General features: G+C 40.3%; 57 protein-coding genes (1 of these 57 running past the window's edge). 29 read left to right on the top strand and 28 right to left on the bottom strand.

Features of this window, described 5'->3' with window-relative positions:
• Positions 1–1,288: sodium-dependent transporter (locus tag B4F91_RS04290; RefSeq protein WP_288635390.1), on the top strand; the 1,288-nt coding region annotated here is incomplete at its 5' end.
• A gap of 101 nt (positions 1,289–1,389) precedes the next feature.
• On the opposite strand, the gene B4F91_RS04295 is transcribed toward B4F91_RS04290, so the two are convergent.
• Positions 1,390–1,839 carry a GNAT family N-acetyltransferase gene (locus B4F91_RS04295; RefSeq protein ID WP_248451070.1) on the bottom strand — a complete coding sequence of 150 codons (450 nt, stop codon included), beginning with the start codon at positions 1,837–1,839 and terminating at the stop codon, positions 1,390–1,392.
• 58 nt (positions 1,840–1,897) lie between these two features.
• The gene (locus B4F91_RS04300; protein WP_029773443.1) at positions 1,898–2,641 is read right to left on the bottom strand and encodes a sporulation protein; all 744 of its coding nucleotides are present in this window, start codon (positions 2,639–2,641) and stop codon (positions 1,898–1,900) included.
• 266 nt (positions 2,642–2,907) lie between these two features.
• Between B4F91_RS04300 and B4F91_RS04305 the strand changes: the two genes are divergently transcribed.
• Both B4F91_RS04305 and B4F91_RS04310 read left to right on the top strand, forming a co-directional pair.
• Positions 2,908–4,482, top strand: a complete 1,575-nt coding sequence (locus tag B4F91_RS04305; RefSeq protein WP_286938316.1) for a cation:proton antiporter family protein — start codon at positions 2,908–2,910, stop codon at positions 4,480–4,482.
• Positions 4,483–4,887: 405 nt separating this feature from the next.
• Positions 4,888–5,109 carry a DUF3820 family protein gene (locus B4F91_RS04310; RefSeq protein WP_121637164.1) on the top strand — a complete coding sequence of 74 codons (222 nt, stop codon included), beginning with the start codon at positions 4,888–4,890 and terminating at the stop codon, positions 5,107–5,109.
• Between the two features lie 296 nt (positions 5,110–5,405).
• On the opposite strand, the gene B4F91_RS04315 is transcribed toward B4F91_RS04310, so the two are convergent.
• From B4F91_RS04315 to ilvY, 6 genes are all read right to left on the bottom strand, one after another.
• On the bottom strand, positions 5,406–6,653 hold the full coding sequence (locus B4F91_RS04315) for an ATP-binding protein (RefSeq protein WP_064386818.1): 1,248 nt from the start codon (positions 6,651–6,653) through the stop codon (positions 5,406–5,408).
• A 23-nt stretch (positions 6,654–6,676) separates the two neighbouring features.
• A complete protein-coding gene (locus B4F91_RS04320) occupies positions 6,677–7,369 on the bottom strand; it encodes a response regulator transcription factor (RefSeq protein WP_024031826.1) in 693 nt (230 codons plus the stop codon).
• 14 nt (positions 7,370–7,383) lie between these two features.
• Positions 7,384–7,752, bottom strand: coding sequence for a DUF3019 domain-containing protein (locus B4F91_RS04325; RefSeq protein WP_036963332.1), 369 nt, complete (start codon positions 7,750–7,752; stop codon positions 7,384–7,386).
• A gap of 13 nt (positions 7,753–7,765) precedes the next feature.
• Positions 7,766–8,629, bottom strand: a complete 864-nt coding sequence (locus B4F91_RS04330; protein ID WP_282451978.1) for a MipA/OmpV family protein — start codon at positions 8,627–8,629, stop codon at positions 7,766–7,768.
• Between the two features lie 111 nt (positions 8,630–8,740).
• Positions 8,741–9,787, bottom strand: coding sequence for a GGDEF domain-containing protein (locus tag B4F91_RS04335; protein WP_286938320.1), 1,047 nt, complete (start codon positions 9,785–9,787; stop codon positions 8,741–8,743).
• Between the two features lie 121 nt (positions 9,788–9,908).
• Positions 9,909–10,814: an HTH-type transcriptional activator IlvY gene (gene ilvY / locus B4F91_RS04340; RefSeq protein WP_121637162.1), complete on the bottom strand. Its 906-nt coding sequence runs from the start codon at positions 10,812–10,814 to the stop codon at positions 9,909–9,911.
• Between the two features lie 139 nt (positions 10,815–10,953).
• Between ilvY and ilvC the strand changes: the two genes are divergently transcribed.
• The 3 genes from ilvC (at position 10,954) to B4F91_RS04355 (ending at position 15,768) form a co-directional block, all read left to right on the top strand.
• Entirely contained in the window at positions 10,954–12,426 is a 1,473-nt protein-coding gene (gene ilvC, locus B4F91_RS04345; RefSeq protein WP_029773436.1) for a ketol-acid reductoisomerase, read from the top strand.
• 164 nt (positions 12,427–12,590) lie between these two features.
• A complete protein-coding gene (locus B4F91_RS04350; protein WP_286938323.1) occupies positions 12,591–14,510 on the top strand; it encodes a methyl-accepting chemotaxis protein in 1,920 nt (639 codons plus the stop codon).
• Positions 14,511–14,589: 79 nt separating this feature from the next.
• Positions 14,590–15,768 (top strand): tetratricopeptide repeat protein, encoded by a 1,179-nt coding sequence (locus B4F91_RS04355; protein ID WP_121637161.1) that lies wholly within the window; start codon positions 14,590–14,592, stop codon positions 15,766–15,768.
• Here B4F91_RS04355 and B4F91_RS04360 read toward each other — a convergent pair.
• Positions 15,754–16,068, bottom strand: coding sequence for a GIY-YIG nuclease family protein (locus B4F91_RS04360; protein ID WP_004587367.1), 315 nt, complete (start codon positions 16,066–16,068; stop codon positions 15,754–15,756). The two genes, B4F91_RS04355 and B4F91_RS04360, sit on opposite strands and share 15 nt — an antisense overlap.
• Positions 16,069–16,175: 107 nt before the next feature.
• Here B4F91_RS04360 and B4F91_RS04365 point away from each other — a divergent pair, with 107 nt between their 5' ends.
• Positions 16,176–16,535, top strand: a complete 360-nt coding sequence (locus tag B4F91_RS04365) for an outer membrane protein assembly factor BamE (RefSeq protein ID WP_004587368.1) — start codon at positions 16,176–16,178, stop codon at positions 16,533–16,535.
• A 64-nt stretch (positions 16,536–16,599) separates the two neighbouring features.
• Here the strand turns inward: B4F91_RS04365 and B4F91_RS04370 are convergent, their stop codons facing one another.
• On the bottom strand, positions 16,600–16,917 hold the full coding sequence (locus B4F91_RS04370) for an RnfH family protein (protein WP_024031817.1): 318 nt from the start codon (positions 16,915–16,917) through the stop codon (positions 16,600–16,602).
• Positions 16,917–17,354: a type II toxin-antitoxin system RatA family toxin gene (locus B4F91_RS04375; protein ID WP_055253005.1), complete on the bottom strand. Its 438-nt coding sequence runs from the start codon at positions 17,352–17,354 to the stop codon at positions 16,917–16,919. Before B4F91_RS04375 ends, B4F91_RS04370 begins: the two co-directional genes overlap by 1 nt.
• Before the next feature lie 145 nt (positions 17,355–17,499).
• Here B4F91_RS04375 and smpB point away from each other — a divergent pair, with 145 nt between their 5' ends.
• Complete coding sequence (gene smpB / locus B4F91_RS04380; protein ID WP_004587371.1) at positions 17,500–17,979, top strand: SsrA-binding protein SmpB; 480 nt, start codon at positions 17,500–17,502, stop codon at positions 17,977–17,979.
• Positions 17,980–18,357: 378 nt separating this feature from the next.
• Positions 18,358–20,949 carry a TonB-dependent receptor gene (locus tag B4F91_RS04385; RefSeq protein WP_286938327.1) on the top strand — a complete coding sequence of 864 codons (2,592 nt, stop codon included), beginning with the start codon at positions 18,358–18,360 and terminating at the stop codon, positions 20,947–20,949.
• 88 nt (positions 20,950–21,037) lie between these two features.
• Here the strand turns inward: B4F91_RS04385 and B4F91_RS04390 are convergent, their stop codons facing one another.
• Together B4F91_RS04390 and fadR are read right to left on the bottom strand one after the other, a co-directional pair.
• Positions 21,038–21,643 carry a peroxiredoxin gene (locus B4F91_RS04390; RefSeq protein ID WP_004587374.1) on the bottom strand — a complete coding sequence of 202 codons (606 nt, stop codon included), beginning with the start codon at positions 21,641–21,643 and terminating at the stop codon, positions 21,038–21,040.
• 235 nt (positions 21,644–21,878) lie between these two features.
• On the bottom strand, positions 21,879–22,592 hold the full coding sequence (gene fadR, locus B4F91_RS04395) for a fatty acid metabolism transcriptional regulator FadR (protein ID WP_004587375.1): 714 nt from the start codon (positions 22,590–22,592) through the stop codon (positions 21,879–21,881).
• Positions 22,593–23,113: 521 nt separating this feature from the next.
• Here fadR and dsbB point away from each other — a divergent pair.
• Positions 23,114–23,632: a disulfide bond formation protein DsbB gene (gene dsbB, locus B4F91_RS04400; protein WP_004587376.1), complete on the top strand. Its 519-nt coding sequence runs from the start codon at positions 23,114–23,116 to the stop codon at positions 23,630–23,632.
• Position 23,633: 1 nt separating this feature from the next.
• Positions 23,634–23,936, top strand: coding sequence for a DUF6170 family protein (locus B4F91_RS04405; RefSeq protein ID WP_004587377.1), 303 nt, complete (start codon positions 23,634–23,636; stop codon positions 23,934–23,936).
• A gap of 11 nt (positions 23,937–23,947) precedes the next feature.
• Here the strand turns inward: B4F91_RS04405 and B4F91_RS04410 are convergent, their stop codons facing one another.
• A complete protein-coding gene (locus B4F91_RS04410) occupies positions 23,948–24,244 on the bottom strand; it encodes a ComEA family DNA-binding protein (protein ID WP_024034225.1) in 297 nt (98 codons plus the stop codon).
• Positions 24,245–24,589: 345 nt separating this feature from the next.
• On the opposite strand from B4F91_RS04410, the gene B4F91_RS04415 reads away from it, so the two are divergent.
• From B4F91_RS04415 to B4F91_RS04425, 3 genes are all read left to right on the top strand, one after another.
• Positions 24,590–24,904 (top strand): YebG family protein, encoded by a 315-nt coding sequence (locus B4F91_RS04415; protein ID WP_024034226.1) that lies wholly within the window; start codon positions 24,590–24,592, stop codon positions 24,902–24,904.
• A 138-nt stretch (positions 24,905–25,042) separates the two neighbouring features.
• Entirely contained in the window at positions 25,043–26,206 is a 1,164-nt protein-coding gene (locus B4F91_RS04420) for a M23 family metallopeptidase (RefSeq protein WP_286938330.1), read from the top strand.
• Positions 26,196–26,687, top strand: a complete 492-nt coding sequence (locus tag B4F91_RS04425; protein WP_055252999.1) for a bactofilin family protein — start codon at positions 26,196–26,198, stop codon at positions 26,685–26,687. Before B4F91_RS04420 ends, B4F91_RS04425 begins: the two co-directional genes overlap by 11 nt.
• Before the next feature lie 7 nt (positions 26,688–26,694).
• Here the strand turns inward: B4F91_RS04425 and B4F91_RS04430 are convergent, their stop codons facing one another.
• Positions 26,695–27,168 carry a hotdog fold domain-containing protein gene (locus B4F91_RS04430; protein WP_029773430.1) on the bottom strand — a complete coding sequence of 158 codons (474 nt, stop codon included), beginning with the start codon at positions 27,166–27,168 and terminating at the stop codon, positions 26,695–26,697.
• Positions 27,169–27,351: 183 nt separating this feature from the next.
• On the opposite strand from B4F91_RS04430, the gene B4F91_RS04435 reads away from it, so the two are divergent.
• Genes B4F91_RS04435 through B4F91_RS04445 form a run of 3 tightly spaced genes read left to right on the top strand, consistent with a single transcriptional unit; the run spans position 27,352 to position 29,708 of the window.
• Complete coding sequence (locus tag B4F91_RS04435; protein ID WP_055252998.1) at positions 27,352–28,545, top strand: multidrug effflux MFS transporter; 1,194 nt, start codon at positions 27,352–27,354, stop codon at positions 28,543–28,545.
• Positions 28,542–29,183 (top strand): LysE family translocator, encoded by a 642-nt coding sequence (locus B4F91_RS04440; protein WP_286938332.1) that lies wholly within the window; start codon positions 28,542–28,544, stop codon positions 29,181–29,183. Before B4F91_RS04435 ends, B4F91_RS04440 begins: the two co-directional genes overlap by 4 nt.
• Before the next feature lie 60 nt (positions 29,184–29,243).
• The gene (locus tag B4F91_RS04445; RefSeq protein ID WP_004587385.1) at positions 29,244–29,708 is read left to right on the top strand and encodes a methylglyoxal synthase; all 465 of its coding nucleotides are present in this window, start codon (positions 29,244–29,246) and stop codon (positions 29,706–29,708) included.
• A gap of 11 nt (positions 29,709–29,719) precedes the next feature.
• Here the strand turns inward: B4F91_RS04445 and yegD are convergent, their stop codons facing one another.
• The 6 genes from yegD to B4F91_RS04475 all read right to left on the bottom strand — a co-directional run bounded on the left by yegD (position 29,720) and on the right by B4F91_RS04475 (position 36,687).
• Positions 29,720–31,084: a molecular chaperone gene (gene yegD / locus B4F91_RS04450; protein ID WP_286938334.1), complete on the bottom strand. Its 1,365-nt coding sequence runs from the start codon at positions 31,082–31,084 to the stop codon at positions 29,720–29,722.
• Between the two features lie 61 nt (positions 31,085–31,145).
• A complete protein-coding gene (locus tag B4F91_RS04455) occupies positions 31,146–31,988 on the bottom strand; it encodes a DNA ligase (RefSeq protein ID WP_286938336.1) in 843 nt (280 codons plus the stop codon).
• Between the two features lie 33 nt (positions 31,989–32,021).
• Positions 32,022–32,678 (bottom strand): HAD family hydrolase, encoded by a 657-nt coding sequence (locus B4F91_RS04460; RefSeq protein WP_286938339.1) that lies wholly within the window; start codon positions 32,676–32,678, stop codon positions 32,022–32,024.
• A gap of 53 nt (positions 32,679–32,731) precedes the next feature.
• Positions 32,732–33,031, bottom strand: coding sequence for a hypothetical protein (locus B4F91_RS04465; RefSeq protein WP_004587389.1), 300 nt, complete (start codon positions 33,029–33,031; stop codon positions 32,732–32,734).
• A gap of 106 nt (positions 33,032–33,137) precedes the next feature.
• On the bottom strand, positions 33,138–35,414 hold the full coding sequence (locus tag B4F91_RS04470; protein ID WP_286938341.1) for a TonB-dependent receptor: 2,277 nt from the start codon (positions 35,412–35,414) through the stop codon (positions 33,138–33,140).
• A 409-nt stretch (positions 35,415–35,823) separates the two neighbouring features.
• Positions 35,824–36,687 carry a mechanosensitive ion channel family protein gene (locus B4F91_RS04475; RefSeq protein WP_024034237.1) on the bottom strand — a complete coding sequence of 288 codons (864 nt, stop codon included), beginning with the start codon at positions 36,685–36,687 and terminating at the stop codon, positions 35,824–35,826.
• Between the two features lie 197 nt (positions 36,688–36,884).
• Between B4F91_RS04475 and B4F91_RS04480 the strand changes: the two genes are divergently transcribed.
• The 5 genes from B4F91_RS04480 (at position 36,885) to B4F91_RS04500 (ending at position 42,605) form a co-directional block, all read left to right on the top strand.
• Positions 36,885–37,091: a hypothetical protein gene (locus B4F91_RS04480; protein WP_004587392.1), complete on the top strand. Its 207-nt coding sequence runs from the start codon at positions 36,885–36,887 to the stop codon at positions 37,089–37,091.
• Positions 37,092–37,303: 212 nt separating this feature from the next.
• Positions 37,304–39,439, top strand: a complete 2,136-nt coding sequence (locus B4F91_RS04485; RefSeq protein WP_286938343.1) for a M3 family metallopeptidase — start codon at positions 37,304–37,306, stop codon at positions 39,437–39,439.
• Positions 39,440–39,542: 103 nt separating this feature from the next.
• Positions 39,543–40,406 carry a carboxylate/amino acid/amine transporter gene (locus tag B4F91_RS04490; protein WP_286938346.1) on the top strand — a complete coding sequence of 288 codons (864 nt, stop codon included), beginning with the start codon at positions 39,543–39,545 and terminating at the stop codon, positions 40,404–40,406.
• Between the two features lie 55 nt (positions 40,407–40,461).
• Positions 40,462–41,793, top strand: a complete 1,332-nt coding sequence (locus B4F91_RS04495; RefSeq protein WP_286938348.1) for a glycerophosphodiester phosphodiesterase family protein — start codon at positions 40,462–40,464, stop codon at positions 41,791–41,793.
• Between the two features lie 77 nt (positions 41,794–41,870).
• A complete protein-coding gene (locus B4F91_RS04500) occupies positions 41,871–42,605 on the top strand; it encodes a dienelactone hydrolase family protein (protein WP_273605697.1) in 735 nt (244 codons plus the stop codon).
• Between the two features lie 12 nt (positions 42,606–42,617).
• Here B4F91_RS04500 and B4F91_RS04505 read toward each other — a convergent pair whose 3' ends face one another.
• Positions 42,618–43,541: a LysR family transcriptional regulator gene (locus B4F91_RS04505; protein WP_024034243.1), complete on the bottom strand. Its 924-nt coding sequence runs from the start codon at positions 43,539–43,541 to the stop codon at positions 42,618–42,620.
• 164 nt (positions 43,542–43,705) lie between these two features.
• Here B4F91_RS04505 and B4F91_RS04510 point away from each other — a divergent pair, with 164 nt between their 5' ends.
• The 5 genes from B4F91_RS04510 to B4F91_RS04530 all read left to right on the top strand — a co-directional run bounded on the left by B4F91_RS04510 (position 43,706) and on the right by B4F91_RS04530 (position 49,398).
• Positions 43,706–44,389 (top strand): type 1 glutamine amidotransferase domain-containing protein, encoded by a 684-nt coding sequence (locus B4F91_RS04510; RefSeq protein ID WP_024034244.1) that lies wholly within the window; start codon positions 43,706–43,708, stop codon positions 44,387–44,389.
• A 104-nt stretch (positions 44,390–44,493) separates the two neighbouring features.
• Entirely contained in the window at positions 44,494–45,075 is a 582-nt protein-coding gene (locus tag B4F91_RS04515; RefSeq protein WP_286938352.1) for a rhomboid family intramembrane serine protease, read from the top strand.
• Between the two features lie 90 nt (positions 45,076–45,165).
• Positions 45,166–46,005: a glutathione-dependent disulfide-bond oxidoreductase gene (gene yghU, locus B4F91_RS04520; RefSeq protein WP_004587400.1), complete on the top strand. Its 840-nt coding sequence runs from the start codon at positions 45,166–45,168 to the stop codon at positions 46,003–46,005.
• A gap of 146 nt (positions 46,006–46,151) precedes the next feature.
• A complete protein-coding gene (locus tag B4F91_RS04525) occupies positions 46,152–48,092 on the top strand; it encodes a putative bifunctional diguanylate cyclase/phosphodiesterase (RefSeq protein WP_029773418.1) in 1,941 nt (646 codons plus the stop codon).
• A gap of 4 nt (positions 48,093–48,096) precedes the next feature.
• Positions 48,097–49,398 carry an MFS transporter gene (locus B4F91_RS04530; protein WP_286938355.1) on the top strand — a complete coding sequence of 434 codons (1,302 nt, stop codon included), beginning with the start codon at positions 48,097–48,099 and terminating at the stop codon, positions 49,396–49,398.
• A gap of 128 nt (positions 49,399–49,526) precedes the next feature.
• Here B4F91_RS04530 and B4F91_RS04535 read toward each other — a convergent pair whose 3' ends face one another.
• Both B4F91_RS04535 and B4F91_RS04540 read right to left on the bottom strand, forming a co-directional pair.
• A complete protein-coding gene (locus tag B4F91_RS04535) occupies positions 49,527–49,979 on the bottom strand; it encodes a hypothetical protein (protein ID WP_004587402.1) in 453 nt (150 codons plus the stop codon).
• A gap of 11 nt (positions 49,980–49,990) precedes the next feature.
• Complete coding sequence (locus B4F91_RS04540; protein ID WP_055252984.1) at positions 49,991–50,266, bottom strand: EF-hand domain-containing protein; 276 nt, start codon at positions 50,264–50,266, stop codon at positions 49,991–49,993.
• 254 nt (positions 50,267–50,520) lie between these two features.
• Here B4F91_RS04540 and B4F91_RS04545 point away from each other — a divergent pair, with 254 nt between their 5' ends.
• Positions 50,521–51,375: a PA4780 family RIO1-like protein kinase gene (locus B4F91_RS04545; protein WP_286938357.1), complete on the top strand. Its 855-nt coding sequence runs from the start codon at positions 50,521–50,523 to the stop codon at positions 51,373–51,375.
• 18 nt (positions 51,376–51,393) lie between these two features.
• On the opposite strand, the gene B4F91_RS04550 is transcribed toward B4F91_RS04545, so the two are convergent.
• From B4F91_RS04550 to B4F91_RS04565, 4 genes are all read right to left on the bottom strand, one after another.
• Positions 51,394–52,068 (bottom strand): response regulator, encoded by a 675-nt coding sequence (locus B4F91_RS04550; RefSeq protein WP_029773415.1) that lies wholly within the window; start codon positions 52,066–52,068, stop codon positions 51,394–51,396.
• A 9-nt stretch (positions 52,069–52,077) separates the two neighbouring features.
• Positions 52,078–53,532 (bottom strand): ATP-binding protein, encoded by a 1,455-nt coding sequence (locus tag B4F91_RS04555; protein WP_286938359.1) that lies wholly within the window; start codon positions 53,530–53,532, stop codon positions 52,078–52,080.
• A 261-nt stretch (positions 53,533–53,793) separates the two neighbouring features.
• The gene (locus tag B4F91_RS04560) at positions 53,794–55,722 is read right to left on the bottom strand and encodes a S9 family peptidase (protein ID WP_029773413.1); all 1,929 of its coding nucleotides are present in this window, start codon (positions 55,720–55,722) and stop codon (positions 53,794–53,796) included.
• Positions 55,723–55,799: 77 nt separating this feature from the next.
• On the bottom strand, positions 55,800–56,402 hold the full coding sequence (locus B4F91_RS04565; RefSeq protein ID WP_286938360.1) for a flavin reductase family protein: 603 nt from the start codon (positions 56,400–56,402) through the stop codon (positions 55,800–55,802).
• Positions 56,403–56,486: 84 nt separating this feature from the next.
• Here B4F91_RS04565 and B4F91_RS04570 point away from each other — a divergent pair, with 84 nt between their 5' ends.
• Positions 56,487–57,671, top strand: the 5' portion of a protein-coding gene (locus B4F91_RS04570; protein WP_286938362.1) for a cryptochrome/deoxyribodipyrimidine photo-lyase family protein. 318 nt of this gene lie beyond the right edge of the window; the window shows 1,185 of its 1,503 coding nt (coding positions 1–1,185); the start codon lies at positions 56,487–56,489; its stop codon lies beyond the right edge, outside the window.

The following is a 57,671-nucleotide window of genomic DNA, read 5'->3' on the forward strand; positions in this document are numbered from 1 at the left end:
AGTAGGTTTAGGTAATATTTGGGGGTTTCCTACCCAAACAGCAAGTAATGGTGGTGCCGCTTTTTTAGTCGCTTATTTGGTACTTGCGTTCTTTTTAGCATACCCCGCACTTATGGCTGAGCTTATAATTGGCCGCCACGGACAAGCTAATGCGGTGTCTTCTTTAACAAAAATAACATCACACGCGTGGCAAAAGCGTTTTGCTTTTATCGTGGGTTTTGGCGGGATTTTATGTGCAGGCTTTATTTTAAGTTTTTATGCCATTGTGGCAGGCTGGATGCTCAGCGCAACAATCGAGCCTATCACTACATTAGCTGGTGCAAATCAAGCTTCAACGTGGTTAAGTGAGCAGTCACTTACACGAAACATCATTTTTACAGTGATATTTATCATACTCACCGTGGCTATTATTAGCCGTGGCGTAGAAAACGGCATAGAAAAATGGTCTAAGCGTCTTATGCCTGCGCTTTTAGGTATTTTATTTGCCTTAATTGCCTACGTTATGACCCAAGAAGGTGCTATACAAGGGCTTAAAGCCTATTTAGTGCCTGATTTTTCATCTATATTTGATGCAAATTTACTCGTAAGTGCACTCGGGCAAGCGTTTTTCTCTTTATCATTAGGCACCAGCGTGATGATTATTTATGGCTCTTACATAAGTAAAAAAGAAAACCTAGTCACGCTAGGCGCATATGTAACATTAATAGATGTGTTTATCGCGTTTGTAGCGGGCCTTTTAATTATACCAGCCATGTATGTCGCACAAGCTCAAGGCGTAGAAATTTTTTCATCTACAGGCAAACTTCTCTCTGAAGACACACTGGTGTTTCAAGTGTTACCAGCATTGTTTGATGGTATGGGCTCTGTGGGTTTATTTATAGGCTTTGCATTTTTTGCCCTAATGAGTATAGCCGCACTTACCTCCTCTATTTCAATGTTAGAGGCGCCGGTATCCTATACTGTGGAGCGCTTTGCAATGAGCCGCCTGCAGGCAACATGGCTAATTGGCGCGCTAATAAGCGCAGTGAGCATTACCATAGTATGTAACTTAGGAAGCTTATTTGGTTTAGTAATCACTCTAACAACTAAAGTTGCTCAGCCTTTACTTGGCTTAATGTGTTGTATTTTTGTTGGCTGGATTTGGTACCGTGGCTCACTACTAAAAGCAATACAGCAAGGTAACCCTGAGGTTCATAACACACTATTTTGGAAAGTATGGCCTGTATACACTAAGTTTGTGTGCCCTATAGCTATTGGTGCTGTGTTTTTACATTCGGTGTTAAGTTAAAACGTTATTTTTAACTTACCCGAGTTCAGGTTAAGTTCTAAATTAAGTAAAGCCCACGCGTTAAGTGGGCTTTTTAATAGCTTAAATTTACTCGTAATAAATTAGCTTAGTGTATTTAACACCATATCTTGATGAGGGATGCCATCTTCTAGGTATTGCTCCCCTACTTCTGTAAAGCCAAAAGAGCGATAAAATGCTAATAAATAGGTTTGTGCGCCTATATAAATATGACGCTCTGGCCACTGCTTTTTACAACATGCTATGGCCGCATTTACAAGCTCAGTAGCCCGCCCTTTACCTCGCTCACTTTTGCAAACCAGTACACGGCCTATTGCGCTGTACTGCTCATTTTTTTCATAGCAGCGGGCATAAGCTAATAAACTATTATCTGCAATTGCATATAAATGCTGAGTACTAGGGTTAATGTCTACTTCATCAAGCTCAGGGTAAGGACACGTTTGCTCTACAACAAATACATCAACACGGCCGCGCATTATCGTAAATAAAGTACGCGTATCAAGCGCATCAAAATGCGCACATTTAAACGACATATAAAATCCTAAAATAAAAAACCCAGCCTAAGCTGGGTTTAGTTAAATTACGCATTGCTTAGGCAAACAAACGCTCTAATTGGTCGCACAACTGCGATAAATTCACATGGTCGTGCTCTATGGTTAAATCAACATAACCATCGCCTCTAAATGCTCTATCCAGCTCAATTAAAACATGCGTTTTGTGTGCTTCTGGTACAAACGATAATTCAATTTCTTGAATACCAAATAAGCTGCGGCTATTAGGCTTGTACTCTAACTCTTGATAACACCCCGATACCGACTGAAAAGTGGGCGCACGTAAATGGCCTTTTTCAACATCAGCTTTTAATAAACTAAACCCTAATTTATCCATTGCTTGCATACAGGTTTTAACAGCTTCGTTAGGGTAAATATGCAAATGGTCTTTATCTGTAGGGTCTAGTGCTAAATCAATATCAAGGCCTGTTTCAATCCATACATGTGATTGGTTATAGCCGGCATTAATTTCGGTAATTGGCGTTTCTGGATGAAGGCGCGCTTCAAATGGAATGCTTTTAACTTCGCCTGGCTCAATGGTGCCTATGTCGGTTATACGCCACTGATCAATTACGTGATTAGTAAAGTACTCACCTTCTTCGCCATCAACTTTAACGCGAGTCATTAAAAACAAATCAAGACCAGCAATTTCTTGAGCCACATCGCCTGCAGTTATAACGATATTAGCGTTAAAGAGTTGCCCTGGCTGAAGGTGCTCAGTTTCTAAAATTGTATCTACTTTTGCAGCGCCAATACCTACCGACGCTAAAATCTTTTTAAACATATCTATCTCCTTAAGCTGAGCGGCTCAGTTTGTTGCTCAAGCTTAAACTCCTTCGTTAAAGCATCTTAACCATATTTAAAAGCCAATGTCAGTGAAAAAATGTTATTTACATGCTATTTACGATTAAATACGTGTTTAATGTGCATTTTTTATACGTAGCTGGGCAAGTAATTGATTAAACGCGCTCATTTTTAGGGCTATTTTTATTTTCAATGGTATAAAATTTTCGCTACACTGCAATCCCAAATGAAGTGATATTAAGAATTATGGAACTAATCTATTTTGCCGCCGCGTTTGTTTGTGGCTTTGGTGTTTATCAATTAAAACTTCCTCCCCTTATTGGCTTTTTACTTGCCGGTTTTGCATTAAATTTATCTGGCTATAAAAGCACCGAACTACTCGATACCATTGCGGCACTGGGTGTAACACTTCTTTTATTTAGTATTGGCTTAAAACTTAAAGTAAACAGCTTAATCAAGCCCCAAGTATGGGCGCCCGCTACCCTACACATTATTTTTAGCAGTGCATTATTTAGTAGCTTTATGTTACTGCTAGGTATTTTTGCTGTGCCTATGTTTGTTGATTTAAGCTGGCAAAGTGCCTTATTAGTTGGGTTTGCGCTAAGCTTTTCAAGCACTGTATTTGCGGTAAAAGTACTTGAAGAGCGCGGTGAAATGGCAAGCCTACACGGAAAAATAGCCATTGGCATTTTAGTTATGCAGGATATTTTTGCGGTTATATTTTTAGCCATTAGCACCGGCAAAGTACCTAATATGTGGGCTCTTGTTTTAATTATTGCACTACCTTTAGTACGCCCACTTATGTATGCAGTGCTTAACCGCTCTAAACATGGTGAGCTATTGCCGTTATTTGGCTTTTTCTTTGCGTTGGTAGCCGGTTATAACGCTTTTGACTTTGCAGGTTTAAAGGGCGATTTAGGCGCGCTCATTATGGGGATGATGTTTGCGCCACATAAAAAGGCGGGAGAGCTTTCAAAGTCGCTGCTTAATTTAAAGGATATTTTGCTGGTCGGTTTTTTCTTAAGTATTGGTTTAAACGCAGAGCTTACAGCTAATTCATTAATTGTAGCGTTAATCCTTATATTTGTTCTGCCAGTTAAAACCTTACTTTATTATGTGTTTACGAATACCTTTAAGCTCAGAGCACGCACCTCGTTACTCACTGCATTTAGCCTTGCTAATTTTAGTGAGTTTGGCCTCATTGTGTGTGCTGTGGCAGCTTCTACAGGCATGATCACCTCAGAGTGGCTGGCGGTAATGGCTATTGCGGTGTCTATTACCTTTGTTATTGCATCGCCTCTTAATAAACGCTCAAACGAGTTATACGTAAAAATTGAGCGCTGGTTATTAAAATTCGAAAGCAAAACCCGATTAGCTGAAGAGCTACCCGTTAATTTAAACGACACTAAAATTGTTATATTTGGTATGGGACGCATAGGTACAGGTGCATACGAAACAATAAATGCGACTCACCCTAATGTAGTGGCGGGCATTGATATAAAACCAGAGGTGGTAGAAAAACATATTAAACGCAATAGAAAGGTACTCCTTGCCGATGCCACCGACCCTGACTTTTGGCAGCGCGTTAACCACTCTCATGTTGAAATGGTCATGTTAGCTATGCCAAAGCATATGCAAAATATTTTTGCACTAGAGCAATTACAAGCCTCAGGCTATAAAGGCCAAGTAACAGCTATCGCCAATTACCCTGATCAACAAAAAGAGCTTGAACAAATGGGCGTAAACTCGACCTATAACTTTTATTTAGAAGCAGGAAGTGGTTTTGCCGAGCACGTAAAGCAAGAGCTATTCGAAAAATAGCACTTTTATACTAAACAATAAAAAAAACCAAATGAAAACGCCTTATTTTTAATAAGGCTTTTTTATTAGTTTTAGTTTAAAAACTCATTTTATTTACATTCCTTTACATTACTTCTCTCTATCTGTAAAAAAAACAGATAAACTACCGGTGTTGTTTAAATAAACGCCTTCGCACCTGTGTCACATAATTAGACTCCAGCTAATTAATGCAAGGTAAGCATTTATTTATCAACACAAATTTATTCAATCAGAGGGCCTACTCCCTCGTTCAATAGGCTGTTTCTTGCCCGTCACAGCCTATTTTATTTCTGTTTACTTGCCCGCTTACCCAGCCGCTATTTAATGCGTTTATTATTAATAAGCAGTAGTATTACTATTATACGTTTTATCAATTACTGACTTATTATGGATACAGCCGAACTCAAGCTCGCCATTAATACAATTATGCCCTTTGGAAAATACGCAGGCAGACCCTTATTGCTTTTGCCAGAGCCCTACCTAGTGTGGTTTAAACAGCAAGGGTTTCCAGAAAGTAAACTCGGGTCGCAGCTTGCAATGATGTACGAGGTTAAATTAAACGGGCTTGAGCAAATGCTGATGCCCCTACTTAAAAAAAATGAAAAATAATTGAGAACTTTTTCCACGTAGCCGGGTCTACTATTTTGCTACTTGTTGATTTTGGTTTTTAACCACAAAAAGCGCCTTAGGCGCTTTTTTTATGCCTGGCGTTTTTAGGTAAGTTGCTTTTATACCAATCCGCATAATAAAGTGATCTATTTTGAGAATGGAAAAACGAGTGGATAGCTAAGCAAAAAATGCGCTATTTAGTTGTTCTCGGCAATTGCTTCTGCATTCATGCACTCGTAAATGGGAGTTTTTTAACGTAGGTAGCGACACATTTGGCCCCACAAAATGATTAAGTATTATTGAGGATAGGTATTAGGTAAGGTAACTATAAACTTAGCGCCACCAAGCGATGAGTCAGTGATTGAATAGTGCCCTTTATGCCACGATACAATTTTTGCCACTATTGCTAAGCCTAAACCAAAGCCCCCTGTGCTTTTATCACGGCTTTTATCTAAACGAGTAAAAGGTTTAAATACGCTTTCTCTGTCGCTTTTTAAAATACCTTCTCCGTCATCTTCCACAATAAAGTAAATTGCATCACCCTGCGCTTTGAGTGTGACATCAACACGACTAACAGCGTACTTTAACGCATTGCCCACCAAGTTTTGCATTACACGCGCAATAAAGTGCGCATCACACTTGTACACTAAAGCCTGTGGTAACACCGCATTAAACTCTATGCCGCTTGCAAAATTTAGCTTATTAATGACCGATTGTGTCAAAGCAGCCAAATCAACGTCGCTTCTCGCTAAGCTTGGTTGCTGTGAATCAAGCCGAGCGTATTCAAGCATTTCACACACAAGCGCTTCAAGTTCGCTTATATCTGCCTGCATATTAGTGAGGTAATGTTGCCCTTTTTCCGATTGCAGTGTTTCTTCTAACATGGCTATACCAAACTTTAACCGTGCAAGGGGCGTTCTAAATTCATGAGATACAGAGGAGGTCAGTTCTTGTTGCGCACTAAGAAGATGCTCTATGCGCTGCTGCATTACTTTTAGAGTATCAGTAACGGGTAAAAAAAACGATTTAGAAGGACTGCTTAAGTTAAAGTCTTGCGAGCCATCTACCGCTTCGCACGCATGGCTTAATTTAGAAAAATCACGCCATAGTAAAAAGCTCCACAGCCCCACAGGTAACCCTACAATAGCCAGTAACATTAAATACGGGATAACAGAGCTTTCAGGTGCTTTTATAACGCCTACAGGACCAATTTGAAGTAGTTTGTTATCACCAAGCTCAACATACCACACTATGCGCTGCTTTTTATCATACAGATACAGGTAATGGTTTTTATCTAATGAGGCTTGCTGCTTAAGGGGTAAAATAAGATCTTTGCGGGCAATAACTTGGCTTTCAAAGCTGTGTTTTAGCTTATCTAGTCCATCATCGGTTTGCGATAATAACCAAAGTGCTTGGCCAAACTCATCATCTAACAGCACTTGCTGCTGCGTCTCTTCGTAAGGCCAAATTTGTTCTATAACACCACTAACAATAAATAAAGAAACAATGATATAAACATATAAACTTATAAATAGTTTGCCCATTATTCCTTATTTACCTTCATATATTATTTTTCCCAGGCGTCTGATACAAACAAGTAACCTTGCCCCCACACGGTTTTTATACGGTAAGGTTTATCGCTGTTATCACCTAGCTTTTTGCGAATTCGTGACACGCGTACATCAACGGTACGGTCAAGCCCGTCGTATTGACGGCCAATCATATGTTGATGAACATGTTCACGGCTTAGTACTTCGCCTGCATTTGAGGCAAGTAGCCATAATAGCTCAAACTCATGGGATGTAAGTACTATTTCGTTTTCGTTTAATTTAACAATTCGGCTGGTTTTATCAATGACTAAATCACCAAACTGAATCTCTTCTGCGGCCTTAACCACGGGTTGCCCGCGACGCAGTAATGCATTTACACGCGCCAGTAAAACACGCGGTTCTGCAGGTTTTACCACATAATCATCTGCGCCAAGCTCTAAGCCAATCACCTGATCAAAGTCTTCACCTTTTGCAGTAAGCATTAAAATTGGCAACGAAAACTTATCACGTACTTGTCGACATACGCTAAAGCCATCTTTACCTGGCAACATAATATCTAAAATCATTAAATCAGCAGCGTTATTCTCAAGATAACTAAATACTTCATCACCACGGCTTAATACGTCTACTTCTAAGCCATTATGTTCAAGATAATCTTTTGTTAGTTGTTGTAAACCTAGGTCATCTTCAACAAGTAAAATTTTTGGCATGAGTTGCTCCTAAATTAAAAATAGCTCCATGGAGAGCGAAGCCTGCGCCTACTTTTTTTAGCATCAGCACTTTGCACTTCAACGTGTGTTTTAGCAATTAACACACCGGTATGAGGATTGATTAAGGAGTATATGGTCTCTACCTGAACACGCGCTTTATACTCAAACTCACCAACAGCCTGCTGTTGCCAGCATTTAATCAGTTTGTTTTGTTGGTACAGGCATGCATCGCTTGGCGATGGTTGCTGCCAATTAAACTTTAAATCGAGATCGCAAAACGCTTGCTGCTCAGACACAACACACACTTTGGGAGAGACCTTTAAAGACGCATTTTGCGCTACAACGGGAGGGCTAAACAGAAAAACTGTAAGCACAATCAACATTAAATACTTCATATTAAAAAGTATGATCGAATCCTATAAAAGCAGTCATTGAATAGTTACGTTCAAAAAGCGGACTGCCATCCATAGCTGAATAGTCGTAATATGCTACATGAAAACGAAGACTGTTAGCCTCACTCAATGGCCAACTGGCGTCGATTTTAGCATAAGGTTGCCAGCTACTACCAACGTCAATTTTACCTAATGAGGTTTCGTGTGCTTTTAAACCATAATAGTAGCTGTTTAATTCAGCTGATTTATAGTTAACCCCAAGCGTTGGTTTTAACTTTAAACGCCCCACTTCACTGTGGTACTGCCATTGTATAGCGCCCCGAGTACCGTTATAAACATTACTTATATCGTGTAATAACTGTATCGATAGCACATGGTTTTGCTGCACATAATGATAGCTTCCCCCGGCATCTAGGGCTAAATGGCGATTATCAATATTATCGATATTTATTTTTTTAGGCTGAGGATTATTTTGCGCTAATGCAGAAGCACCTGCGGTTGCTGGTAAAACAAAGAGGTTATTAGGATGCCAATCAATAAAAAAGCGTGACTCTGCGTTCAGTTCTGAAACGATATTAAAATGATGCTTTTGATTTTCTACAAGTGTGTAGCCAAGGCGACCATTATCGAAAAACCAGCGCTCGCCATAAAAAGCAATGCGTGGGATCACAGGGAGCGGGACGTTTTTTCCGCCATGCAGAGGGTTGGTAATAACACCCGCGCCGACACTTAGATTTACATGCCACTTCTTAACAGTAATATGTTGCTGCGCATACTCTTGTTCGTTATAGGCCTGCGAAGCTGTGCTAGGCACGCAAACAAGACACACCACAAAGCAAAAAATGTAAATAAAAGTATTGAGCCGCATTAACCTAATCTAAATGAGTAAAATAAGTAAGTGACCCATACTAGCAAGGTAAGCACAAATGTGCGCCACCTGGTTACAATCATTCACAATTTTTATACATGAGTATCACATTTAAATGTCAGGGGCTATTTCAATACGGTTGCGACCATGTGTTTTAGCTATATATAAAGCTCGGTCGGCGCGCTCAATAAGTACCGAACCTTTCGTGAATGGACGTAAAATAGCGAGCCCAAAACTTGCAGAAATTGCACGTTTAGAATTTACATCGTCTTTTTTACGGATAGTTAATGAGGCAATATCTAAACGAATTTTATCAGCAAACACCATAATCTCGTTGATGCTGTCAAAATACCCGGTAATACAAAACTCCTCACCACCATAGCGGTAAACATTCAGGCTATCGGAAATATTTTTCGAAACTTTTTTGGCTACTAATTTAAGTACTTCATCGCCTTTTTGATGACCAAAATCGTCGTTAAAACGCTTAAAGTGATCAATATCAAACATGATTAGTACCGCCAATACGCTCTCGTCAGCTTGCTCTGAATAGGTTTGACAAAACTGCTGAATATCATCATCAAACTTTCTTCTATTAAAAAAGCCTGTCAGGGGGTCTGTATCGGCTGCTTCTTGAGAAAGGTTAAGTGCTTCTTTTAAATCTTTAATTTCGTTATAGGCTACCGCAAGCTTAGTTTGAAATTCTCGCGCATAGTCTTGCATAGCCACCGACTCGTCAGTTAAGCGTTCAACACAACCGAGTATTTCGTTAAACGAATTTACATTAGCTAAACTTGCTAACTCATTTTGAGAATCTACCAACGACGTGGTAAAGCTTTTAGAATGATTGAGGGTAACGCTTATATCATGCTGTACTTGCTCCATAGTGCCATGGAAGCGATCTGCCATTTCTTGAAAAAACACTAAGTCATCTTCGCTCAAATGCTTATCAAAAATTTCTTTTGCTTTATTTTGAGTACATGTTTGTTGCTCAGCAATGACGTGATCAAGCTCAGCATTTAATGCTGGTTTACTGCCTTGCACATAGCAATACCAAATAGCGTAATTGATAGGCGTTACCGGCATTCGGTATTTTACCATCAGAGGAATTGCTTTTTTTAAACATTGAGCAGAATGAGCGAGCGATACAGCATGATCCATAATTATTATAAACTCTCGTGCGTCATTATTTTTTATTATTAAGCTTTCATGTTAAGTAATAGTAAACTCATACGCAACTGTTAATCATACTATTTACTGAATTATATTAATCGTTAAAAGCTTAAATAACATTTGCGCCTAAAGTTTGTGCAATATTCCATAATGCACTGATTGCTGGGTCGTTAAGCTCTTTTTTTAGCACCGCCAAACCAATATCAAACCCTTCTGGCTGGTAATTTTCACTGGGCAGTACGTGTACCTTGTCTTGTAGCGGACTATTATCTAGCACTATTTTGGGAACCATGGCGACACCTAATCCTAGGCTCACCATAGATACCATAGCTTCGTGCCCTGCTACTTGTGCATAAATTTTTCCATGCACATTATTTTTCCGCCACCACTGCTCTAACCGCTGCCTAGAAAAACCTTGCTCAGGTACAATAAACTCCAGTTCTGACCAATCAATATGTGGGGCGTTTTTCGCTATTTTTTCGCTGATCGGGCATTGAATTTTAGGGCCAATAAGAACCAGTGGAGAGTGGCCTATATTAACAAAAGCAATTTGGGCAGGCAGTTTACTTGGCCGTGCAGCAATAGCCATTGATTCATGGGCATCCAGTACTCGGTTTATTGCCAACGCCGGATCGCCGGTATTTAGCGTTATTTCTATATGCTGATGCTGCGCGCGGAGTTGTTCTAATATTTGATGCAAAAAACTATACGAGGCGGTGACTGAGCAATAAATACTCACATTACCGTAAATATGCTGGGTTGGGTCTTTCACATTCGCTTTAAAGCGCTGCCAATTAGCCAGTGTAGAGGTGGCGTAATCAATAAACGACTCCCCTTCTTTAGTTAATTTTACACTTCGGTTATCGCGTATAAATAAAGCAACGCCGACCTCATCTTCAAGCTGCTTAATATTACGACTTAAAGTAGGTGCACTTATATGGCACAGCTCGCTCGCCCTGGCAAAATGGAGCGTTTTAGCTAACGCTAAAAAGTAATTTAAATGCTTATGATCCATTACACGCCTATACGTTTCATCTTTTGAAATACTTTAGTGCAAATATATCATTTTACGCAAGCAAAGTTTTTTTTTATGGTGTGTTTAAGCAAAGCAAATACGCTTTGCATCTAACAAACACGAATTATAGGACACTAACATGGCGAATTATTTTAATACCTTACCTTTACGCGAGCAGTTAGCTCAATTAGCGCAATGTGAATTTATGGACCCAAGTGAATTTACCGATGGTGTTGATGCACTTAAAGGTAAAAAGCTGGTTATTGTTGGCTGTGGCGCACAAGGTCTTAACCAAGGTTTAAACTTACGTGACTCAGGCCTAGATGTATCGTACACGTTACGTCAATCAGCAATTGATGAGCGTCGTCAGTCATACCTAAATGCATCTGAAAACGGTTTTACTGTAGGCACGTACGAAGAGCTAATTCCGAGCGCTGACGTAGTATTAAACCTAACACCTGATAAGCAACATACGGCCGTTGTAACTGCCATTATGCCTTTAATGAAACAAGGCTCTACACTTGCTTACTCGCACGGTTTTAATATTGTTGAAGAAGGCATGCAAATTCGTGAAGACATTACGGTAATCATGGTTGCTCCTAAGTGTCCTGGCTCTGAAGTTCGCGAAGAATACAAACGCGGCTTTGGTGTACCTACTCTTATTGCTGTTCACCCAGAAAATGACCCACAAGGTCACGGCTTAGCACAAGCTAAAGCCTACGCTGCGGGTACCGGTGGTCATCGTGCCGGTGTACTTAAGTCATCGTTTATCGCTGAAGTTAAATCAGACTTAATGGGCGAGCAAACAATTCTTTGTGGCATGTTACAAACCGGTTCAATTTTATGTTTTGATAAAATGATTGAAAAAGGCATTGATGCGGGTTACGCATCAAAACTAATTCAATACGGCTGGGAAGTAATTACCGAAGCCCTTAAATACGGCGGCGTTACTAACATGCTTGACCGTTTATCAAACCCTGCAAAAGTAAAAGCGTTTGAACTAAGCGAAGAACTTAAAGTTATTATGCGCCCGCTTTATAACAAGCACCAAGATGACATTATCGACGGTACTTTCTCACGCGTAATGATGGAAGATTGGGCAAACGACGATGCAAACTTACTAAAATGGCGTGCAGAAACTGCCGAAACTAACTTTGAAAAAACCCCTGCTGGTGATGTAGAAATCTCTGAGCAAGAGTTTTTCGATAACGGTATTTTAATGGTTGCTATGGTTAAAGCGGGCGTTGAGCTTGCATTTGAAACCATGACTGCAGCGGGCATTATTGACGAGTCGGCTTATTATGAGTCTTTACACGAAACACCGTTAATTGCCAACACAATAGCACGTAAAAAATTATTCGAAATGAACCGTACTATTTCTGATACTGCAGAATACGGCTGTTACTTATACAACCATGCCTGTTTACCATTATTGGCCGATTTTATGAAAAACATCGACACCGATGTTATTGGTAAAGGCTTAAATGAGCAAAGTAACCAAGTAGATAACCAAACATTGATTCAAATTAACACTGCACTACGTGAGCACCCTGTTGAAATTGTTGGCGCTAGACTACGCGGCTACATGTCAGCTATGAAGAAAATTGTATAACTAGTTTCGCTTGTTAGAAACCAAGCCCACATGCATACGCTGTGGGCTTTTTCGTGCTAGTAATAATAAAAAGCGAGTATACCCTTTTAGATATATTGCAATAATTAGCGCTTAATTAATAATGTGCTAACATGGCTATCTACCTAGTTGTAAAGTTAAATAATATGACGATAAAAAACCTAACTATCACTCAAAAAATCACCATTTTAGGCAGTACCATTGCAATCTGTGTCGCTGCATTAATTGGTTTAACGTCTTTATATAGCTCTGAAGATATTATAGAACGACGTATGATTGAATCTGAGCTACCCAGCAAATTACACAGTATTAGTAATCAAATTGGTGGCGAAATAAACGAACTACTAGGTGCTGCACAGCAACTATCATCAAATGAATTTATCTTAGAGTGGGCGCGCTCAAATAACCAAGACGACACACTACTGCTTAAAGAATTAAACCGCGTAGCAAAGCAGTTTGATTTAGCAACGGCGTCATGGGCTAACCGTGATACAGCACAATATTGGAACCAACACGGATTTTTACGCGTGCTTAAAAACGACGCGGCTGATGGGTGGTTTTTTGGCTTTACCAACTCAAATAATCCGTACTCAATCAGTATTTATCAAGAATCCCCGACTGATGTAAAAATGTTTGTAAATCATCAACAAACAAATGGGCTTGGATTAGCGGGGCTTGCAAAAAGCATCACCGACATGCAAAAGCTATTACAACAATTTAAAATTGAGCAAACAGGCTTTGTATTTATTGCAGATAAAAGCGGCTTAATTCAGTTACATAAAGATGCAAATAAAGTGGCTAAAGTAAACATAGACACACTTTATGGCAGTAATGTTCATAGTACTTTGTATAACCCTTCTGGTTTTGCAATTACAGAATTATCACTTAATAACGAAGCCACATTTTTAGCAGCCATGCCAATAGCCAATACCGACTTATACGTATTAGCCCAAGTACCTAAAAGTGAGGTGTTTGCGACTGTAGGTACATTGGAGTGGCAAATATTTACATTTACGCTAGTGATAGCCCTCGTTGCTAGCATGCTAAGTTACTTGTTAGCACGTTCTTTAGCGTCACCGCTTTCGGATATGGCCGAGCTGTTCTCACGTTTAGGATCAGGCGATGCTAATTTAGCGTACCGTTTGCCAGAGTCTAATCAGCCAGAGCTAAACAATTTAAGCCATGGCTTTAACCAGTTTATTCATAAAATTGAAACTGCCATCAAGCAAGTCGCCAACGAAAGTACAGAAATACGCCAAAGTTCTAATCATGTATTTGAACAAGCAAAAAACAACTCGCAGTCTATTGATAATCAAAAAGAGCAAACCATTTCGGTTGCTGCAGCCATTAACGAAATGGGCGCAACTGTACAAGAAATAGCACAAAGTGCGGCTAATGCAGCTAAGTTAACGCAAAGCAGTCAAGAAAACACCAGCCAAAGCCATCAGCAAGTACTGCAAAGCCAAGCTACAATTTCAGCGCTTGCCACTGATATTGACGGCATTACCGAGCAAGTAGCACTGCTTTCTAAAAAAACAATTGATATAGCGAGTATTGTTGACTCTATTCGCGGCATTTCAGAGCAAACTAATTTACTGGCCTTAAACGCAGCCATCGAATCGGCACGGGCTGGTGAGCATGGTAGAGGCTTTGCAGTGGTGGCCGATGAAGTACGCGCGCTTGCTAATCGTACCTCGCAATCAACCACCGAAATTCAGTCAATGATTGAAGAGCTAACCACTATTTCTGAAGATGTAGTAAACGATATTAGTCAATCTAAGCAAAAAGCCCAACAAAGCGTAGGCGCAATGCAAAGCTCTGTTGAATTGCTTGATGCGATAAGCGAAACAGCAAATCAAATAAACGACATGGCTACCTTAATTGCCACCGCAACTGAGCAGCAAAGTAACGTGGTTGCTGATGTAGGACGTAATATTGAGCAAATAAGTGAAATTAGTGACCGTGCTATGAATGAACAAATAAACACCGAGCAAGCAATTCGCGATTTAGCAAATAGCGCTCAAGCGCTTGATGCACTCGTAGCCACCTTTGAAAAACACCACTAAACACGTTTTGTAACACTTTAATAAACCACCTACGCATATTGCATCTACACTTATAGATGTAATATGTTGGAGGTGGTTTATGAACATATCTTGTTTTAACGCATTATTACTAAGTAGCTGCTTATATTTAAGCGCATGTAACACCACGGTGCGTGAACCGCCGCCGCTTGCCCTTGCAAACCATCCAACATTTAACCGTATTAACGTTGAAACCGAGCAAGACATATTTAAGCTCGACAAAACAATCACTTCCCAACTTGATGCCCACTTAACCAGTAAGCGCAGCGCGCATTACTTAGCGAACAGTATTTTAAGTTTTTTATTAAAAAACGGCGATAACTCATTAACCTATCAAAGTGGCGCCACATTGAGTGCATCGCAAACCTACGCTAATTTAAATGCTAATTGCCTGTCGTTATCGATATTAGCGTATAGCTTAGCCGATTATTTAGGTATAAAAGCGCGCTTTCAAAAGGTTCATATTCCTGAATATTGGGCAATGAATAAAGGGGTTAATTTACTGACAGGGCATATTAATTTATCAATTGACAATGCGCTTATGCAAACAATACCAGCCACAATGGTTTATCAACGTGATAAACAGTTAACCATAGACTTCGACCCGAATATAAGAAAACAACGCTTTAAAACCAGCCCAATAAGCAAAGAGTTTGTTACGGCTATGTTTTATAACAATAAAGGCGCTCAAGCGTTAGTAAATAAAAATTATAATTTAGCTTATAGCTACTTTAGTGCCGCCGTTGAAGCCGCCCCATTATACAGTGGTGGCTGGGGAAATTTAGGTATTGTATTTAGGCAGCTTAATTATTTAAAAGAAGCTGAACAGGCATATAACTATGCTTTATTGCTTGATAAAAATAACCATACTGCCATAGGTAATCTCGCTGTGCTGTACACCTTAAGTAACCGCGCTAAACAAGGTCAGCAAATGCTAAAACAGCTCAATAAAAAGCGCCAAGCTAACCCGTATTACCATATATCATTGGGTAATAGTGAACTGGTACTTAAAAATTACTCTCAAGCGATTAAGCATTTTAAAAGCGCTTATAAAATTGACGCTAAGTTACACGAAAGCCACTTTGGCCTTGCGCGAGCATATTATTTTACCGGCAATATAAAGCAGGCAACACATTATATGCGTTTAGCGGGTATAAACGCCGAGTTTAACTATGACAAAGCCCGCTATCGTAATAAATTAAAAGCATTAAAAAATGCCACAGCTTCACTTAGTCATTAGCTGTTGTACGTAGTGCTCTTTTTGGGCCCTACTTAATTTTTTAATTTGCCACTCTAACTTGCTGGCTTCGCTTTTTGAGCCCACCTTTTGTTGATGAATTAAAACTAAAGGGCCTTTGCCTTTTAAGTTTTTTGCGCCTTTACCCGCTTGATGCGTGGCTAAGCGCTTATCAACATTGGTTGTTATACCTGTATACCAGTGGCCTAAACGCGTTTGCACTATATACAAATACCACGTTGAGGGTACTTTGTGTGCTTTGCTTATATTTATACTTAAACTTTTTTGTGTGTTTGTGGTCAAAACGTTGCCCTAACCCTCGTAACTAAAAACAATTTCTTAAAAGGGTTTTACCTTCAGTGACTAATCGGTATCATGCAGATTATAAAAAATAAGGATCACAACTAACAATGCAGTCGTTAAAAACTTTTTCTCTTTGGCTTATCGTTGCTCTCACATTCAGCTCTTTAGCAGGTTGTTCTAGCTGGGTATATAGAATCAATATCCCACAGGGTAACTTTTTAGAGCAATCAGATGTAGATAAGCTTCGTGTAAACATGACACGAGAGCAAGTTATTTATGTATTAGGTCGTCCAATAGCAGAAGATGCGTTTGATAATAGTACCTGGCGTTATGTGTACAGCTTTAACAAAGGCCGCGATAATGAGCAGCATAAAGAGTTGCTGGTTAAATTTGAAAATGATCAACTAGTTGCTGTTTCGGGTGATTATGATCAACCAGAAAACTTTGATACTCCGCTAGAGCAGTAAACGCTTTAGTTATTAAAAAAAGGTGAGCATGGCTCACCTTTTTTATTTACTACATTAATAACCTTTATAAAGGACGCCCACCGGTAACTTTATTTGCTCGACCTTCCTCTTTTGCTTTTTCAGCACGCTTTCTTCGAGCATCTTTAGGGTCTGCAATTAGTGGACGATAAATTTCTATTCTGTCGCCATCTTTTAATTCGTAATGCGCTTTTACTGTTCTATTCCATACACCTAAAGTAAGCGCAGTTGGGTCTATTTCAGGGCACTTATCAATGATCCCCGATTGAATAACAGCTTGTTCGGCTGTGGTTCCTTGCGCTACTTCCACCGTTAATGTGGTTGCTTTAGTCGGTAATGCAAAAACTATCTCAACGCTAATCATTATCTTGCTCCGTATACATCTTTTGCACGTTGCGTGAATGCACTAACCATATTTTTAGCTACATCATTAAAAATTTTACCAAACGCCAATTCTATAAGCTTGCTAGAGAATTCAAATTCAAGCTTAAGCTCAACTTTACAGGCTTTTTTATCTAACGCTTGAAAATGCCAACGCCCTTTAAGAGTTTTAAATGGGCCATCAACCAGCCTTAATTGCACGGTTTGCTCGTCAATAAAGGTGTTTTCAGTGGTAAACCACTTTTTTATACCCGCCTTGGATATTTCTAAACTCGCGGTCATGTTATTATTGTGCTGCGAAACGATTTTAGAGTCTGAGCAATTAGGTAAAAACTGCGGATAAGCTTCTACATCATTAACTAGGTCAAACATCTCTTTAGTGCTGTACATAACCAGCGCACTTTTTTCTATTTGTGGCATACTCACTCCCAACTGTGTGGGCGAATTTTAGCAAGCTTTGCGCGTTTCCCCAAATTTTCATGGTCTTAAGTTCACCAGATTATTTTAAAGGCACATATAAAAAATCGATGTAAAACATCTCTTAATACGTATATTATAGGGCACTATGGCTAAGAACAAATCATCAAAATCGAACAGTAATACCATCGCGCTTAACAAAAAAGCGCGTCATGAGTATTTTTTACACGACAAGTTTGAAGCAGGTGTTGAACTACAGGGCTGGGAAGTAAAAAGTATCCGAGCTGGTAAGGTAAACATCTCAGAAACTTATATTCATCTTAAAAATGGCGAAGCTTTTTTATTAGGCAGTCAAATTCAGCCTTTAAATAGCGCATCGACTCATGTTATTTGCGATCCAATGCGATACCGTAAACTGTTATTAAGCCGCAAAGAGCTTGATAGATTAGTCGGTGCCACTGAACGAGATGGCTACTCACTTGTTGCCACTGCCATGTATTGGAAAAAATGTTGGGTGAAACTTGAATTTCACTTAGCAAAAGGTAAAAAAATGCATGACAAACGTGAAGACGGCAAAAATAAAGATTGGTCGCGTGAGAAAGAACGCCTCATGAAACATAAAGTATAATCACAACGCCTAATTTATTTAGGCGTTTTTTTTAATTTCTCACCGGTTAAATTTAAAACAACCTGATCAAATTACCCTCAGCTTTATTTAATTCATCCCTGTGCGTGATATAAATAAATTATTACACTTTATTTATTTTTTTAATTTCTTTAGATGCCTGTCCATTTTAGTGCGCAAATTTTATGATACAAAGCGAGTAATTTAGCCTTGTCTATCCCTTTTCGTTGTTTCTATTATTGAATATTTTTCCCTCAATACTCTACAAAAACTCATACTAAAATCGCAAAGGGTGTAGATTGATAACACTTAAGTTACATGATATTAATGTCAGCGCTTGTTAAGCAACTAAATTTATAACATATCAACAAGGACTTAAGGATGAAGCAATCAATTGCATTTACACCTAGCATAATTGCAGGTGCTACAATCGCACTTTCAGCAGGGTTTACAACAACAGCTTATGCTGCTGAAGAAGCAAAAAAAGTAGAACGCATTGAAGTAACAGGTTCGCGCATAAAACGCACCGATATCGAAGGGCCTTCGCCAGTACAATCTATTGGCAGAGCAGATATCGAAAACATGGGTTACGATAACCTTCAACAACTCCTCGAAAGAATGCCTGTGGCAGGCAGCGGTACTTTCTCAACACGCGGCAACAACCAAGATTCAACTGCAAATGGATCTGCCGCGGTCAGCCTACGTGGTTTAGGTGCTGATGCTACATTGGTGCTAATCAACGGCCGCCGTGTGGCTATTAGTGCCTTTGCCGAAGGTATTACAAACTCATTTGTCGATATTAATAGTATTCCGGTATCGGCGATTGAGCGCATTGATATTTTAAAAGATGGCGCATCAGCAATTTATGGCTCTGATGCAGTAGCGGGCGTAGTCAACGTTATTTTGAAAAAAGACATAGATGGCGTTGAACTAAACTTAGGCTACGGTGGTACCGATGGCCCTAATTACGAAGAAACAACAGCAAGTTTAGTATGGGGTACAACTAGCGAAAAAAGCAGCGCCTCAATTATTATTGATTACTTTAAAAACACCTCGCTTTCGTCAGATGAAATGGGCAGCTTAGGCACCGCTAACCAATCGCCTTATGGCGGCGAAGACTTTCGCTCTTCTCGTGGCTTTCCAGGCTACTTTTATGTTGATGGTGTAAAAACAATTGACCCAGATTGTCCTGCAGAAAACGCCACATCAAGCGGCAGTTGTTTATTTGATTACGGCCCATTTGGCTACATCGCCCCTGAGTCTGAGCGTGTAGGTGCTATTTCTCAATTTGAATACAATTTTGATAATGGTATTACCGGCTTTTTAGAAATGGCAGTGCAGCATAATACCTCAGTTGCAGCCGGTGCCCCTACTCCACTTGATGAAGATGCAGGTTTAACAGTACCTGCTAGCCACCCTAACAACCCGTTTGGTGAAGATATTCAAATTGGCCGTTACCGTACGGTTGATGCGGGCGCTCGCCAATGGGATATTGAATCAGACACACTTCGCTTTGTAGCTGGCCTAAGAGGCGAAATTAAGGAATGGAGCTGGGAAGCTGCGGTTCAAAAAGGCCGTAGTAAATCACTTCAAACAGGCGATCGTTCGCAAGGTTGGGTTCGCACCGACTTTTTACAACAAGAAATTGATGCCGGTAACTACAACCCATTTGGTGGCACGTATAACAGCCCAGAAGTCATTGACAGAATTACCACAAGCTTAGTTCGCCGCGGTGAGTCTCATATGACCTCATTCGACGCTAACATCTCTGGTGAAGCATTTAGCTTTGGTGATGACGTGGTTATGATGGCCGCGGGTATTGAATACCGTGAAGAAGATGTAACCGATACACCGGATGACCAATTTCAGCGCGGTTTAATTTTTGGTACTGAGTCTGTGTCTGCTGCAGCAGAGCGCGACCAATACGCAGCCTATGTGGAATTTTCAATCCCACTTGCTGAAAACCTAGAGCTACAACTCGCTGGCCGTTACGATGATTACAGCGATTTTGGTAATACAACAAACCCTAAAGTCGCTTTACGTTGGGCACCTACCGACGAAATAACCATTCGTGGTTCGTGGGCACAAGGGTTTAGAGCGCCATCGCTTGCACAAGTAGGTTTAGGTCCATCACAAGAAAGTCAGTTTTTTGTAGATACTTATCGCTGTGAAGCAACTGGCCTTGATTGTGACGCGCTAGATTACAACATTGAATTTGCTGGTAACCCTGACTTAGAAGCCGAAGAGTCAGAATCATGGAACGTTGGCTTTATTTGGGCACCTTCTGCTGAGTTTGGTTTAAGCGTAGATGTGTGGAGTATTACCCAAGATAATAAAATTGATGAACAAGAATTTGGCCCAATTTATAACTCTGAGTGTAATAACCAAGATAGCACGGTGTGTGTACGCTTAGCACCTAGTGGTGGTAATAGCTTAGGCACCATTCAAAAAATATACAGCACCTTTGAAAACGTCTCTTCGCAAGAAGTGTCAGGTGTTGATTTATCAGCAAATTACAACCATTCGCTGGATGATTTAGGCTTGCTTAAATTTAACTTAGAATGGGCGTACCAAAACAAGTTTGAAAAAGACGGCCGCGATTACACGGGTGAATACAATTACCCAGAGCACCGCTGGATTTTCTCTGCTAACTGGGAAATTGGACAATTTAATACCAACGTAAATATTAGCTACGTAGGCGAGTTTGAAGATACCCCAGATATAGACTTTGACGGTAATTTAGACTTTGATAGCAATACATCGCGTATGGTTGACTCGCAAGCATTGGTAGATTTACAAACATCTTACCGTGTAAGTGATGCAACTAAAGTGTCGCTTGGTGTAAATAACGTATTCGACGAAGAGCCACCATTTGCCATTGGTGATGGCGATGCCGACCTTTACGGGTATGCATCGGGCGTACACAACCCACGTGGTCGTTACTTCTACACTAAAGTAACCTTCTCGTTTTAATTTAATATAGCCCATTATTAAATGGGCTATGCTAAAAACAAAAAAACCGCCATATGGCGGTTTTTTTTATTAAAACGTAGGGGCTAAATTATAGCTCGCCTTCGTTTTCAGATAGGAACTTAGCAACACCTTCAGGGCTTGCGTCCATACCTTTTTTACCTTCTTCCCAACCTGCAGGACATACTTCGCCGTTTTCGCTGTGAAATGCTAGCGCGTCAACCATGCGGATCATTTCGTCGATGTTACGACCAAGTGGTAAGTCGTTCACTACTTGGTGACGTACGTTACCTTCTTCATCGATTAGGAAAGAGCCACGAAATGCAACGCCCGCTTCAGGGTGCTCAACGTCGTATGCTTTACAAATTTCGTGCTTAACATCTGCAACTAGTGCGTATTGAACTTTACCAATACCGCCGTCTGCTACAGCAGTGTTACGCCATGCGTTGTGTGAGAATTGTGAATCGATAGAAACACCAATTACTTCTACGCCACGCTTTTGGAATTCTTCGTAACGCTTATCAAATGCGATAAGTTCTGAAGGACATACAAACGTGAAATCTAGTGGGTAAAAGAAGATTACTGCTTTTTTACCTTTAATTGTTTCATGAAGGTTATAGCTATCTACAATTTCACCATTACCTAGTACAGCTGCAGCGGTAAAGTCTGGTGCCTGGCGGCCTACTAATACACCCATTTTATTCTCCAAATATTTTGAGTTTGTTGTCGATTGCATACGCAATGCTGATACTTATATGGGCGCTAAAAATTAAAAAACAATAGCGCCAACACATAATTACGTGGCATTTTAAATTTAATAAGGAAAAAAGAACAATCGTATTTAGCGATGTGCACAATCGAAAATACCGAACAGATATTAAAACTTTATTACGCCTATAAAAAAACCTGCATTTGCAGGTTTTAAAAATGGGTTAATCCATGATATCGGAAGGCATATCGCCTTTAATATTTTGCCAGATTTCACCGGTTTGATGGCCAAACTTACGCATCATTGAAATCGCGCCATCATGCTCACGGTTTTCAGCCAATACTGTTAGGTCTTTATAAAATTGACGTGCTAACTGGCGAGTGCCTGCGTCTGAGAAATAATGACAACCAATTTTAAAGTAAAACCCTCTAAAACCGTTAAGTATAAGTACGTATATGCGGTTATTACCAGCGACAGCTAATTCGTGGTGTACTTTGTAATCGTAATCTGCAAAAGCTTGCGCAGTGTCTTCAAGTTCATCGCTTTTTGATAAAATTTCAATAACACGCTCAGGGTTAAGCTTTATCGCTGCACGGGTATAAATAGCACTAATATTAGTACGTGCAGATAATAACTGATCGGTCAGCTCTGGCATTTTGTCTTCATCTAAGCGCGCCAGCGTTTCGAGTATGTTTAAACCCGATGTTTCCCAAAAGTTATTCACTCTGGTTGGCTTGCCGTGCTGAATAGTTAGCCAGCCATCGCGTGCTAAACGTTGCAGTACTTCACGTAAGGTTGTTCTGGTTACACCAATTAACTCAGAAAGCTCACGCTCTGCAGGTAGAATTGAACCTGGAGGGAAATCGCCGTTCCAGATAGATTCAACTATATACTCTTCAGCAAATCCTGCTGGGCTTTTAGCTTTAAAAATTCTCATTCAATTCCCACTCGAATTAATCACAACTCATCGTTTTATACGAATAACTGACAGATTGTACCAGATGAAATATAACTAACAAGTAAACTCGTTGATATAAGTGCCAACCAACCGCTGAAAATTTCGCAATAGTAAATAATAAAATTCAACATGCTTAAATTAGGTCTAATTTGCTAAATAAATTAACCCTATTCATAGTAGGTACATTAATGCTATTGCTGTTTTTGCTTAACCATTACATTACTACAATAATTCCCGTGTGCGGCAACAAGCACATTCAAAAGTCGCATACAGCAGAGCCTGTTAACTACAACGTTTAAACAAGCCTTTTTAGCGAACCAATCTTATATTACATGTTCACTTAGCAAATTAAGCTTAACCTTTCCCTAAATAGGATTGGCCATAACCGCTTATTAATTTCATCTTAAAAAAAGCGACTTCGGTAGCTTTTTTACCCTTTTTGTTGCTCGTTACTTTATCCTAGTACATAATTCAACGTCTTATTTCAATGCGGATTTTTTATGAACTGGCTAGCACAACTCCCTACTCAACGTACTCCATGGCTACTATTTACAGGCATTGTATTTTTATTAGAAGTCACCGCACTGTTTTTTCAATACCAGATGGGACTTGCTCCATGCATTATGTGTATTTACCAGCGAACTGCGGTATTAGGCTTATTAGGGGCAGGCATTATTGGCGCAACTAAACCACAAAGTAAATTAGTACGCGCTATCGCTTATTTAGTGTGGGGTGTATCAAGTGTGTGGGGTTACTTTATTGCACGTGAGCACATTGAAATGCAAACAACCACCGATCCCTTTGCGTTCAGCTGTGAGTTTGAGCCAAACTTTCCTTCATTTATGCCATTGCATGAATGGATCCCAAGCTTTTTTCAAGCCACAGGGGATTGCGGTAATATCGATTGGCAATTTGCGGGATTAAGTATGCCAGCATGGATGGAAATACTATTTGCGTTATTTACTATCACGCTTTTTGTAATTGTTACCACTCGCTTACTTACTAAAAAGACTATTTAATATGTTTACGTTTTTTACCAGTCAGCTGCCTGAACTAAAGCACCTTAAAGTAAGGCAGCGACAAGCCGTTGTTGCTATTGCGCTAAGTATGCTACCTGCCACCGATAGAGTGTTATTAAGAATAGTAAAGCTGATATTGCTCAGCCCATTGTTTTTATTATTTACTGTTTTTAAAGGGTGGGAACTCATTCCCTTTTTAATTTTAGGTGGCCTGTGTTACCCGCTTTTAACAACCCCGATTGAAATAAACTTTGCTAAAAAATATTTAGCCAAAGCACTTGAGCAGTATTCACAGGGCGCTTAGCGCCCTGCCTATTATAAAGACACTTTTCCTTCTAGTTTAGCTACAAGCTTTTTACCTATTCCTTTTACGTTAGTTAAGTCGCTCAGCTGGGAAAATTCACCATTTTCAACCCTGTAATCAACAATAGCCTGCGCTTTTTTCTTACCAATACCAGGCAACTTGGCCAGCATTTCTGAATCGGCACTATTAATATTAATAACCGGCGCTTGCGGCATTTCAACCATAGGCTTATCTTCAACAGGGTTAGCGTGGGTAAACGCGCTAAAGCTTAAAAAGCTAATAATAAGTAGCGTTAATAGATTTTTCATTTGTTATTCCTTATTTTTGTTTATACCAAAGCGTTATAGTTAAACTGCTAATTTGGCTTTAAACATGTGCTTAATTTTTATTTGAGGAAATAATGTTAAATAAGGAGCAACGCGCATCACTTATATTATTTCCAGTGCATAATCACCTAAATCCGAAAACCTAAAATGCAGCTGGTACAACAAGTGATTGCTTAACTAAAGTAAAGTTACGCTTTTTTGTCAAATTGATGACAAGCTAAAAATGCACCGAATACTTGCAATTTTACACACAAACATTTACTGTATATAAAAACAGTGACCTACGGGTCAGTAACCACATTACCACGCAATCAAGCAGGAGAGATCATGGCTGTTGTTGTTAAATATGTTGTAGAACGAAACGGAGTTGAGCGAATGACGTTTACTACTAAAAAAGAAGCGGATGCCTATGACAAAATGCTCGATATAGCAGAATCGCTTGAAGTAATGCTGGAAAAAGTAGATGTGCCACTGAGCGAGCAACAGGTTGAATCGCTTGCGCTTGAAATTGCAAAGAGTAAAGATGACTTTATGGCGGTGTTAAAAGGCGCAAAAGAGCCCACAACAAAAGGTACAGCTAAAGCTAAAAAAGCCGACAACGTAGCATCAATAAAAGATAACGACGAGCAACAAGCTAGCTAATTTGTGACTATTTTAAATAAAGGGCTGCTACTAAATAGCAGCCCTTTTTTATTAATTTTTGAACAGTTACAAATTTTTTCTGGCTTTTTAGACTGAAATTGATACATTAATCCGGTTAATAGCGAGTGTTTATGTGCCATGTCAGTATTTATTAAGTCTTTTTACCAAAAATTTTTCCCAGCCCGTCAGTTGCTTATTCGTCAAAATGGCGAAGTTAAGCATGTTGTTTTGGCGCCTTGGTTTCAGCTTTTTACAGTACTGCTTATTTTAGGCACTATTACTTGGGTCGGTATTTCTAGTTTTCGTGTTTATAGCCAAACAAATAAAATTACCGACATAGAACAAAGCCAAATTGACAAACAACAAGTGTGGCAAAAACAGGTCCAAGAACAAAAAGCACTGCACGCTAAGCAATTAGAACAACTTGCTGTACTAGAGCAAAAGCAAGCACTTTTGCAAGGTATGATTGAATCCCTCCCCGCATCTATTAGTAAAGAGACAATAAAACTAGAAGAACAACTTGAGTCGCCTGTTAATCAAGACAAAGGCGAGTTTCATGAACCACTTGTAGATGAAGAGCCGAAAGACAAACATGCCAGCCTTCTAACGCCAATCACTTTTGCCGCACGTTACGAGCGCTTAAATAAATACTACGAGCACAATTTTGCGCTTATTGATGCGCAAATTAATAAACGCCATGATGCAATTTTAGCGATGTTAAAAGGCGCAGGCTTAGAATCAGCCCTTGAACAACATTTAGCACTGGGCGCACAAACCAGTGCGCAAGGTGGCCCGTTAGATGTATTTGACGAAACTAAAATACCAGGGCAGTTTTTAGCCATTGTTGATAAGCTATTATTACTTAACAACCTTGAAAACTTTTTAACAGAGCTGCCTAACTCACTGCCCTTGCCTGCAGCTAAATACTATATTTCGAGCAACTTTGGGTTACGTAAAGATCCGATGAACAACCGCCGCGCTTTTCACAAAGGTGTTGATTTAGCCGGCTGGCATAAAACCGAAATTTTTGCCCCTGCTGATGCACGTGTATTGCGCGCTGGTAAAAATGGCGGCTATGGTAACTTTATCGAGCTAGAGCACAAAAATGGCTTGGTCACCCGTTTTGGCCACTTAAATAAAATTAAAGTGAAAAAAGGCCAAACAATTGCTAAAAATGAGGTAATTGGATTAATGGGCAGTACTGGCAGAAGTACCAGCACCCACTTACACTATGAAGTGTTACTCGATGGCAAACATGTCAATCCTCTAAAAATAACAAAGGCGCTTTCTCGTGTTCGGTAAAAAAAAGCAACCAAGTAATCAAACTACGTTAAAAAGAGTAAATCATACCCCTTCTATTATTTCTGAAGATGTGCGCTTAACTGGCACACTTACCAGCCAAGGCGAAGTTCAGCTAGATGGCCGAATTGATGGCGATATAAAGGCAGAGCACTTGGTAATTGGCTCTACCGGCATTGTTGAAGGTGTGGTTGAAGCTAAAAGTGTCATTGTAAAAGGCAAAATTATTGGCTCACTAAACGCAAGTGAAGTGAATATTCAAAGCAGCGCTCACGTACATGGCGATGTTTTTCACGATACACTAAGTATTGATGCTGGAGCCATTATTGAAGGCAGCTTGAAACAGCGCTTTGAAAAAGAAGAACCGGAACTTATTAGCGAAGATTTAAAGCCGGCCAAAGAAGTAAAAACTTTGCTTGATGATGCTGATAGCGACTTGTCGTTTGTTAATAAGCAAGCCGCTGATAAAGCCAAATCTAATTAAGCGCTCATTACTTTTTCTCGGTTATGTACATCGTAATATCTGCAGTGAACACCAGTTCATTGCGGGTATTGTAAAGCTTAACTGGCACCACTAAATCTTCTTTATCTACCCATTGGCGAGGCAAGTCGATTTCTGCAATAGCAGTTACATCGGTATCAACCTTTGCTAAATAGTGTACCGTCATTCCTTTTGGGATCCAGCGATGCGTTTTATAAGGCACGGTGGCATCTACCATTACACCAGCACACAGCTCAGCTAAGTTACATTGTGCAATAGCATGAATAGTCCCAATATGGTTATGCACACTACGGCGGTTTTTTACGACAGCGCTACAGTGCCCTTCTCTTAAATCGAGCACGTAAGGTTTCATTGAGCCAAAATACGGGGCTTTTATGCATACCGCTTTGCTAAACAACCAATTGCCAAAAGGTAAGCGTTTAAATTTAAGCCAGGTTTTTAAAAGGGCTGATTTATTACTCATTGTTATTTCCCATTTTGTGTTTATAAATTCAAATTAACACATCAGACCAGTTAAAAAAAGCGCAATTCACCGCGCTGTTAATCCTAATGTCATGAAATATTTATCACAATAAAGCGTGGCTCACTCATAAGCCCTTTCTTTTTTATAAGCGGGCACCTAAAATAGCCAGCAAAAGGAGACCTAATGCAAACACAGCCCGCTAAACCTAACTTAATTTTATTACTCATCTTAGCGTTACTCGTAATATTTTGCCCTATGGCAATTGATATTTATCTTCCCGCTTTTCCAACTATTGCCACGCAATTTAACGTAACCGAACAACAGGTTCAGCAAACAGTGGCTATTTTTATGCTTACTGTGGGTTTAGGGCAATTAATTGCAGGGCCGCTTGCTGATAAGTTTGGCCGAAAGCCGGTAGCGGTTGTAGGTGTTAGCTTGTATGCAGGCTCAGCCTTACTTGCCTACATGGCGCCCTCTTTTGCTGTATTAATGTTTGCACGCGCTCTGCAAGGGTTAGGCGCATGTGCTACGTTTGTTGTTGCTTTTGCTATTGTACGTGATAAATACGGCAGCGAACGCAGCGGGCAAATGATTACCTATTTAAATGGAATTGTGTGTTTTATTCCTGCGCTTGCGCCTATTTTAGGTGCTTGGCTTACCGTGCAATTTGGCTGGCGCATGAACTTTATGTTTTTAACCTTATTTGCGTTAGCGGGCCTAGTTATTACGCTCACCTTATTTAGAGAAACCCGCCCTGCTGATAGTCACTACCAAGGGCATATATTGGACTTACGCCGCTTTGTGCCAATATTAAAAACACCGATATTTTTATTTAATAGCTTACTGTGTATGGTCGCCATGTCGGCGATTCTTGTGTATGTCACCTTGGCACCTGGGTGGATAATTACGCACTTAGGGGGCACCGTTGCCGACTTTACTTTTTGGTTTACGCTCAATGCCGTATTAAGTATTGTAGCCAGCTTTATTACGCCCATTTATATTAAACGTAATAGCCAAAAAGCCCTGCGCGTTGGGGTTACAGTATTGGTGGCCTCTGGCATATTAATGATTGCACTTAGCCATATAGAATCGGCCATTGCGCTTATGCTACCTATTTTAATTGCAGCACTTGGTTTTGCCCTAAGCTTAGGCTCTGCGGCTGGTATGGCGTTATCGCGCTTTCCAAAACAAGCCGGTACAGCCTCTGCCTTAATTGGTGCTATGCAAATGAGTGGCGCTAGTGTGCTTGTGTTTTTAACGCAATATTTAGGCCTTAGCACACCTTGGCTAATTGCTTTTCATTTATTGTTACTGGCACCACTTTGGCTAATTTTAATGAGTAAAAAAGCCCATACATTGCACCCGGTTAATACATGATCAACCCTGATTTTTTAGCATCATTTTTACTGGCGAGCTTTTTAATGGCGGTGGCCCCTGGGCCATCAAACGCATTTTTAATGGCGCAAACATTTGCCAATGGCAGAGCGGCAGGTATGCAAAGCGCATTTGGCTTTGCTTTAGGTGGAGTAATACACACATTTTTTGCTGTTATTGGATTAAGCACGGTATTAAAAGCCTCGCCCACCGCTTATAGTTCAGTACAGTACTTAGGCGCGGCTTATTTGTGCTATTTAGGGTTTGTGATGATTAAAAGCACTTTTTCGCAGCCAAATACCGCCGATTGCGCTAGTGATGATAAGCCTCATGTAAGCACCAGTAAAAAGCCAAATGTCATGTTTCAAGCCATGATGACCGAGGTATTAAACCCTAAAGTCGCGTTATTTTTTATTGCTTTTATCCCTCAGTTTGTAGACCCAAGCTTATCATCGGCAACGTTTCAATTAGCTTTTTTTGGTCTGCTCTACCCTATTTTTGCTTTCCCAATTGACTGTACGTATATTTATTTTGGCGACAAAATAGCGCAATTTTTCAAAAAATACCCACATAGCCAACTTTGGATAGACCGAGTGACTGGCATGGTATTTATTGCACTGGCCATTAATTTATTATACTAATTACACTAAATTGGTATTACTTAACCAAAGCCTTGGTTACTCAACAAAATAAGATGCAGCATGGAACAAAAAAAACAATCGCTACCCGCTAATAAAAATATTGCCTTAGTTGCGCATGATGGTAAAAAAGCCGCGCTTAAATTATGGTGCGAAAAACACAAAGAAGCCTTAAGCAGACACACCTTATACGGTACTGGCACCACAGGCCATTTAATCGAAAAAACCACCGGACTAGAGGTTATTCAGCTATTAAGTGGTCCTATGGGGGGCGATCAACAGCTAGGTGCTAAAATTGCTGAGCACGAAATTCATGTATTGGTGTTTTTTTGGGATCCGTTGGCATCGCAACCACACGACCCTGATGTTAAAGCATTACTGCGTTTAGCTGCTGTTTGGAATATTCCTGTGGCCTGTAATGAAGTCAGCGCCGACATGTTATTAAGCTCGCCCTTAATGGACACTGAGCTTGAACGTACTTTGCCAGATTACGAAAAATACCTCGCAACCCGACAAATCAGTCTTTAAAGCCTTTTAAGCTACTTATAAAGCATGCTGGCCCACTTTGTTAGGCCAGCCGTTACACTACCAAAGTGATCGCCATTCAGCATTTTAATATCACCTAAATGCTCACTTAACGCGGCTTTAATAAGTGGTGACTGTGCACTCCCCCCTGTTAAATAAATAACGTCTGGGGTGGTTCCTGCATCGGTAATTGCTTGTTTTGCTAACGTTACTATTTGGCTAATACTACTTTCTACTGCAACCGCTAAATCGCTAACCGATAGGTTTTTACTAAGGGCATTATCTAAAAAGCGAAGATCGCAATCAAAAGCATCTGCCGATGAAAGCGCTATTTTAGCCGCCTCACCTTGCTGTACTAACTGATGGCCCTGTTTATTTTGCTGTAGATGAATTAAGCGTTTGAAAAGCGCAGGTGCACTTACATCGCGTAATTGGGCGGTGAGTTCTCGATAGTGGCTTTCACTATAAAACTGACTTTGTAAATTTACATCATTAATTTTACAGGCTTGCCAAAAAGGTTGGTTTGGTAAAGGTAGGCCCGATTTAAAGGTACTGCCTAAACCAAGCAATGGCATTAAACCATGAAAACTAAGCGCTATATCTAAGTCATTCCCGCCAACTCGCTTACCGCTGTGGGCTAAAAAGTCATTATCGCGCTCACTGTTACCTCTAAAACTTGGCCCCATTTGTACAAACGAGCAATCGCTGGTACCACCACCAATATCAATAACCAGCACTTTTTGGTCTTCCACTAAACTACTTTCGTAATCAATCCCTGCTGCAAGCGGTTCGTATAAAAACTCCACATCTTTAAAGCCCGCACGCTTAGCTGCGCGCTCTAAAATACCTACAGCTTGCTGATTTGACTGCTCACCGCCAACGGCCTGAAAGTTAACTGGACGACCAATAACCGTTTGCGTCAATGGGGTTTTAAGTGAAAGCTCTGCGCGTTGCTTTATTTTTAAAATCATTGCGGTAGCAATATCTTCAAAAAAATTAATTTGCCCTTGCTTTAAGCCTGTGGCACCAAAAAACGATTTAGGAGATTTTACAAAGTAGCCTTCTTCAGGAAACTGCACATATTCACTAATGGCTTCACGGCCAATAAAAAGCGTTTCATCTGTAGGTTGTAAATCAAGATCTGACTTAATACGTGGGAGTGTATTTAATAAAGCTTGGCGCTGCGTTAAAAAGTCATGCTCGTGGGCAGTGCCTTTTACATGCTTTGCCACAAAGTCGACAACTAATGCGCTATGGTGCGTATAAATAGTAGAAGGTAAATAATGTTTTCCTTGCTCAAGTGGCACTAACTGTACTTCCTCTTGCTCCATAACACCCATGGCACAATTAGAACTACCGTAATCAAAACCTACAAACATACTTCACCATACATTAGAAAAAGGCCGCGCAATTTAGCATACTTTGCCAAAATTATAAACGCTAATGGCCCTCCCTCACCCTTAAAAAGCTCGCAAAACGTGGTAAGCCATGCTTTGTTAACCCGTGGTACCGATACGTTACCGTGCTGCCTATAGCCGGAGGTGTTTGGCGCTGTTTGTTACTAAAGCCCGTGCCTATTTTAAATATTTGCCCATGAGGTGTTTTTACTTTTAATGCACCTAACATACCGGTGTATTTTCCTTTACCCGGTAAATGTGCAATCACAACCGCTTCAGCATCAAGATAGGGCTTTAACTTTAATAATGTATTGCTGCGCCCGCTTTTATATTTAGCATTGGCTAAATGCAGCATCACCCCTTCAGCCCCTTGCTTAGTTAAATCTTCAAAGTACTCTGTTAATTGGGCTGTGCTAGTAAAGCGGTGTTGCTTAACTGCAGTTATATGCTGCTTATTGATTTGTTTTACCAAGGCTTGGTAGTTTTTATAACGCGCACTAAAAGGAAGGGTTGAGTCTGGCATATCAAATATTTGATAGCGTATAGCGTGCCAATCTGAATTACTGGGGCGTTTAGTTCTTACAATCCCACTGACCAAAGAAAACTGAGTGCGCGCTATCCACAGCTCCCCATCTAACCAAACATTTGGCAATGGCGCCGTAAACCAATTCGGGGCGTTAATCGCATTTCCTTTACGGGTAATAAATTTATCGCCCGTCCATATTGCTCTTACACCATCAAATTTTTCACTGACGAGGTATTCACTAATATTGCCATGTTTAGATTCATCATATACTTTTGCCAATAACACCTGAGGCTGCGCCGCAAAAACAAGCGATGAGCCAATTAAGCTGACAATGAAAAGTAAGTACTTTAGCTGAGCCATTACTGCATCCCTGCAAATAAAATAAGGCTTTAACTATAGTTGAGATTCGACCCACTGCCAAAACTCACCTAGGTCAGCCATTTTGTAGGTCGCCTTACTAAAGTCATGGTCAATTGTATGATGATTTGCAATCGCAACGACTCTAACCTGTGCATTAGTTGCAGCACAAACGCCCGTAAAGGTGTCCTCTACAGCAATTGCATGCTCTGGGTCTACATATATGTGCTCAAGCGCTAAAAGATAAGGATCGCCTGCTGGCTTTGGATTTGTTACATCGTCTTTTGTCACTACAGTATCAAATAACTCATAAAAACCTAGCCCTTTTAAAATAGGCATAGCTTCGCTGCGAGCACTACCGGTAACTAACGCCATTTTTAGCCCACTGTTTTTAACAGCGTGTAAGGTTTGCTTAGTAAAAGGCATAACAGGCGGTAAATTAGTCTTTACGTATTCACCAAATAATCGATATTTTTCATCTGCTAAAAACTGTGCGCTGACGGCTAAATTATGCTCATTTTTAATATCAATTGCTGCTTCTAACGTTGGGCGCCCTGAAAAGCGCTGACAAAACTCCACTTCGTTATAACTTACATTGTAGGGTGCAAGCAGCTGGCTCCAGCACTCAAAGTGCATGCTTTCAGAGTCAACTAGCGTGCCATCCATATCAAACAATACTGCGTTTAAGCTCATCCTCATTCCTTAAATTTTGACGTTAAAAAAGGCGCCTAGGCGCCTTTATAATATTATGCTGTTAAGCCAGCAGGTGGCTCAGCAAATGCTTCTTCACCGGTTTCAACATCAACCAATTCGTAGCCTCGGGCTTTGCGCACAACCTTAAGTACTGGTTTTTCTAGCGCCGTTTTTAAACGATCGGCATCAGCTGCTAGCTCATCTAGCGTTGTACCAAAAGGTGCTGCGCCTGTTTCTGACCAATTAGTTACTTTGCCATTTAAGTTATATTCTACTTCGTGTATTTGGTATTGCGCTGCTTCATCTTTCGTTGCTTCACAAAAAATTACACGGTAGTTCCAAAATCCAGCCATTTTTCTATCTCATCAAAGTTAATTAACGCTACTTTACCAGCTTTATAAAAACATAAAAGCCTGCACAAGGCAGGCTTTTAAAAATTAATAAAATTTAAGGTTATCTTTAGAAGAAGTTAACTTTAAATTCAGCACCAACAAAGCGAGGTTCATTAACAATCCCAGAGTTGTTACTAAAATCTACACCACCAATAAATACTTCTTCATTCGTAATATTGCGGGCAAAAGCAGATACCTCGTATTCGTAATCTCCATCGAACCACTTATAACCAGCACGCACACCGCCTTCAAGCAACGCCTCACCAGTAAACTCTACTGAGTCATATAAAAAGAAATCTATTTCACTACGGTAAGACCAATCAGTGTAAGCATAAAACTCTCCGTCACCAAGTTCTTTAGTATAACGAAGGGTAAAGTTAGCAATCCATTCAGGGGCATGCGGTAAGCTATTTCCATCTAAACTATAACCTTGCTCAGTTAGAGGGTCAGTAATAGTACATGCAAAACAACCAGAAGCGAATAGCTCATCATCCTGCAGTTCTGTATTGTTATAGCTGAAGTTAAACGTCATATCAAACTCATCGTTTAAAACCCACTGCGTATCAACCTCAAAACCATAACCAACTGTTTTATCTGCATTTAATAATCTAGCTGTATTTCCAAATTCACCACCAACAGCTGTTAATTGCTGATCACTCATTTGGTAATAAAAAACTGTTGCATTAACACGGCCACTACCATCTAGAACATCAGATTTAATACCTGCTTCAATAGAGTTTATAGTTTCAGAATCAGCCACAGTAACATCGTCACTAAATAAAATACGGCCCTGAACGCTAGGCGCACGGAACCCATTCGCGGCGCGTACGAATAAATTTACATCATCAGAGTATTTATACGCGGCAGCTAAGTCCCATGAAACGTGGCTATCTTCAGGTGAGACTGATTTAGTTAAATCAGCAATTACAACATCTGGAGATGAATAACGAGAAGCAGTAAAATCCCTTTCATCATCAGAATAGCGAAGGCCGGCTGTAACCTCTAACTTTTCTGTTAATTGAAACTCTGTTGAGCCAAATAATGCCCAAGCAGTAGTTTCTTGATCTTGTCTAACATACCCTGTCAAAAAGTTTGCGCCTAAACCATCGTAACCGTATGTTTCTATAACTTGATCTTCTTTGTAATAAAAAGCACCAACTTGATAATTAAAATCACCATCAAAATTACTTGATAGACGTAACTCTTGAGAATATTGATCGTGCTCTGGTAATGCATCTGCAGTTTCAGAAGCTAAAAAGATAAAACCTGGGCCCATTTCAGGAGTTGGGCATCCCGGGATAAAGGTATTTCCACAACCAAAACCACCATCCACATCTGCTCGAGAATAAATTTCAGCACTTTCCCACCCAGAAATAGAAGTTAATGTATAATCATTAAAATCGTATTCTAGCTTTAGATTTGCCCCTTGACTTTCAACATTTTGCGTCGAATATTGGACAGTATCTTGAGTTATAACCTCTGGATCAAAGCCTGATACAGCGTTGTTTGTTCCGCTTTCAATAGCATTTGCATGAAAAACAATAGGAGAACCATTTAAGTCACGCGTGTGGTAGTTAAATAGAGCATTAAAATTGTCATCTTCGTACAAAAATTGTATACGCGCAGCCGTTTCCTGATAACCACCGGTGGCATCATCAATAATATTCCCTTCTAACCTATTATCAATGTAGTCGTCTCGCTCTTGCCTTAAAACAGAAACCCGCGTCGAAAGTTTATCAGTTAAGCCTGTACTTATAGCACCTTCAAAGTCTATCGAATTAAATGAGCCATACGATAACGAAGCGTACCCCTCTAAATCTTGTGTTGGTCGAGCAGAATCAATTTTAACCAAACCAGCAGGTGTATTTCGTCCGAACAATGTACCTTGAGGGCCACGTAACACTTCAACACGGCCAGTATCGAATACCGGGAAACCTTTTAATATAGGACTTTCTTGAACAATTTCGTCTACAACTAATGATACAGGCTGTGAGGAGTTAAGGTCAAAATCAGAATTACCCAAACCACGAACATAAAAACGTGGAAACGTACGACCATATGAAGATTCAACTGAGAGACTTGGAATTTTCGCATTTAAAAAGCGAATATCCATTCCTGCAGAACTATAAGCATCTAAACTATCACCTTGTAATGCTGATGCTGAAACTGGCACTTCTTGGGCGTTTTCTACACGTTTACGAGCTGTAATCTGAATAACTTCTAGTTGATTGCTTTTTTTAGCGGTATCTTCTTCAGCAGCAAAAGCCGAAACAGATGTACCAGCAGCAGATAGTAGTACTGCATTAATAATGGTCGCTATTGCAGATTTTTTTAATGATTTCATGTCGGGTATAAACCTTTTGTATGCACTCTTGTTCAACGGTTTTTTGTGTTGCGCAATGTATTCATTGCGGGCTCGTACAATTTTTCGCGTCTAGCTTTATGGCGCGCGGACCTCATCACCGAGAGTACAAAAACGGAGTAATGAGGCTGAACGAACGATGAAGATTATACCATCGTATTACAAATTTACTGCATAAATATGTACAAAAAAGTAAACTTTTTTGCAACATTTAACCTCATTTTATAGCTTTTTTACCCGCTTTTAGATGCAAAAGACTAACAATGCGGACATATGTCCTTTCTTTCAAAACCCACTTTAAAGTAGCAAACTGCGTATTTTTACAAATAAACCCAAACTAGAAACGCCCAGTTAAAACCCGTTAATGCTTGCTAAATTTTTAAGGCTAAATTCATTGAGTACGCTTTAACGCAATTTCTCCATCAATGTGAATATCGCGCTGTGGAAACGCAATCACCACATCGTGTTTTTCAAAAACAGCATAGATACTAAAACGGATATCACTACGTACTTTTCTGAGCATGGTTTCTGACTCTGCACAAACCCAAAAAATTGCATTAAACACCAGTGAGCTATCAGCAAAGTCGTCAAATAAAACAGAGGCTTTTGGATTTGTTAGTATCGCATCATGATCATCAAGTACTTGTTGAATTAACGTTTTAACTAACAATACATCGCTGCCATAAGCAACACCTACGCTAACCGAAGAGCGGGCATTACCGTCTATTAAGGTCCAGTTAGTCACTGTGTTTTCTAACAGTTGCGAATTAGGGATTAACATATGCACACCATCGTTACGGCGAATGCGGGTAGAGCGCGTATTAATAGTTTCTACTACGCCCTTTGCATTACCTACTTCTAAAAAGTCCCCAATACGAATTGGCCGCTCCCACATTAAAATCCAGCCACTAATAAAGTTATTAATAATGTTTTGCGCACCAAATCCAACCCCAATGGCTATGGCCCCTGATACAAATGCAAAGGCCGTAAGCGGAATACTTAAAACCTCTAACGAGGTGAAAATTAATATTGCGATACTCAAAATAAAATAAATGCGCGTAAATAGGTGCACCGCGTCTTGGCTGATTTTTTTTGCCAACAGTGTTTTTTTAATAAGTTTGCCAATGCGCGTTACTACAAACCACATAGCAAATAAAATTAAAGGAACTTGTATAACCTTAGCCACGGTGATGTGTACGTCGTTATAGGTAAAAATAACCAAGCTGAGATAATGTTGAATGTGTTCGAGCGTCATGTATTTTCCAAAGTATTATTTATTGTTTGTTATTTGTTCAGTAAAAATAAGTGTGGTTCAGTCTTCGCTAAGCTTAGCACGGCATAATAGTGTTAAAACGCTAAGTTAATAGGTTTAACGTTTTTGTTTAAACAATTTATTAACTCTTTATTGCACCGAGTGCTATATAAATAGTGTACAAGCACTGGAGATTACATATGTCACAACTTACTCTAAATCAAAGACTCGCTACTTTGCAGCCGCAGGTAGATTTAAATTTGTTTGAAAGCAGCCTAGATTACCGCAATAAAATTTTGTGCCTTCTTGCTGAGCAAGAACAAACACTTGCTACTATTAATAAAGAATTTGGCCAGCAATCTAATAGCTTTGGTTCTGAAAAACGCTTTGTTCTTGGCTATAACTAGCCTTTAAAAAACACACACAATACGATATTTAAGTAGCCTTACGTTTATTTTTAAGGCTACTTTTACCTCCAAATCGCATTTTTAGTAGCTAATTTGCGTTTAAATCCCGCTTAATACCGATAAACTTTATTGTATAAACGCCAAAATTTGATAAGTTAACTGGGTTTTCGACTCGAAAAGCCTATTTCGGCTCATCTTTTTATGGAGTTATTATGCGTAAAACACTGATCGCCACTACTATTGCTAGTGCCCTAATCCTATCTGCTTGTTCATCTAACGAAACTCAGAACACAGCTAAAGAGAGCGCAGCACAAGTGCAAGATATGAACGCAAACAATGTATTATTCAAACCAAGCCCATTACAATACATGGCACCAGAGTTTGATAAGTTTGGTACAAAAGACTACGAAGCAGGCTTTGATGCAGGTATTGCTCAGCACACTGCGCAAGTTCAAGCTATTGCAAACAACCCAGAACCAGCAACATTTGAAAACACACTTGTTGAGATGGAAAAATCTGGTGAGTTGTTAAACCGCGTATCTGCTGCTTTTTACAACCTATCGGGTTTAATTTCAGATGACGAATACCAACGTATAAGCAAAAAAATGGCGCCGGTATTATCTGCTCACTCTGATGACATTTACCTAAATGGTGCGTTATTTAAGCGTGTACAAACTATTTACGACAATAAAGATGCGCTTAACGCTGAAGATCAACGCTTAGTTGATTTCTACTACAAGCAATTTGTAAAAGCCGGTGCTAAGTTAAGCGATGCTGAAAAAGCAAAAATGCGTGAAATAAACGCTCAGCTTGCAGAGCTATCTACTGCGTTCTCTCAAAACATTTTAAAATCGTTTAAAGAAGACGTTATTGTTGTTACAGACAAATCTAAACTTGCTGGCCTATCTGAAGGTGAAATTGCAGGCCTTGCAGCCGCAGCTAAAAAAGCAGGCAAAGACGGCTACATGATCACCTTGGTTAATACCACTCAGCAGCCTATCTTATCAAGCCTTGAAAACCGTGAGCTACGCGAGCAAATTTTTAAAGCCTCTACAAACCGTGCTGCTAAAACTAACGGCCCTATCATTATTGAAGAAACTAACCTGCGTGCACAAAAAGCAGAGCTGTTAGGCTTTAAAGATTGGGCATCGTATGTAATGACTTCGCGTATGGCACAAACAACCGACAACGTGTACGGCATTTTAGATGATCTTGCACCAAAAGCTGTTGAAAAAGCCAAAGCAGAAGCGGCCGCTATCCAAAAAGTAATTAACGATTCTGGCGAAAGCTTTGAGCTTAAGCCATGGGACTGGGCGTTTTACGCAGAAAAAGTACGTGCTGAAAAGTACAACCTAGATCCTGCGCTAGTTAAGCCTTACTTTGAAATGAACTCTGTGATCCATGATGGTTTATTCTTCGCAATGAACAAGCTTTACGGTATCACCTTTAAAGAGCGTAAAGACTTACCTGTTTACCACGAAGATGTAACAGCGTACGAAGTATTTAACGCAGATGGCAGCGCTATTGGTTTATTTTACATGGACCCATACGCACGTGAAGGTAAGCGTGGCGGTGCATGGATGAGTGCATACGTAAGCCAAAGCGGCTTAAAAGGCACTAAACCGGTTATTTACAACGCACAAAACATTCCAAAACCAGCTGAAGGTGAGCCAACGCTAATGACCTTCGACGAAGTATCGACTATGTTCCATGAATTTGGTCATGCTGCGCACGGTTTATTCTCAAATGTTAAATACCCAAGCCTAGCGGGTACTGCTACAGCACGTGACTTTGTTGAATTTCCTTCACAGGCACACGAAGACTGGATGATTGAACCTACGGTACTTGCTAACTACGCTAAGCATTACAAAACGGGTGAGCCAATTCCACAAGCATTACTTGATAAAGTATTAGCATCGCAAAAATTCAACCAAGGCTTTGGTACTACTGAATACTTAGCAGCTGCTTTACTTGATATGGAATGGCACTCATTTGGTTCTGATAAAAAAATCAGTGATGTTCAAAAGTTTGAAAGCGATGCGCTAAAAGCACACGGTATTGATTACTACCCAGTGCCACCGCGTTATAAATCAAACTACTTTAGCCATACTTTTGCAGGTGGTTACTCAGCAGGTTACTACGCCTACCTATGGACTGAAGTATTTGCAGCCGATGCGTTTGCACATATGGAAAATAACGGTGGCCTAACCCGTGAAAACGGTGACAAGTTCCGTGAAGAAATCCTATCAAAAGGTAACAGCCGCGACTTAATGCAAAGCTACATTGAGTTCAGAGGCCAAAAACCAACGACAGACGCACTTCTTAAGCGCCGTGGTTTAGTTGATTAATAACCTCGTTTATTAATTTTAACCTTATAAAAGCCCGCTTGCGGGCTTTTATTGTTTATAACAGATAAACTAGCCACACTATAAATTATAAAAAACGACAATTATGGGCTATTTATTTGCAGTTACCCTACTTTGGGCTTTTTCATTTAGTTTAATTGGTGTGTACCTAGCAGGCCAAGTTGATGCGTGGTTTAGCGTATTAATACGAGTTGCATTAGCCACATTGGTTTTTTTACCCTTTTTAAAACCTAAACTTACCTCAAAACCACTCGCACTTAAGCTGATGCTGATAGGCGCTGTGCAACTGGGAGTTATGTACAGCTTTTACTATCACTCCTTTTTATTTTTAAGCGTACCCGAAGTGTTGCTCTTTACCGTTATGACGCCGCTTTATATAACGCTTTTAAACGATGCACTTAATAAGCATTTTAACCCTCGCTTTTTTACAGTTGCGCTTATTGCCGTACTGGGCGCGGTAGCTATTCGCTGGGAAAGCCTCAATAGTCATTTCATCATCGGTTTATTACTGGTTCAAGGTGCCAATATTAGTTTTGCCACCGGACAAGTAACTTATAAACGTTTAATGGCCACTAATCAGTTGGATGACAAAACCGTATTTGGTTGGTTTTTTATTGGCGCCTTAGTGATGGCGAGTGCTTGCTTCGCTTTATTTGGCAATACAAGCAAATTACCGAGTACACCTACCCAGTGGGGTATTTTAATATATTTAGGTATTGTAGCCTCAGGCCTTGGTTACTTTTTATGGAACAAAGGAGCAACAAAAGTAAATGTGGGAGCATTAGCCGTTATGAACAACGTGCTTATTCCTGCCGGTATTATTGTTAACGTGCTTATATGGAATAAAAATGCCGACATTATGCGCTTAAGTATGGGGGGTGCAATTATGTTAGCAGCACTGGTAATTAATCAAATAGGGACAAATAAACAGAACGTCACATCCTTGTAGCTAATTTGTCATTGAATGCGATTAGGGTTGAATAAAATAACGTTAAGGAACAAACATGAAACATCTCACCCTAATAACAAGCTCAGTAATACTTGCACTACTGAGCGGCTGCGACGACGATGTCGAAGTTGTAGAAAAAGACGTAGTCGTTACAAATACCACCGTTGAGGTTGTTGAAGTACCGACGCCTGTAATTGTTGAAGTTGCAAAAGGCGAGGCGCCTGATATTCAATTAGGTACTCGTGCCGACTACCTTATTAACGATATGGCACAGAGCGATTTAAAAACAAAATTAGAATCGTGTACGGATGGGCCATTTTACCGTACAGATTTTTCTATTGGGCATCGTGGTGCGCCAATGCAATACCCTGAGCATACCAAGGAGTCTTATATAGCTGCGGCGCGTATGGGTGCAGGTATTGTCGAGTGCGATGTAACCTTTACCAGCGACAAAGAGCTCGTGTGTCGCCACTCTCAGTGCGATTTGCACACCACCACCAATATATTAGCCATTCCTGAACTTGCCGCTAAATGCAGTGTGCCTTTTACTCCAGCTAACGCAGCAAGTGGCACGCCTGCCACCGCTAAATGCTGTACAAGCGATATCAGCCTGAGCGAATTTTTAACGCTTGAAGGTAAAATGGATGGCGCCAACACCCAAGCCACTACTGTTGGTGAATATATGCAGGGCACGCCCAACTGGCGCACCGATTTATACGCCACTAATGGAACGTTAGTAACTCATAAACAAAGTATTGAGTTATTTAAAAGCTTGGGTGTAAAAATGACCCCAGAGCTAAAATCGCCGCAAGTTAGCATGCCTTTTGAGGGAATGACACAACAGCAATACGCGCAAAAAATGCTTGATGAATACACGCAATTGGACGTACCAAGCAGTGATGTGTACCCGCAATCGTTTAATCTCGATGATGTGAAATATTGGATAAATAACAACCCCGACTTTGCAAATCAAAGCGTATATTTAGATGGCCGTGACAGCGAAGCGGGCTTTGATCCAAGTAACCCTGAAACGTGGCAACCAAGTATGGAAGAGTTAGTAGCCGATGGCGTTAAAATATTAGCGCCCCCTATTTGGATGATGCTCACCATAGACAACGAAAGTAATATTGTCCCCTCACAATACGCCATTGACGCAAAAGCTGCAGGGCTTGAACTGATAGCATGGAGCCTTGAGCGCTCGGGGCCTCTTAACGAGGGCGGTGGCTACTACTATCAATCAATCGCCGATGTTATCGATAACGATGGCGACATGATGACGGTGGTTGATGTACTCGCGCAGGATGTTGGGGTTATGGGTATATTTTCGGATTGGCCCGCGACCGTAAGCTACTACGCAAGTTGTAATAAAATGCCTGCAAGCATTTAAAAAACCAGTATCAGTGGTCGTTTATTTTTTTGCGCTCAGTTACCATAACTTTATTAATTATTTAACTGAGCGCTTTTATGATAATCCAACACCATAATACCGACCTAGCCACCCCAACAGGCTTAATGCGTACTACCGTTTACCGCCCACAAGCAGCTGGCCAATACCCAAGTATTATTTTTTACTCGGAGATTTTTCAGCAAACCGCGCCTATTGCGCGCAGCGCTGCTATTTTAGCAAGCCACGGCTTTGTTGTGTTAGTGCCTGAGGTATTTCATGAGCTAAACCCGATTGGTACTGTACTTGCGTATGATGACGCGGGTAAAGATAAAGGCAATGCCGATAAATGGCAAAAGCCACTTGAGCACCACGACAGCGACACACATGCACTCATCGACTTTGTACAAAGCCAAGATTACTGCACTGGCACAGTAGGCGCCATGGGTGTGTGCATTGGTGGGCATTTAGCTTACAGAGCCGCATTAAACCCACACATAAAAGCCGCATTTTGTTTATACGCCACCGATATTCATAGTGATACCTTAACGGCTAATGCAGGTAACAATTCGTTTGAACGCATGGCTGATATTCAAGGTGAAATACACTTTATTTGGGGTAAGCAAGACCCACATGTACCGCAACAAGGCCGAAGTAAAATTTACCAGCAATGTGTAGCCACGGGTATTAACTATCACTGGCAAGAAGTAAACGCACAGCATGCGTTTATGCGTGATGAGGGCGAGCGTTACGATGCCGCGCTTGCAATTACTATGTACCAACAAGCGGTTGCATTATTTAATCGTACTTTGTAATTAAGTGCGGTTTTACGTGCTTTTTAGCATGCCCAGTGCAGTATGCTGTTTAACAAAATAGGCTTTTAAATAATCAATAAACAACCTGAGCTTTTTGGAGCCTGCCGCCCCAGGTGGAAACACGCCATAAAGCTCAATATCTTTTGTTTTATAATCATCGAGTATTATTTCTAACAGCCCTGCTTGCACTTTAGGCCACGCATCATACAACGGAATGCGCCCAAGCCCGTGCCCTGCCTCTACAAACGCGGTACGCGCTGCGGCATTATTGGTGCTTATGCCGCCTTGTAGTATTACATCGTATTTTTTGCCCTCTTTGCTAAGGGTTAATGTTTTACTGCTAAGTTGGTACACCACCCATTTATGTAAGGCTAATTCAGCTGGCGTTTTAGGTTTGCCAAAGTGTTCAAAATACTCAGCTGAGCCACAAATACAGGTACTCATGGTGGTTAGTTTAGTGGCTTGTAAGTTTGAGTCACTTAAAGCGACCCCACGAATAGCAATATCAAAGCCGTTTTTTATAATATCAACCACATCATCGGTTAGTTGCAGGTCTATTTCAATTTTGGGGTATTGGCGTTTAAACGTATTAATTGCCGGCACAATTAGTTGCATGCCTACATTAACGGGGCAGCTAATTTTTAATACTCCTTGTGGCTCACTTTTAATGTTTTCTATTTGCTGATTAGCTGCGTTTGCTTGTTCTGTGATCACTCTACAGCGCTCATAATACGCAATGCCCGCCTCAGTTAGCGCCATAGTGCGGGTTGAGCGATTTAGCAGCGTAACTTCTAATTGCGTTTCTAATTTTTTAAGGTGATAACTTACCACCGCACGCGTTAACCCCAACTGCTTTGCAGCCGCGGTTAAACTGCCCTGCTCGACAATTTGCGCAAATACCACCATGCTTTTAAGTTGCTCAAACGACACTTTCATCACAAACCCACCAATGATTATTCAACCCAATAATTGTATCAATAATTAAACCAATAAAGTTAAATTTATCATCGTTGTTTAAATCCTTTTAAGTGCATATAGTTATTACAGCACCTTGGTTAACACCAAGCTTTAATTTACTCACTAATCGAAGGAATATTGTTATGGCTAAAAAAATACTTATGGTACTTACCTCACATTCAGAGCTTGGCAACACAGGCGAAAAAACAGGTTTTTGGGTAGAAGAATTTGCAGCACCTTACTATGCATTTGTTGATGCTGGTGCAGAGGTAACACTTGCTTCCCCTGCAGGTGGCCAACCGCCAATTGACCCAACCAGCACGCTTTCTGACTTTGAAACCGATGCAACAAAGCGCTATGACAACGACAGCGCAGCACAAACACTTATGGCAAACACCAAAAAGTTAAGTGAAGTAAACGCCAGCGACTTTGACGCGGTATTTTACCCTGGCGGCCACGGCCCACTATGGGATTTAGTAGATAACAGCGATTCAATCTCACTTATTGAAAAGTTTGTAAAAGAGCAAAAGCCTGTAGCGGCTGTTTGCCACGCAAGTGCAGCCTTTTTAAATGTTAAAGATGCAGATGGCAATGCGCTGGTAGCTGGTAAAAAAGTAACAGGCTTTACTAACTCAGAAGAAGCCGCCGTGCAATTAACAGACGTAGTGCCATTTTTAGTTGAAGATGAACTCATTAAAAAAGGCGGCGATTATCAAAAAACCGACGACTGGGGCGTATTAGCGCTCGAAGATGGTTTAGTGATTACAGGCCAAAACCCAGCAAGTTCAGAGCTTGCTGCGAAAAAACTATTAACTAAACTAGGTTAAAATAACCCCTGTGCGCGGCGTATAACGCCGCGCTTATTAAATCGCTTTTAATAGCGAAAACATACTCCTATACTGGTACAAAACAATCCTACTAAAGCGTTTATATGCCAACTACCCCATCATCATCTTCACTAATAACCAGTACGCGATTTGCAATATTTAGCGTAGTTTTTATATGCCTAATACTACAAGTGATCAATAGTTTACCTGGCATTACGCTTAATGGTTTAGGTATTTACCCTCGCAGCGTTCAAGGGTTAATCGGCATTTTATGCGCCCCATTTTTACATGGCAGCTGGTGGCACTTTGCTAGCAACATGTTGCCTTTTGCTGTACTTAGCTGGCTAATTTGCCAATACAGTGTAAGACGCTTTTATACCGTGTTTGTATTTACAGCGTTAATTGGCGGGCTATTAGTGTGGGCCTTTGGTCGAAGTAGTTTTCATGTTGGGTTAAGCGGCGTTATTTATGGTTTATGGGGATTTATACTGTGCTATGGCGTGGTTAGGCGCTCGTTTAAGTCTATTGTTATTGCCCTAGTAGTGGCAGTGCTTTACAGCGGATTTATTTGGGGCGTGCTACCACAACGCTTTCATGTCTCGTTCGAAAGTCACCTTTTTGGTGCGTTAAGTGGTTTCTTTTTAGGGTATAAACTTGCCAAAGCAGATAAATTAAAAGCACGATAATTTTTTCATTGCCTTTAATTAATTTTTTACGCCCCCAGCTTGTTATCTATGAGTATATAAATTAATTACATTTTTAAATTGAGGTTATTTATGAGTAATGAACACGAATACACGCCGCCTAAAGTTTGGACGTGGGACAGCGAAAGTGGTGGTAAATTTGCTAATATTAACCGCCCTATTGCCGGCGCCACTCATGACAAAACCTTAGACATTGGCAAGCATGCGTTTCAACTTTATTCATTAGCCACGCCTAATGGCCAAAAAGCGACCATTATGTTTGAAGAGTTATTAGAGCTTGGCCTAACCGATGCCGACTACGATGCCTATTTAATTAACATTGGCGAAGGCGACCAATTTGGCTCAGACTTTGTTGATATTAATCCAAACTCTAAAATTCCTGCGCTAATGGATCACTCTACCACGCCACCAACACGCATTTTTGAGTCGGGTTCAATTTTACAATACTTGGCAGAAAAATTTGATGTGCTAATCCCAAAAGATTTTAAAGCCAAGACCGAGTGCCGTAATTGGCTATTTTGGCAAATGGGTTCAGCGCCTTATTTAGGTGGCGGATTTGGTCATTTTTATAGCTACGCACCAACAAAAATGCAATACCCAATAGACCGTTTTACTATGGAAACTAAACGCCAGCTCGATGTATTAAATCGCCACTTAAGTGAAAACGAATACATGGCGGGTAGTGAATATTCTATTGCCGACATTGCCATTTGGCCTTGGTATGGCTCGTTGGTGCTTGGAAAATTATACGACGCCGCTGAGTTTTTAGATGTTGCCTCTTACACTCATGTAATGCGCTGGGCAGAGCAAATAGCAAAGCGTCCCGCTGTTAAACGTGGTCAACGTGTTAATCGCACCTGGGGCCCTGAAGAAGAGCAACTTAGCGAACGACATAACGCCAGCGACTTTTAATCTAATAGCCCATAACAAGACATTGTGTTATGGGCATTTTTTTATTTAAAATCTGCATTTTCCCTGTCATTAAACTATATTTATTATTGTGTTTTTATAAAATGTAACCTGCTTTACCCGCATTACTTTTCATAAGGCTTTAATGAGTGCAATATAAAAATTTAAATAGTGATGAACGCAGAGAAGCCGTAAAACTTTTATATTCTAATGCTTTATCTGGCATTGGTGTTTCGGCGTTAGTTAGTTTTGTACTTGTATTTGCATTTGACCTAACGGATGAGAGAACAAATCAAGAAAAAATAATTTGGCTTTTTTTTATGCTGGTTGTTTTGGCAGCAAGGCTAATGGATGTTATTTACTTTAACTACACCAAAGAAGTTAACCAGCCTTTTAATGCAAATAGCTTTTTAAAACGCTTTTCGGTGGGCTGTATAGCAACCGCGATTTCGTGGTCATGTTACGCACTGTGGTTTCATAAAAGCTCATCCACCGTTGAAATTACCACCACAATAGCTATTTTGTCGGCATTTGCTGGTGGCTCAGCCAATTTGCTCTCGGGTAGTCGCTTTACCTCGGTGTGTTACAGCATTATTTTATTAATGCCTTACTCTATAGTACTAACCTTATCTGATGACTATTACCACTATGTATTAGGCTTTTTGGGCATTACTTTTTCGGCAATTATGGTCGCCTCTTCTTATAAGTCGGCCACATTTACCCAAACAGCCATAAAATTACGAAATCAAAACCGCGAACTACTTAACGAAATGGAAAGCAAAGTAGAAACACGCACAGAAGAAATTTACCGTTTATCAAACACTGACCCACTAACAAGTTTATTAAACCGTACCGCTTTTTTAAAAGTGGCAAATAAACAGCTGGCAGATCACCCCGAGGAAAAACTCGCTTTACTGTTTGTAGACTTAGATGGCTTTAAGCAAATTAATGACTCTATGGGTCATAAAGTTGGCGACCAAGTACTTAAAGAAATAGCCGAGCGACTCACTAACGTTTGCACCCGGCACTTATACAAATGCCGCTGGGGCGGAGATGAATTTTTAATTTTAACAACCTATGAGGATGAACAAGACTTATTTGATTTTGCCAAAAAGGTTATTAAAAGCATTCGTGCCGAGCATGAACGATATAAATACCAAAGCTGGGTATCTGCCACTATTGGCATAGCGTTATTTCCTGAGCATGAGGGCGATTTAAGCGCGTTAATTCGTTCAGCAGATTTAGCTATGTACCATCAAAAACGTATTGCCAAAGGCTGCGTAAATATTTACAACAACGACTTAAAGCGCCAACAAGAGCGCGAACAATTGCTCAGTAAACGCTTGGCAAGTGCAATAAAGGACAACGGCTTGCGGTTAGTGTTTCAGCCTATTGTGGATAGCCAAACAGCGAAGGTGACCTCGTTTGAGTCACTTTTACGCTGGCAATTAAATGACGAAGCGATATTTCCTGATGAATTTATTGCCATTGCCGAGCAATACAACCTCATAACCGAACTTGGCTTATGGGTGATTGAGCAAGCGTGTGTGCAAGCTTGCACGTTTAAAAACGTACAACCCCCTATTGCTGTTAGCGTTAATGTATCTGTAATACAACTTCAAGACCCTGATTTTGTCACTAAGGTTGTAAATATCGTTGATCAATACGGTGTAAAGCCAGAAAACCTGCACCTTGAAATCACTGAATCTGTGTTTGCTGAGGATAAGCTCACCTTTTTAGCAGCAGTAAAAGAACTGCAAAAACAAGGATTTTGTATTTCTATTGACGACTTTGGTACTGGGTACTCTTCCTTGTCGAGCATGTTAGATATTGGTGTAGACATAGTAAAAATAGATAAAAGTTTCATTCAAAACATGGATAAGCGAGGCTTAAGTATAATTCATGCGATTGTGCAAATGGCCTCAACACTTGATTTTATAGTAGTTGCAGAAGGTGTAGAAACCCTAGAGCAAGCCAACATGTTAAAAGAAATTGGCGTGTCTCACCTACAAGGTTATTACTTTTCTAAACCTATGGAACAACACTTTGTAGATTCGTACCTCAAAGAGCAAAACAAATTGTGTAGCTAGCAGTATGAAAAAACTCACTAAAGAGCAAGTCTATAAACGCCTTAACAACGATGAAGACGCACGCGCTTGTAAAGACATAAACGAAGATGAATGCAAAGAAGTGGCCGGTAACTTTATTCTTTTATTAACAAGTCAGCTTTTTAGTAAGTTTGCCGATGCCCTCCTCAACCCTAAAGTCACTCTGCCTTGGTTAATGCAAAGCTTAAACGTGCCAAGCGCGTTTATAGCGTGGCTGGTGCCTATAAGAGAATCTGGCTCTTTATTACCACAATTAGCGATAGCCAATATTATCCGTAAAATCTCTGTAAGAAAGTGGGTATGGGTTTGCGGTGCATTTGCCCAAGCTTTATGTATTGGCGCTATGGTTGGTGTTTCATTTGTGTTAGAAGGCGCTCAGGCTGGCTATGCAATTTTAGCTCTGCTGGTGCTCTTTAGCCTCGCCCGCGGGTTTAATTCTATTGCTGCTAAAGATGTCTTAGGTAAAGTTATTCCTAAAAAAAAGCGGGGCAATATAAGTGGCCTGGCGGCAAGTATAGCTGGCTTTGCAACACTCACCTTTGGTTTAATGATGTGGTTTTTTTCGGGGCAAAAAGAGCAAAATACGGTATTAATTGCGCTGTGTTTAGGCGCCGTTTTGTGGGTTATTGCTGCACTTTTTTATAGCCGCATAAACGAATACAAAGGGGCGACACAAGGCGGTAAAAATGGCTTTTTAAATGCGCTAAGTAAATTAAAGCTGCTTTATCAAGATAAACAATTTGCACACTTTGTAATTACCCGCGCCTTTTTACTTTGCTCAGCCCTAAGCGCGCCTTTTTATATTATTTTAGCAAGCTCTCAGCAGTTTGAATTTTCATTATTGGCAGTATTTTTAGCCGTGTCTGGCTTAGCAAGTTTAATTTCTGGGCCAATATGGGGAAGACTCAGCGATTTTTCTAGCCAAAAGGTGCTTGTATTAAGTGCGTTGCTTGTCACCATAAACGGCGTGAGCGTGTTTGTAATAGCCACATGGTATAGCCAGCTGTTTGAATATGCTTGGGTAATACCTGGTTTTTATTTTTTGCTTTGCATTGCTCATCAAGGCGTACGGCTCGGGCGTAAAACCTATTTAGTAGATATGGCACAAGGCAATAAACGCACTGATTACGTGTCGGTTAGTAATACTGTAATAGGCATTTTGCTTTTAATGTTAGGCAGTATAGGGCTTTTAGAAGCATTTTTATCAACCGCACAGCTTATTTTGTTGTATAGCCTGCTCGGTTTGTTAGGTGCTATTAGCGCGATTTTTTTGCCTCAAGCGGAGTAATACCAATGCGCAATAATACGTGATCAATTAAGCGAATTGGTAAATTAAAAAAGCCCAACAAAATAATTGCCGAGCTTTGGACTTAAGACCTAAGGATAAACAGTCAGCTTTACCTCAAGTTATAACACCTAAGCAGTTACATTCAGCAATGAATCGCCTTCACTTAAACCAAATTTTTCTTGTACTGAAGACAAGATAGACTCTTTATCTTCATCAGATAGCTGGCTTGAATACTCAGTTAATAACTCATCTAAGTAGCTAACCACTTCGTCAGTATCAACAGATTCTAGAGAGTTTTGCGGCGGCGGTGGCGGGCGCTGCCCTTCAGGGCGTCCTGCATCGCCAATACTTTTAGCGTCAAAATCAAGTTCGCTCATTAAATCAGCCAACTCTTTTGTCGGCGAGATCCCCTGCTCTTCAAATGCAGCTTGAATACTTTGCGCATCTTCCGTGCTTAGGTTTTGTGCATCAAATTCTGCAAGTGTTTCTTTAACAAACTCAGTTTGCTCTGAAGTTAAAGCGCTTACTTGGCTAGATTGTTGAGTCATAAAACTCGCTGAACTACCAATACTGTTGATCATATTTTTCTCCCTTAACGTGAGCGGCGTGGTGGCTTGTGTTCACTTAATTCTTGTTCGCTAATTTCGCCATTCCCATCGGCATCTATTTCGTCAAAAATAGTTTGCGCATCGCCTTGCGGTGGTGCACTTTCGCTAAATTCTGCAAGGCTAATCACACCGTCACCATCTGCATCTATGCTTGAAAAGTCAGGTTTAGGTGGTGGGTTATCACCTCCTCTGGCTGCAACATTGGCTGAAAAAGCCATTGATAATAATGCAGCAACAGCAAAAGTAGAAAAATGCTTCATCGTGGTCACCTTGGGTTAAATATTAATAAAGGGTATGAATATAAAGTACGCTTAAAAAACGCAAACATTGTGCAAACAATAAGGAAATAAAAATAAATCCGATTTTTATCATGTTATTTTTACCTTATTCGGTATTTCGGTTATTGTGATAACTAATTACTTAAAACCACTTTCAACACCTGTTTTGAGAGCTAACATACTAAGGACTTATTAACATACATGTTTAATCTTCCAATTTTTCTAGTTGTATCGCAGTGAAAATACCTAAACGCCTCCAGCCACTCGTTGATGATGGCCTAATTGATGAAGTGATAAGCCGCTTAATGAGCGGTAAAGAAGCGGATGTATTTGTGGTACGCAGCGGTGGCGAAATTCGCTGTGCTAAAGTCTACAAAGATGCCGTTAAACGCAGCTTTAAAAAGGCAGCTCAGTACCAAGAAGGCCGAAAAGTAAGAGGCGGACGCCAAGCCCGCGCCATGTGTAAACGCTCTAGTTATGGGCGGCAACTAGAAGAAGAAATTTGGCAAAATGCAGAAGTAGACGCGCTTTCACGTTTATCACGCGCTGGCGTCAGAGTTCCTGATACTTATTACTGTATTGATGGTGTGTTGTTAATGGAGCTTGTGTGCGATGAAGACGGAGATGTTGCTCCACAGTTAGGGCATGTGACCCTTACACAGCAAGACGCTATTGAGCAGTACAGTATGATGGTTCATTATATTAAATTAATGCTGTGCGCTGGTATTATCCACGGTGACTTATCAGAATTTAACGTACTTGTTGATAGTAAAGGGCCTGTAATTATTGACCTTCCACAAGCTGTAAACGCCGCAGCCAATAACAGTGCGCAAGCAATGTTTACGCGCGATGTAAACAACATACGTCGTTATTATGCGCAGTTTGCACCTAGCCTATTAAACACTCATTACGCTAAAGAAATGTGGGCACTGTTTGAAGAGGCCAGCTTAACGCCAAACACTGTGCTCAGTGGAGAATTTGAAGACAGTAACGAATCTGCAGACGTAGATGCGGTACTCGATGAAATACAAGCGGCCGAATACGAAGAGTTCGACCGTTTAGAGCGTATTAAAAACGCTGACGATGAGTAAAACTGCGCTCACGTTTAGCTATTGAGGGTGAACAAACCGATAGCCCACACCGTAAACCGACTGAATAACGCTGTCGGTTTGCGTTACTTCATCCAGCTTTTTACGTAACTTTTTTATGTGGCTGTCTATAGTACGGTGGCTAACTATACGTTGGTCTGCGTACATGGTGTCCATTAAGCTATCGCGTGAATAGATTCTGTTAGGGTTTGAATACAAAGGCTTAAATAGCTGAAATTCAAAATTAGTAAGTTCTATACTGCTATTTTTATAATTTACACTGTAAGTACTTTCATCCAGTGTCATGGCATTATTTACCGGCTCTTTTGTGGTATTCACACGCCTTAAAATTGCTTTTACACGCGCCACCAGCTCAGCATAACTAAACGGTTTGCAAATGTAGTCATCGGCGCCTAGTTCAAGTCCGAGTAACCGGTCAATCTCCTCCACCTTTGCCGAAACCATAATAATGGGCACATTAGAAAACTTTCTTATCGCTTTGCACAGCTCTATACCGCTTTGCCCTGGCAACATAATATCTAATAAAATAACACTTGGCTTATTACTTTCAAGCCAGCTAAGTACTTCATCACCATGATGAATAAGGTGCGTTTGATAATGATGACTTGTTAAAAAGTCGCTCATTAAATTGGCAAGTTTTATTTCATCTTCAACAATGAGTATTTGCTCACTCATATTTATCCTCTACTGAACTAATAAGGGTAATTTAATAACAATGCCAAGCCCGCCAATACTGGCTTTTTCGGCTGATATTTCGCCATTATGACCTTTAACAATATGCTGACAAATAGACAAACCTAAACCAGAGCCACCCTCTTGGCGATTGCGAGAGCTGTCTACACGGTATAAATATTCAAACAAGTGCAATAAATGCGTTTGCTCAACGCCTATCCCGTTGTCCTCTATTATAAGCTCTAAATAGGCTTGGCCTTTAATATTTACGTTATTGGCACTTAAAGAAATAGTTGAGCACTGGGCGTAATGCACCGCATTCATTAATATATTATCTAGCAATTGCAGTATACGTGTTTTATCTGCGTTTACTGTGGTGTTGTTAGCACTATTAAGAAGGTAAAAATTAATAGCGTGCTGCTCAAAAATAACGTGATACTTTTGCTCTATGGAGTTAAGTAAAAAGCCTACATCGGTAGGTTGCATGGTGTAATGCATGCCGCCTAGTTCTGCGCTGTTTAACATGTGTAGGTCGTCAATCAAGCGCTTTAAATGCAGCGCTTCATCGTTAGCAGAACTAATATTTTTATTGTTTGGTTCACGTATCCCAAGCAACATAGCTTCGAGCTCACCGAGTAAAATGCTCATGGGCGTTCTTAGTTCATGAGAAATATTAGCTAACCAGCGTTTACGTACTTGCTCATCTTTAGCGAGCGTAAAGGCCAAGGTATTAAAATCTTCACTAAGCTGGCCCAGCTCGTCTTTTCTATCTAATAAAAGTTTGGTGCTGTACTGCCCTTTGGTTAGCTTATGCATACCACTGGCAATTTGCTTTACAGGGCCAACTAAATGCCTTGCCAGTAAAAAAGACAACAGTAAGGTAAGTAGCCCTGCGGTTAACGCAATAAGCCATAAATAGTTAGTTTGTTGCTTTAAAAAATCCAGCTCGTACCCATCTGCTAGGCTTTTTCTTTTTGAAACAGCAAGGTAAGCAATTGTTTTACCTTCAAGCTCTATGGGCGTTTTAATGTACTTTAAATCCTCAAATAATTTACCAAAAATACGCTGCTGGTTTTCATCCAGTAGTGCATAGTGCGCGGCATGCTCGGGCGGTGGGCGTCGATCTTGTTGCGCCATATGCTGTGGGGGTCTGGGTCTGCGTTCACCGCGAATTTCTGGGCGCTGTGGCATATCGCGTAAACTAGGTAAAAACTGGCTTGATTGCAATTGCGATTCAACCAACCTTAAAAAGCGCTGATCGTTACCTATAATTTTATCCCACGAGGGAGTTTGCGCGTATTTATTAGCCAGCTGTACCGCTAATGGCTCTAATGCTTTTACTTCTTTGGCGTTTACAAAATCAATAATACCTTGGCCAATACTGTACTGAATAAGCACAACAAGCCCCGCAATAATGCTAAAGGTGAAGCTAAATAATATTAAAAAAAGTTTGTTATGAATTTTCATTTATTTTTTATAAACCTGACTCTAAAAGCATTTGAGCTGTTATTTATTGCGTATTTTTTACTGCTAAAACGTATTATTAAAGGCTCTAAGCACTTTAAAGAATAGTCTGTAATACCAATTGTATTAATTGCGTGTTCTATTATAGCGACTTATAAATAGCGCCTTTAATAACAACGTATAACGTTAACAAGTAAAAGTGCAAACAATGTGCATTATATAAAAAATTACGCTCAAAAAAGGCGACCTAAGTCGCCTTTGTTATTAATCGTTTTTTAAATGCTTATCAAAAAAATCGAGAAACGCTTGTAACGTTTTAATTCTATGCGGCTGATAAGACAAATAATGATCGCCATCTTCTAGCTCAATGTAAGTAACATCTTTATCTTCGTCATCTAGTTCATCTTCCATTTCTCTACTATGGTAAATAGGGACAACACTGTCATCGCTACCATGCACAAGTAAAACAGGTTTGTTAATTGATTTAGCAAAATTAACCGGCGAATTGGCCTCTAACTTATCGCTATTTGTTCCAAACTGCTTTCGTACTATGTCTTTGTTTGTAAAGTGTCGGGCTTTACTCACAATATGCTCAAGGTCAGTTACCCCTGCAAAACTTGCCGCACATTTAAATGTTTCAGGGTGTTTAATAACAGCCATTAAGGCGGCGTATCCACCATAGCTTGCGCCACCAATACAAATTTTATCTGGCTGAGCAATCCCTTGGTCTATTAACCAGTTAGCTCCATCTTGTAAGTCATCTTGCATGGCTAAACCAAAACCTTGGATCGACTGCATTAAAAAGTCATAACCATAACCACTTGAGCCACGAAAGTTAGGCTGTAACACGGCATAACCATTATATGCCAGTAGCGCAGTCCAATAGTCAAAGCCTGCATAGTCTCGCGCCATAGGTCCACCATGTGGAAATATAATAGTGGGTAACTTATCGCCTTTCTCATAGCCAACAGGCAGCGTTAAGTAGCCTTCTATAATAAGCCCGTCACGTGCTTTATAGCTGATGTGCTCTTTACCGGCGTATACGCTTTCGTTAATGTGTGGGTAAACGTCTGCAAAAAATGTTAAATCACCTCGCTTTCTGTCACCTAACATGTAGGCGCCTGATGTTTTATCTGAGCTGACATAAAGTACATATTTTTGCTGATCGTCGCTGGTGCTAACAATATCCATTTCAAATGAATCTTTAGGTAGTGATGCTCGTAAAGAGCGATGTAGCTTGTCTAAGTCTTCATCCCAATACGCAATACCATCTTCTAAATGCGAATGCGTAAAGCCTGCCACTTCGCCAGTTTTACGGGAGTAAAAAATATCGCCATCTACATCGTACTTGTCGTCGCTAAAAATGAGCTCACGTTTGTTAGTTGATAGATTAAGCTTAAATAATGCATCACGCCCTTCATGTAGCGCAGTGATGTATAAAAAGTTAGGGTCTTTATCAAAGCCAAGTATCGAAATGCTTTGCTCACTAAATACTTCGTAGCTAAATAGTGTTTGCCACGACTCATTTTGCTCGTTGTACAGCTCGTAAGTAAATTGTGTTTCATCCATTTTTTTAGCAATACGAACCTTGCCTTGTCTATCAGCAAACCAACTGGTTACATCTGCACGAGCACGTTGTATTTGTTTTTTGCGTAAGGTAGTTAGGTCAAGTTCATACACAGCAGGGGTATTGGCTATTTTAAAATCGCCCTGCACGAGTATTTTATTTTCTTGCTCCGGTAAAAAGCTAATAATTCGGTCAGAAAACTGAGGCTGCTTTTCATCACGCGTGTTGTTTGCTCTAAAAGCCAGTTTTATTCCTTTATCATCACTTAGATTATACGAATACATTAATGTAGACGCATACTTAACCCCACCAAATTGATATTTAATGTATCGTGCGCCCAATAACAAAACATCATTATTTGCCCAACTAAACCAGTCAAAAAATACAGTGTGGTTATCCGATTTAATAATCGGCTTGCCCTTGCCTGTTGTAAGGCTTTGCACCATTAAAACTAAATCGCCATCAAGGTTTCTAACATACGCAATGTTATTTCCATCTGGTGAGAGCTTAACTTGGCTTATGCTTTTTAAGCCTGCAAACGCTTCTATGGGTAGCTTTTTATCAGAGGCTGATAGGCAGCTAAAACTAAGTAGGGCAAATACTAAAGTGAGGTAAAGTTTAGACATTCAATATCCATTTGTTTTTATAAGTAACGCTTAATGAGTTAACAGTAAGTGTATAAAGTTAATCTGTTATTTTACAATTATGGCCGCTTTAGTACAAATTTATCTTTAGTAGAGCTAAAGTAGTCTCCACCCATTTTACCTACGCTGTTTAATCGCGTGGGGTCTATATAGCCATTCACTAACACGTTATCGTCAATATAAATCCCCACCACGTTGAGTAGCATAACTTTGCCGCCACCTGGTTCGTCGCTTATCTGAATAACGTCTCTTAAAGTGCACTCGTATCTTACTTTAGCCGCTGCGGCGCCTGGGGATGTTACGTGTGTACTGGCGATTGTTTCAATATTTGCCGCCTCAAATTCACTCACATTATGTGGATAATTAGCGCAGCTTTGATTCATTTTCTCTACTAGCTCTTCACTAACAATATTAACCACGCAGTTGTTAGTGGCTTGAAGGTTTAAAAGCGTGTCTTTATTGGCTTTGTCGCGTGGGTTTACTTGGGTCACGCTCAGCACTGGCGGGTTACAGCTGGCCACTGTAAAAAAAGAGTACGGGGCAATATTAGCAACCCCCTCCTTACTAAGTGTGCTTACCCAAGCAATAGGCCGTGGGCTAATACCCCCCACTAAATACGAGTAAACATTGTGCTGCGTGTTTTGCGTTAAATCTAAAAACATAATTTTCCTTTATACGTCGTACTGCAAATCGTAAAAGCGCTGTATTGCGTACAGTATTTCATAACTGCAGCCACTTTTTTAAATATGCGCAAAAAAATAAACATAGTGTGGTTTAAACGCGATTTACGCCTTAGCGACCATCAACCACTTAAAAATGCATTTAGTGATGATTTACCCACGTTACTGCTATACAACTTTGAGCCACTAATGCTTGAGGATGCACATTATAATGCGCGCCATTGGCGTTTTGTTTATCAATCAATAGGCGAAATAAATCAGCAGCTAACTCGCTATAAAGCAACGCTGTATATTTTTAACCAAAACATGCTGACACTGTTAAACACGCTTAATCAAACATACCAAATAGCAAACATATTTAGCCATCAAGAAATTGGTTTAAACAATACCTTTGAGCGCGATAAAGCCGTGGCTACATGGTGTAAAGCTAACAAAGTTAACTGGCTTGAGTCACAAACGGGCGGCGTTATTCGTGGCAAAAAAAACCGTAAAGATTGGAACGCACGCTGGCAACAAACAATGCAGGCTCCTATTGCTATTCCTAATTGGAAAAACATAAAAACCATTACACTTAATAACTACCAAACACCTAAATTGCCCGACAGCTACACGCAAAATGATGACAACTTTCAAGTAGGTGGGCCTTTAACTGCGCACACAATATTGCAAAGCTTTTTTGCTGAGCGCGGTAAGGGATATCAAAAAGGCATATCTAGCCCCAGCTTAAGCCGTATTCATTGCTCTAGGCTTTCGCCTTATTTAGCGTGGGGTAATATTAGCCTTAAACAAGTTTATCAAACCGCTATTGATGCATACCATGCAAAACACCCAAGCAAAAAAGGCTGGAAGCGCCCGCTTGCTGCATTTGTATCGCGTTTGCATTGGCACTGCCATTTTATGCAAAAGTTTGAAAGTGAGAGTACGATGGAATTTAAAGCGCTCAATGCGGGGTATCATCAGTTCCCCTATAGAAACGATGACAACGTACAACACGATATTAAGCGCTGGGCACAAGGCCAAACGGGTATACCCATTATTGATGCCTGTATGCGCTGTTTAAAAACCACGGGCTATATTAATTTTAGAATGCGCGCTATGTTGGTTAGCTTTGTAACGCATCATTTAAATATAAGCTGGCAGCAGGCAAGCTTACCTTTGGCAAATTACTTTTTAGACTTTGAACCTGGCATTCATTACCCACAAATACAAATGCAGGCCTCAGTTACGGGCATTAACACCATTAGGCATTAC

This window comes from Pseudoalteromonas sp. UBA6610, from assembly GCF_002433295.1.
In the GTDB taxonomy this organism is placed as follows: Bacteria; Pseudomonadota; Gammaproteobacteria; order Enterobacterales; family Alteromonadaceae; genus Pseudoalteromonas; species Pseudoalteromonas atlantica.

Excerpts from the sequence above, each read along its gene's own strand:
- B4F91_RS04465 (WP_004587389.1), bottom strand. The coding sequence starts at position 33,031 with ATGGCTGGATTTTGGAACTACCGTGTAATTTTTTGTGAAGCAACGAAA.
- ilvC (WP_029773436.1), top strand. The coding sequence starts at position 10,954 with ATGGCGAATTATTTTAATACCTTACCTTTACGCGAGCAGTTAGCTCAA.
- B4F91_RS04480 (WP_004587392.1), top strand. The coding sequence starts at position 36,885 with ATGTCACAACTTACTCTAAATCAAAGACTCGCTACTTTGCAGCCGCAG.
- B4F91_RS04430 (WP_029773430.1), bottom strand. The coding sequence starts at position 27,168 with ATGAGTAATAAATCAGCCCTTTTAAAAACCTGGCTTAAATTTAAACGC.
- fadR (WP_004587375.1), bottom strand. The coding sequence starts at position 22,592 with ATGAGAATTTTTAAAGCTAAAAGCCCAGCAGGATTTGCTGAAGAGTAT.
- B4F91_RS04445 (WP_004587385.1), top strand. The coding sequence starts at position 29,244 with ATGGAACAAAAAAAACAATCGCTACCCGCTAATAAAAATATTGCCTTA.
- B4F91_RS04555 (WP_286938359.1), bottom strand. The coding sequence starts at position 53,532 with ATGAAAATTCATAACAAACTTTTTTTAATATTATTTAGCTTCACCTTT.
- B4F91_RS04505 (WP_024034243.1), bottom strand. The coding sequence starts at position 43,541 with ATGAAAGTGTCGTTTGAGCAACTTAAAAGCATGGTGGTATTTGCGCAA.
- B4F91_RS04515 (WP_286938352.1), top strand. The coding sequence starts at position 44,494 with ATGCCAACTACCCCATCATCATCTTCACTAATAACCAGTACGCGATTT.
- B4F91_RS04335 (WP_286938320.1), bottom strand. The coding sequence starts at position 9,787 with ATGGATCATGCTGTATCGCTCGCTCATTCTGCTCAATGTTTAAAAAAA.
- B4F91_RS04350 (WP_286938323.1), top strand. The coding sequence starts at position 12,591 with ATGACGATAAAAAACCTAACTATCACTCAAAAAATCACCATTTTAGGC.
- B4F91_RS04370 (WP_024031817.1), bottom strand. The coding sequence starts at position 16,917 with ATGATTAGCGTTGAGATAGTTTTTGCATTACCGACTAAAGCAACCACA.
- B4F91_RS04550 (WP_029773415.1), bottom strand. The coding sequence starts at position 52,068 with ATGAGTGAGCAAATACTCATTGTTGAAGATGAAATAAAACTTGCCAAT.
- B4F91_RS04385 (WP_286938327.1), top strand. The coding sequence starts at position 18,358 with ATGAAGCAATCAATTGCATTTACACCTAGCATAATTGCAGGTGCTACA.
- B4F91_RS04535 (WP_004587402.1), bottom strand. The coding sequence starts at position 49,979 with ATGATCAACAGTATTGGTAGTTCAGCGAGTTTTATGACTCAACAATCT.
- B4F91_RS04375 (WP_055253005.1), bottom strand. The coding sequence starts at position 17,354 with ATGCCACAAATAGAAAAAAGTGCGCTGGTTATGTACAGCACTAAAGAG.
- B4F91_RS04420 (WP_286938330.1), top strand. The coding sequence starts at position 25,043 with ATGTCAGTATTTATTAAGTCTTTTTACCAAAAATTTTTCCCAGCCCGT.
- B4F91_RS04470 (WP_286938341.1), bottom strand. The coding sequence starts at position 35,414 with ATGAAATCATTAAAAAAATCTGCAATAGCGACCATTATTAATGCAGTA.
- B4F91_RS04310 (WP_121637164.1), top strand. The coding sequence starts at position 4,888 with ATGGATACAGCCGAACTCAAGCTCGCCATTAATACAATTATGCCCTTT.
- dsbB (WP_004587376.1), top strand. The coding sequence starts at position 23,114 with ATGAACTGGCTAGCACAACTCCCTACTCAACGTACTCCATGGCTACTA.
- B4F91_RS04295 (WP_248451070.1), bottom strand. The coding sequence starts at position 1,839 with ATGTCGTTTAAATGTGCGCATTTTGATGCGCTTGATACGCGTACTTTA.
- B4F91_RS04365 (WP_004587368.1), top strand. The coding sequence starts at position 16,176 with ATGCAGTCGTTAAAAACTTTTTCTCTTTGGCTTATCGTTGCTCTCACA.
- B4F91_RS04405 (WP_004587377.1), top strand. The coding sequence starts at position 23,634 with ATGTTTACGTTTTTTACCAGTCAGCTGCCTGAACTAAAGCACCTTAAA.
- B4F91_RS04440 (WP_286938332.1), top strand. The coding sequence starts at position 28,542 with ATGATCAACCCTGATTTTTTAGCATCATTTTTACTGGCGAGCTTTTTA.
- B4F91_RS04330 (WP_282451978.1), bottom strand. The coding sequence starts at position 8,629 with ATGCGGCTCAATACTTTTATTTACATTTTTTGCTTTGTGGTGTGTCTT.
- B4F91_RS04540 (WP_055252984.1), bottom strand. The coding sequence starts at position 50,266 with ATGAAGCATTTTTCTACTTTTGCTGTTGCTGCATTATTATCAATGGCT.
- B4F91_RS04305 (WP_286938316.1), top strand. The coding sequence starts at position 2,908 with ATGGAACTAATCTATTTTGCCGCCGCGTTTGTTTGTGGCTTTGGTGTT.
- B4F91_RS04530 (WP_286938355.1), top strand. The coding sequence starts at position 48,097 with ATGAAAAAACTCACTAAAGAGCAAGTCTATAAACGCCTTAACAACGAT.
- B4F91_RS04300 (WP_029773443.1), bottom strand. The coding sequence starts at position 2,641 with ATGTTTAAAAAGATTTTAGCGTCGGTAGGTATTGGCGCTGCAAAAGTA.
- yegD (WP_286938334.1), bottom strand. The coding sequence starts at position 31,084 with ATGTTTGTAGGTTTTGATTACGGTAGTTCTAATTGTGCCATGGGTGTT.
- yghU (WP_004587400.1), top strand. The coding sequence starts at position 45,166 with ATGAGTAATGAACACGAATACACGCCGCCTAAAGTTTGGACGTGGGAC.
- B4F91_RS04355 (WP_121637161.1), top strand. The coding sequence starts at position 14,590 with ATGAACATATCTTGTTTTAACGCATTATTACTAAGTAGCTGCTTATAT.
- B4F91_RS04435 (WP_055252998.1), top strand. The coding sequence starts at position 27,352 with ATGCAAACACAGCCCGCTAAACCTAACTTAATTTTATTACTCATCTTA.
- B4F91_RS04565 (WP_286938360.1), bottom strand. The coding sequence starts at position 56,402 with ATGTTTTTAGATTTAACGCAAAACACGCAGCACAATGTTTACTCGTAT.
- B4F91_RS04560 (WP_029773413.1), bottom strand. The coding sequence starts at position 55,722 with ATGTCTAAACTTTACCTCACTTTAGTATTTGCCCTACTTAGTTTTAGC.
- B4F91_RS04510 (WP_024034244.1), top strand. The coding sequence starts at position 43,706 with ATGGCTAAAAAAATACTTATGGTACTTACCTCACATTCAGAGCTTGGC.
- smpB (WP_004587371.1), top strand. The coding sequence starts at position 17,500 with ATGGCTAAGAACAAATCATCAAAATCGAACAGTAATACCATCGCGCTT.
- B4F91_RS04490 (WP_286938346.1), top strand. The coding sequence starts at position 39,543 with ATGGGCTATTTATTTGCAGTTACCCTACTTTGGGCTTTTTCATTTAGT.
- B4F91_RS04390 (WP_004587374.1), bottom strand. The coding sequence starts at position 21,643 with ATGGGTGTATTAGTAGGCCGCCAGGCACCAGACTTTACCGCTGCAGCT.
- B4F91_RS04500 (WP_273605697.1), top strand. The coding sequence starts at position 41,871 with ATGATAATCCAACACCATAATACCGACCTAGCCACCCCAACAGGCTTA.
- ilvY (WP_121637162.1), bottom strand. The coding sequence starts at position 10,814 with ATGGATCATAAGCATTTAAATTACTTTTTAGCGTTAGCTAAAACGCTC.
- B4F91_RS04415 (WP_024034226.1), top strand. The coding sequence starts at position 24,590 with ATGGCTGTTGTTGTTAAATATGTTGTAGAACGAAACGGAGTTGAGCGA.
- B4F91_RS04460 (WP_286938339.1), bottom strand. The coding sequence starts at position 32,678 with ATGAGCTTAAACGCAGTATTGTTTGATATGGATGGCACGCTAGTTGAC.
- B4F91_RS04475 (WP_024034237.1), bottom strand. The coding sequence starts at position 36,687 with ATGACGCTCGAACACATTCAACATTATCTCAGCTTGGTTATTTTTACC.
- B4F91_RS04315 (WP_064386818.1), bottom strand. The coding sequence starts at position 6,653 with ATGGGCAAACTATTTATAAGTTTATATGTTTATATCATTGTTTCTTTA.
- B4F91_RS04325 (WP_036963332.1), bottom strand. The coding sequence starts at position 7,752 with ATGTTGATTGTGCTTACAGTTTTTCTGTTTAGCCCTCCCGTTGTAGCG.
- B4F91_RS04495 (WP_286938348.1), top strand. The coding sequence starts at position 40,462 with ATGAAACATCTCACCCTAATAACAAGCTCAGTAATACTTGCACTACTG.
- B4F91_RS04485 (WP_286938343.1), top strand. The coding sequence starts at position 37,304 with ATGCGTAAAACACTGATCGCCACTACTATTGCTAGTGCCCTAATCCTA.
- B4F91_RS04320 (WP_024031826.1), bottom strand. The coding sequence starts at position 7,369 with ATGCCAAAAATTTTACTTGTTGAAGATGACCTAGGTTTACAACAACTA.
- B4F91_RS04455 (WP_286938336.1), bottom strand. The coding sequence starts at position 31,988 with ATGGCTCAGCTAAAGTACTTACTTTTCATTGTCAGCTTAATTGGCTCA.
- B4F91_RS04410 (WP_024034225.1), bottom strand. The coding sequence starts at position 24,244 with ATGAAAAATCTATTAACGCTACTTATTATTAGCTTTTTAAGCTTTAGC.